We start from the raw sequence: 57,671 nt of genomic DNA on the forward strand, positions 1-57,671 counted from the left end.
ACAATGTATTCGCTTGGTTCCTGCAGTGAACCGGCGAACGGATGCGACAGGGCCCGTGCCCGCGCATCCGCGGCACGACGGATGGAGACGGCCCGATCGCGGCTTTCACGCCCGGATTCTTCCGAGGGTGATATCGCGAGGGCATGTCTGAGTGAATTGAAAGAATGTGGGATATGTCAGCACGCAAGTCACAGCCCGACTCCTTTGGAGATGCCCTGAGGCAAGCGCGTCAATGGATGTCTCGACTGTCTCATAGGGGAAAAACAGCCATGCGCACCGTCGGCCCGTTCGGCGTGACGCTCGAATCGCACGCCCCCGAAGCCGGCGAGGTCCACGCGCATACGCACGGTGGAAGCAAGGCAGGCAACCCCGTTCCCGGCGAGCAGGCCATCATCGCGCAATTCGCCGACCATGCCGTCCGTCTCGGACCGCTGGTCAAACGACGCATGTTCGACTTTGCCGAAGTGCCGGGCAAACTGACCCTCGGCTGGGCGCAGCTGCCCAGCGCGAACTATCAGGGCAACGTGTTCTCCCTCGGCCTGTTCGCCGACCGCGATCATTTCGCGCAGATCGCCGTGGCCGACAGCAAGGGCCGCGTGTTCGTCGGCAACGAGATCGGCATGGACATGCAAGGCCTCGAACCGCGATTCATCTTCTCCAAGGAACGCCCGGACTACGGCGGCATCGTGGGACGTGACGTCACCGGACGCATGACCTGGCTGGCCGCATGGTCGCGCAGCGCCGGCCGATACAAGCTCGAACAGATGCGCCGCAAACTGCCCGACTCCATGCGCGAAGGGCTCGAATACCGCGACGCCATCGCCATCGCGTTCTTCGCCGCCTACATGCTGCCGCAGATGAGTAACATCCTGATCGGCTTCGGCGCAGGCAACATCTTCCGCCGACTCAACCGCGAAGCGCCGATCGGCGCGATCCGCCGTTCCGTACGCGACATGCTGGAAGCCCGCGCCCACGACATGCGCGTCTCCGGGCTGGAAGACCATTTCGCCGAACTCATGCGCGAAGCCGGTGCGCTCGACGAAGTGCCGGGGCTCGAAGCCACGCACGGCGCCGAACCGCTGCACCTGTACACGTCCAGCTACTCGGGCGCCTACTTCTTCAACTGGGATTCCTCGCTCGCCCTCGCCCCGGCGCTGCGCGCGCTCGACATCGAAGGCAACCTCAACCGTTTCGCCATGGTCAGCTCGTGGCTGGAACACAACTCCCGCCTCGGCCTGGAACCCACCGAGGAGACGGTGACGCGCGAACAGGCCGCCGCCATCGACATGAACCTGCTGAAGAACCCGGCGCTGCTCGCGTTGGGCGTCGATCATGCGCCGGAACCGGGCCGCAGCTCCATGCGGAGCCTGTTCGACGCCGCCCGCGAAGCCGCGAAGAACACCGGCGAACCCGCGAACTCCGAATGGGTGTACCGCCAGACCATGTCACTGCTGGTGCGCAGCATCAGACTGCCGTACCGTTTCGACGTGGCATTGCGATCCAACCTCGAGGAGGGCCGCGTCGCCGTCGGCTTCACCACGGCCGGCGTATCGATGATGCCCGCCACCCGCTACGACGAGCGGGCCGGGCGATGGGTCACCCTGAGCGACGACGAACGCGCGGCGTTGAGCGCCGACTACAATCTGCGCGTCGGCCTGATGCTCGCCATGCTGAGCTTCGGCGCATGCGACGATGTACGCGAAGTCTCGCTGCATGTCGATTCGCTGGGGCTTGAGGAGGCGCTCGCCGAACAGGACACCGCCATCGAGGCAATGATGAGCGAAGCGTTGAGCGCGTTCGAACGCATGCACACCGGCGACATGGGGCCCGCGGGCAGCAAGGCCGAACCTAAGGACGGCGACCTGCACGGCGATCCCACACGCACCGCCGCCCGAACCATCACCGAAATGGACGCCGACATCTTCATGCCGGACGCGCATCACGATGATGACGGCGCAAGCGACGCCGGTGACGCCGGAGCGTCCATCGAACAGCAGTTCGAGAACCTGGTGCGCGACATCGACATCGACGAAACCACATTCTTCGACCCCGGCACGCAACCCACGGGCTTCACGAACGACGATGACGAGGACGGCAAGCGGGACGATCCGATGAACGTGCTCAGGCGCAATCCCACGGTCCGCACGCTGGCGACCGTCCGGTTCACCCGCGACGAATTCCTCGCGCGCGTCATGCAGGACGGGCTCGAACACCCGCAGGAAACCTACCGCATGTTCAACGCGACGCTCGACGTCGACGAAAACGGCGGATTGAAGCAGATCGTCCCCGACTTCGATTTGCGCGACCGTGCCTTCGCGCCCGCCGGATCCCAGGAGGAACCGGAGATGGCCGATCACGAGTTCGCGCCGGAAGCCGCCCGCGTGCTGGGCGCACGCAACGCGTTCGGCCTGTCCATCCAGCGTGTGGACGTGATGCAGCGTGCCGACAGCGAATTCCACCGCCTCGCATCGGACACCACGACGCCGTCCGTCGTCAAGGCGCAGCAGGTCGTGCAGCTCATCAACGAGATCTCCGATCCGGAGCTCAGCGAGCAATCCTCGGCCATCGCCGGTGCGCTGATCGACGAACGCGACACCCCGGCCATCACGCTCAACCTCGCCACCGAAATCGACAAGGCACGCTCCCACGTGCATGACCTGCTGTTCTCCGGCCAGGTCGATCAGGCGTGCGAATTCGCCGAAGACACGCTCAAACACATGGATGCCCTGTACGCAAAGGGCGACGGCGTGCCGAGATACTTCAACTCCTACGCGGAGCGCGTGGTCTACAACCGGCTGTTCGCCACGCCGGGGGAGCGCACCGTGCTCATCCCGGACAACCTGTTCTACATGCACATGGAAATGGCCGACATGTACGCGCAGATCAAGGGCAGTGAGGAGGCGCGGCCGCATCTGAACGCGATGGTGGCGTACGCGCCGTCCTACCCGCTGGCCCACCTCAAGCTCGCGGTGCAATTGGCGCGCGACGAGGACTGGGATTCGGCGCGAGCCGCATGCCTGAACGCGCTGCTGGTGGCGCTCGACCGCGACGATGCCGCGTTCGCCTACTACCGCTTGGCCTACGCCGAATGGATGCAGGACCGGTTCGACACGGCCGCCGCCGCGTACATCATGAGCAACCACATCGCCCCCGGCCGGGTCATGACCCTCGAGGACGAGCTGCGCGAACTCGTGTCGCGTGCCGACTCGCAGTGCATTCCGGTGCCGGAGAACGTCCAGGAGGCCGCCATGGTGCTCAACCGCCGTGGACTGCCCGTCTGGCCGAACACCGAAGCCGCGGACATCGTGCGCCGGGCTGCGCGCATCACCGTGGACGAGGGGCTGTTCGTGCCCGCCCGCACGCTGTCCGTCGCGGCGGCGCGCATGAACGACACGGATTCGAACGGCATCGACGTGGTGCAGGCGCAGTTCATCCGTTCGCTCAGCGAATAGCTGTCGCAGCCGCGCGGCGGGACGCAACGCTTGAGCCTGTTGTCCGTCGGTCAGTCGGTTCGTCGGGTCCGCTCGTCCTTGTCGGCCTGTCGATTCGCTCGGGAGCCGCGTCACCGCGACAATATGACGCCGCCGCGGCGCGGCTAGGCGATAGAATCGGGGACTATGAGCAACGAGAGCGAACAGCTGGCATGGGATTTCGACGATCTGCAGGATGAGCCCGCGGTCGGAAACGCGAACGAGAACGGCGGCAACGGCACGGAAACGAACGGCGATGCGGATGGCAACGCCGCCATCGACCCCGTGCCAGACGCCGGCATCATCCGATTCCCCGCAGGCTCCGAACAATGGGTATCGGCCCTGCAATCCACCGACGAGGACGCGCTGCGACTGAACCATCTCGACGTTTCCGGCATGGAAGCCGACACCGCGGCGCGACTGTGGGCGAAGATCGCGGCATGGGTGGAATCCGATCAGATCGCCTACTACATCGACGACGCGCCGGTCAGCTCCGACGCCGCCTACGACGCGCGACTGCGCTGCCTGCAACGGCTCGAATCGGCGTTCCCCACGCTCGACAACCCGCAGTCGCCCACGCATCGCGTCGGCGGCACCTTCTCCAACGACTTCGTATCCGTCCGCCATCCCTCCCGCATGATGAGCCTCGACGACGTGTTCTCCATCGAGGAACTGCGCGGCTGGTACGACGGCGTGCGGCGCAGCCTTGACTGGCCGGAAGGCAAGCCGCTGCCGATGAGCTGTGAAGTCAAGATCGACGGTCTGGCGTTGAACCTCATCTACCGTCACGGCGTGCTCGAACAGGGCCTGACACGCGGCGACGGCGTCACCGGCGAAGACATCACGCTCAACGTGCGCACCATCGGCACCATCCCGGCCAATCTCGCCGGACCAGCCGAAGACATCCCCGACTTCGTGGAGATCCGCGGTGAAGTGTTCATGCGATGGGACGATTTCCGCACCCTCAACGACGAGCAGGAGGACGCCGGGCGCGAACCGTTCGCCAACCCGCGCAACGCCGCCGCCGGATCGTTGAGGCAGAAGGATCCGCGCATCACCGCCACCCGCCGCCTGAGCTTCTACGCGCACGGTATCGGGCGCCTCGAATGGGGACCGGGGCACACCGGCCACGACGAGATCAACGACCAGTCCGAAGCCTACGCGCTGTACACCAAGTGGGGCGTGCCGGTTTCGCCACACAATCGAACCGTCACCTCGTTCAACGAAGTGCTCGACATGATCGACTATTACGGTGAGCATCGCGGCGACATCGAGCATGCGCTGGACGGCATCGTGGTGAAAGTGGACGATCTGGCGTTGCAGCGTTCGCTGGGCGCCACCTCCCGCGCACCCCGCTGGGCGACCGCCTACAAGTACCCGCCCGAGGAAGTCAACACCGAACTGCTCGACATCACCGTGCAGGTGGGGCGCACCGGGCGCGTGACCCCGGTGGCCGTGCTCAAACCCGTGCACGTGGCCGGATCCACCGTGGCCCGCACCACGCTGCACAACCCGTTCGAAGTGAAACGCAAAGGCATCCTGATCGGCGACATCGTGGTGGTGCGCAAGGCCGGCGACGTGATCCCCGAACTCGTGGGGCCGGTGCTGGAACGCCGCAAGGGGCGCGAAGCGGAACTGCGCGAATTCGTGATGCCCGAACACTGCCCGAGCTGCGGAGCGAAACTCGCGCCCGCCAAGGAAGGTGACAAGGACATCCGTTGCCCGAACGTGGAAAGCTGCCCCGCACAGCTGACCGAACGCGTGATCTCCCTAGGCATGCGCAAGGCGTTCGACATCGAGCATCTGGGTGACCAGTCGGCCATCGCGTTGACGAACCCGGAGGAGAACAGGCCGGATTCGGTGGCGACGTTCGCGCCGAACATCACGGAGATCCTGATCGCGCCCGGCGAGGACCCGGACGAGTACGAGCCGGTCGAAGGGCTGGAACTGCCGCCCGTGCAGACGCCGGTGCTGACCTCCGAGGCGGGGATCTTCGACCTGACCGCCGCCGATCTCAAAGATGTGCGCGTTTGGCGCGAGGCGCCGATCATCGAGGTGCGCGAAATCATGGGCGATAACGGGCGCAAACGCAAGGTGCGCAAGCGGCTCGGCGGCTCCGGCCTATGGCATCAGGTGCCGGCGTTCTGGACGACCGCCGCGCCCGCGCCCAAGGTGCGCAGGAGGAGCGGTGATGGCGGTGATGGCTCTGGTGCGGCCGGTGGCTCTGGTGCGGCAGAACGCTACCCGGGCTTCAACGTGCCCGCTGACGCCGTGGTGGTGCGCGAGGAGACGAAAACCTCCCGTTCCGGCGAAACCACGGTGACGCCGATCATCATCAAACCCGCCGAGAACACGCGCAAAATGCTTGAGGAGATCGAAAAAGCCAAGCAGGCCGATCTGTGGCGCGTGCTCGTGGCGCTGTCCATCCGCAGGCTCGGACCGCCCACCGCGCGTCTGATCGCCTCGGCCATGGGGTCGTTGGACGCGATCAGCAAGGCGAGCGTGGACGACTTGACGCAGATCGACGGTGTCGGTCCGGAAATCGCCGAATCGGTGGTGCACTGGTTCGCGGCTTCGCGTGAACCGGGGGATTGGCGCGGTCAGACCCTAGCGGCATGGCGTGCGGCTGGAGTGGGTGTCGGCGAGGCGCGGAAGAGTGATATGCCGCAGACCCTGGCGGGCAAGACCGTGGTGGTGACCGGGTCGCTGGAGGAGTTCTCCCGCGATTCCGCCAAGGAGGCGATTCTGGAACGTGGCGGCAAGGCGGCCGGTTCGGTAAGCAGGAAAACCGATTACGTGGTGGTCGGCGCGAACGCCGGTTCCAAGGCCGCTAGGGCCGAGGAGCTCGGCATCCCGATGCTTGACGAGGCACAGTTCGAGCTGCTGCTTGCCGGCGAATACGGTGCGGACGCGGCCGAGGGCGCAATCGAAGAGGAAACCGAAGAAGAACTCGACTGATTCGAGCGAAAACCGGCAGATGAATGTTGATTCGGTCGTTTTCAGCCCCGGAAACGACCGAATCAACAGGCGATTAGCGGGAAGCGTCCGAATCGGCACCCAACTGCTGGTGGATTCCTGCTCAGCCTTTGGGAGTGCGGCTATTCTATGGAATATGAACGATCGTCAAGATTTCCGCATCCGCGTGGCACTGGTGGACAACGATGCCTTTACCTTGGACATGCTGAAGATGGCCATCCCTCGCAGGAACCCACGGTTCGACGTGTGCTGGTCCGCGCGTAAAGGCACTGATGCCATTGATTGGGCTTTGGAACCTGTTACTATGCCGGATATCTTATTGACTGACATGAGCCTTGAAGATATTAGCGGCGTAAGTGTGTGCAGGGAAATACGTCGAAGAACCGAGCAGGTTCCGTTGCTTGCTATCACGGCATTCTCGATTGACCGCTATGCAAACCGTGCCGCTGAAGCTGGTGCTCAGGGCATTATTCCTAAAGTCAATCTCAATGAACTTGTTGACTCGATTGATGTGATAGTCAAGCACGGCACATTGGGTATGTGCGGGAACATCGATTTTGTGGATGCGAAGACCGCGCATCAACGACTTGCGGAATCCGATATGTGCCCGATTCAACGCCTATCGCCCACGGAGCAGCAGATTCTGACGCTTTTGGCGCAAGGCATGGAACCTCGTGATATTGCCGATATGCTGTCCATTGGTATCGGCACCGTGAAGACGCATATTATCCGGTTGCGCAAGAAACTGAATGCGCGTAGTACCAAGGAAGCAATGGCGATGTGGTGGAACAATGAACGATGGAATTCGAGAGGTTCTCACGGGGCTGAGGCAATGGTGCAGTGCGCGAATCCCATATATCCTCATAGCCGCTGCGCTCTATGCTTTGACTTTTTCGAATATCGCACTTGTGCTTCCGCTTGATATGGTCCAGATTATCTATGCGGCAATTGCCATAGTATGTATTGCCGGAATAATCGTCATGCCCTTACCAGCATCGTTCGGTTTAGGAATTGTCTCTATCATAGGTACGTTGCTGCCTATGACAGTGACGGTGCCGAACCCTTTGCTGACTTTATTCGCGGTACTTGGAATATTGGGGTATTCGTCCCGCCTGTGGATATGCCTGTTGATGCTCGCAGTTGAATCGGTGGGAGTCGTCATTATTCAGGTTGCATGGCATTATGACACGGGCATGGATATGTATGGTGTGATCAATTCTCTGGCTATGCTCGGCTGTGCTTTTTGTTGGATATGCCCTGCGTTGGAGGAAGCAGGTTGATCTGAATCGCATCGATAAGATGAGGCTGGAGCATCTGCAAATGAGGAATAGGATCGCCGCTGACATTCATGACTCCACAACAGCGAATCTGACTAAAATATCGCAGATTGCACAGCATAATATTCATACTGGTGGTTGTGAAAACCATGCTTGGTCTGATGTCAATCGTCTCGCTGTCTCAACCTTGCGGGATATATATAAGGTCATAGGTCTGCTCAGCAATGAGGATTCCAAGCAGATTATGCCATCGCATGGCACATTCATGGAGCACTTGGAAGATGTTACGGATACGGAAGATGCATTGCTGCAGAACTTAGGCTTTAGAGGGAAAACGGAAATATCCGGAGTTGCCGAAGGCATATTGGTGCAGCAGGAAGATGTTCTGCTGTCGTTGATGAGGGAGATATATCGCAATATTCAACGGCACGGTAATCCAAACGGAACATACAAGGTCGTTATCACGATAGGCAACGGTAGATTGCTTATCGCGCAATCCAATGAGATTCATCCAGTGAACGATTGGCATATTCCTCATGGCAGGGGATCCGACTGCACAACAAACAAATAGAGCTGCTGGGTGGGAAGATGCAATGCTGGAAGAAGAGCAGACAATGGCATCTGACGGTATGCGTTCCGCTGGTTAGCGAGTCGGAATCCTAAGCTCGTGAGATGCTAATGATGGCACAGCCATGGCATGAATGAACAGGCCACATTGAGTCCGATATTCCCGGAATCGGCGGATAGCGGTTGCTCGATTGTTGCGCAAACCAGGCAAATGGATAGCGTGACTGCAAGTACGGTATTGATTGTATGTTGTAGAGGCATGGCACAGCTCCGTTCTTGATATTGACGACAGCAACAATGATATAAAGACCAGTCACGATACATAGTTCGTGTATTCCTCTGGAATACATGGGCGGGCGGTTTCTGTTGTGGGGAGCTTATACTGGCGGCGCTTCCGCTCCGGAAGCCACCTAATGGTGTGTTCGTCGGAGGAGACTCTGCTATGAGCAATAAGGGTATTGATGTCGATTCCATTGTGGGGGATGATTTTTCGGATCTCTCGCCTGAGGATATGGCCTTGCTGACCGGGCGTGGCAGCAACGATGCGGCCCCGCAGTCACTGTCCATTGCGGTTTCTGTTGACGTCACTGTTTCCGTTGCGATGTCTGTTGCATCGTATTTCCATGTTTCCGGAACGTGCAAGAAGCATTAACCGACGACTGGTGAGACTTGGGTGTCGCGGCATTGATATGCCGCAACACCCTTTCTATGGGGGTGTGCATGAAAGCGCTGCTGTACAGGGATTTGCAGTTGTATAAGAAACCGAAGTATGCGAGTGTCTGGCCAATAGTTGCTCTTACGGCGATAATCATGGAAATCTGGCTTGGGGGGATGTATGAGGCCGGAGGGGACGACGTGATGACTATAACCGCGAAGCAAGCGATGGTTGGGAGTGTACTGTGTGCAATGTTTTTCGAGTCAATATATGTAAATGCCAATCTTTTAGTTGAAGATAAGCATGTCGGTATCATCAAGATCCTGCATCAATCGGGGCGTGGCATGAATTATTATTTACTGGAGAAAATAATGCTCGCCCTGCCTCCCAATCTGTTGTTCGCGTTCGTATACATTGCTGTCGGAATATATATGAAGCTTTTTTATCTGTCTGAGGTAATGTACCTATTGCCTACAATAGGCATAGCCTTTATGACATCGCTCACGGAATTATCGGTTGCCAATATGCTGGTCTTTCGATTAAAGGATGGGACTGATCGAAATGTGGTATTTTTGGGACTAATCATTTGCGGATTGATTTGTATAGGTGTGGCATTTGTTCCCCTATTTGGGTTTCCGGTGTGGCTGAGTGCTGCCATATTGATTGGCGTTGGTTTTGTGGCTTATCTATATACGTTTGTCACATATAAAACCGAATATGTGAAGACGATATCTGTTTTTGCCTAGTGCTGTATGGTGTTGGTGATTGTATGATTGCGTTGCTGTATCGTGATTGCTTGAAGGCAAGAAAGTTTGGATTTGTCGCACTCGAGATATTGGGAATTTGCGTGACACTGGCAGTGGAAAGCACAATGTATGGTACATTGCAGCCAGTAATGGACGTGTTTCTCTCTTTCGTTTTGCCTGGGTTGTTGGTGACGATTTCTGTTTTTAAGTTGTCGTCTTTGGTTTATGGAGATCATATTTGCGATATAATAAGTTCGATTCATAGAGCGGGATATGGTATTTATGGATATCTTGTTGAGCGGTATGTGTTTTCTTTTTTTGGTTGTAGTGCCAATATATGCCGCTGATTTTATTTTTGGAGTATTGAAACATTGTTTTCATGATTATTCCATGGCAATGGCTGATGTGGTTTCTTTTGTTGTTGTTTCTTTCTTGGCTTTATCTGTGATCATGGTATGTGCCATCAATTGTTCTGTCGAAGCAGATTCCCAGACATTGTTGCAACTTCTGATACTTCTGGTATCGAGTGGCGCAATGGCCTTGCTGATGCTTTTGCAATATGCTCTCATACCGTTTTATGTATTCTGCATAGCTGCTGTTTTGGTGACACTATGCGTAAATATGATTATCGCGAGAAGAGAAAAAACAATATACTGCAAGACGCTTCTCATGCTGAGTAAATAATGTAATTCATTGAAGGGGATATGCTGTGGATATTGTAAAAAGTATGTATGCGGATACCATCGAAGAACGTTATTCGTTGATTGATGACGATGGCGCTTCCGGTGATGATTCGTTTGTCGATTCTGTTATCAGTCAATGGATGTCGCGAAATTGCGCGTTGCGCCCCTATGATTTTGCCAGCATGCTTGAGCTTCGTGGTTATGATAAGAAATAATATGCGAAATGCATTGATGGAGAGTCGTTTTTAAAGGGAAACAAGGACAATCTTTCTTCATGGTATTCTGATTTTGAAAAGATATTCGCCTTCTTTTCAAAGATCTGCGTATCCTTCCCTCTGACGGTACAGCGCAGGAATTCTCGACCGGCGTTGACCGGCAGGAGCTCCTTGGAATCGATGATTCGGGGAGATTGAAAACAATGATTGAGCATTGCGATTACCTGATTCTCGGTTCGCCAACATATGGGCATAACGTGTCGGGTGACATGAAGATCGTAATGGATAGATTATGCTACTGGTCTCATTTGTTCTATCTGAGCGGCAAGCCGGGGATGCCCCTCGTAAGCGCCAGCACGAACGGATATCTCAAAGTTGGCGATATGCTGGAGCGTCTCATGGATTCTCTGGGCATTGTCCGAGATCCGACTGCATACAACACATATGGCATGCCTTTTGAAAACAATGAGGCACAGGGCGCGGCTCGGCATATTCTTGCTGCGCTTACGTCGCACGAGGCTTCCATGCCTAATGGTCATCAAGAGGAATTGTTTCGTTCTTATAAACGGTCGTATATCCGCCGGGATGAACAAAACGCCGAATATCGGTATTGGGAAAAGCACCGCATGTTCGATTGTGACAGCTTGGCGGAGTACTTTGCGTCATTACCACAGGTGGAGCACTGAAAGGAATACACATGAACACAACGGATATTATCAAAGTAAACGACTTGACCTTTGGGTACAAGCGTAAGCAGGCGGTGCTCGAACATATCACCTTTGCAGTCCCCAAGGGACAGTCATTGGCTATTTTGGGCTATAACGGTGTTGGGAAAACCACGTTGTTCGATCTCATAGTTGGATTACGGCGGCCCTGGTCGGGGTACGCTGCCATTAACAAAGCGTTTGTTCCCTCAATGAGAGACGTGTTCCAAATGACCGAACAGGGCGGCCTTATCGACACGATGACCGTGCGAGAGAATTTCAAGTTCCGCAAGATGCTATTCAAGCCAAAGGATGACGATAAGACCTTTTTGAAGCCTTGGAGAAGAATCCATTAGTTCGGGCATTCGAATTGAACGACCAGCTGGACAAAAAGGTCTCTGACCTAAGCTCAGGATTGCGCAAACGAGTGGGAATAGTGGCCGGCATGATGTTCGACCCGCATGTCATCATGCTCGACGAACCCACGAATGCCATTGATCCGCTGACACGTGATCTGTTGATTGAGTATATGGGAAGGCTGCGTGCCGATAACCGTACGATACTTACGATCACCCATGACCTGCATTATTGCTGGAACGTCTCTGATCGTATTATCGTGCTTGATCACAAGCATATTGCCCTGGATGCGATGCTCTCCGATTTCAACTCGTTCGATGAATTCTCAAAGGCCGCGATGCTCGGCAAAGAACATGAGCATGTTGGTTTTGGCTTGTAAGTTAAGAGGAGGCTTTGTATGGCAGGGCATTTGCGTATCCCTCTCGTCGAACAGGGGGAGCACAGCGAATGTGGCTTGGCTGCATGTGCCATGATACTCAAGGCGTATGGGCGCGATTCCGGATTGGAGGATTTGCGTAATGCGTATGGTGTTCCTCGTGGCGGGCTAAGCATCAAAAATATAGTGACCATTCTGAATGATTACGGGGTGACGAACAGGGCCGTTGCAGTACGGAATATCGATGGATTCAAAAAACTGGATTCGCCGTCCATCCTGCTATGGAATCATCATCACTTCATAGTCTTGAGCCATTACGCATTCGGCCGTTTCTATATTATTGATCCGGCGAGTGGGCGTTCATCCGTGCGAGAAGAGGATTTTCGTAGGCACTGTTCCTCGGCGGCTGTGCTTACCGAGCGTGCGGGAGAGAAAAGATCCATTCGCGGGGCATGGCGCGACTCGAATTGCATGGGAGTGATTAAGGACTTCCTTGTTTCTTCCCCGGTTTTCGTGTTGAGTGCCATAGTATTGTCGCTTGCAATACAAAGCTTGGGATTGATTCCTCCAACAGGAATGGGATTTATCGTCAATCGTCGGCAGCTGTGCACCAGCGAGGGGTTTCTGCTGGCCGCGTTCGCGATGATGCTTGTTTCTTTTGCGCTGTATTACCTGATTTCCATGCTCAATGGATTGGCGAACGCTCGATTAAGGATAGGGTTTGGGAACTTTCTATTCCGCAAATATATGCGGGGAGTGTTTGAACGAGAGTTTGCCTTTTTCGTAAACCGAACAAGTGGCGATATGATCTACCGGGCGAATCTAGTGGCTGTCGTTGAACAAATGCTGGCTACCGGAATGATTGGATCGCTGGTGTCCTTCGTGTTTCTTGCCGTGTATCTGGTGATGATGATCAACTACTCACCGCAGCTCACAATGGTGACATTGGCGATTTGCTTTGTTATTCTCATGGTCTCGACGATATATGCTGCGAAATCCAAAAAGCTGGTTGATAAGGAGACCGCTGCGCAATCCGCAGTGCAACAGTCCTTGTGATGGATGAGCCGACCAGTGCGCTGGATAATGTTACGGAAAACAAGATAATGAGAGCCCTTATGCGTGCGCCATACGCGTGTGTGGTGGTGGCGCACAGGCTAAGCTCGATACGCATGTTTGATGAGATATATGTGATGGATGATGGGCATATTGTTGAACATGGGTCGCATGAGAGCTTAATGGCCGAGGGGAAGTTGTACGCAAAGTTATATCGTCAGCATTAGTACTGAATACGCTGGCTGTGATGATTTTTTGCTCTGCTGTTTTCTCTATTCGGCTGTCCATTCGGACGAAATCGGGCCCGAAAACGTCCGAATCGACACCCAACCAGCGGAAAGCGTCTGAATCGACACCCATCTGCTGCACGGTCGGTTGTTTCAGGCGAATGTAGGGACAGGCTAATCAGTCGTCCGTGTCGCGCCCTGCAGCACCGGCGCTGTAAAACGCCTATTGCACAGCACCGGCAGCGTCTGTCGAGCCTTATCCAACGTATCCCGGTCGAAATCCGCGAACACGACGTCGTCGCTTTCTGACTGTGCCATCATATGCGCCATCGGGTCAACGGCCATGCTGTGCCCGATGTTATGCGCGCTGTGTTCGCTGCATGCCATCAAGTAGCATGTGTTCTCCAACGCACGTGCCTTGCATAGCGTGGTCCAATGGTCCACCTTGTCCGCTCCACGCGCCCAGGCTGCCGAGACGACCAACACGTCCGCGCCGGCAATGGCATGCGCCCGTGCCAGTTCGGGGAACCGCAGATCGTAGCAGGTCATCACGCCGAACCGCCAGCCGTCGATGGTGATAAGCGGCGGAACCTCGTTGCCCGTCTCGATCACGTCGGATTCGCGCTCGCCGAACGCGTCGTACAGGTGGATTTTACGGTAGGCGAGGCGGATCTCGCCATTGCCGATAACAAGAAATACGTTGCTTGGTTTGGGCGCTGTCGGATCAATTACGTGCACGGTTCCCATCAGCGTGACGCCGGTCTGCGCACTGATCGCTCGCAGTGCCGCGACGAACGGTCCGTCGATTGGTTGTGCGTGATGTGCCGGGTAATACGGGTCGGTTGCGTCCCGTGCGATGATGCCCTCAGGTAGCAGCAGCACGCGTGCGCCGTTGGCTGAGGCCTGCATGGCATAGGTGCGGATGGTCTCGATATTGCGATCCGGTTCACGATCGACCGCAAACTGTGCGATGGCGACTCTCATACTCGGCATTCTCGCACTGTTGCGTTACCAGCGGTCGCAGCTGCGCATTCATGGAAGGCGGTCGCTTCGGACGGTATCGCGCAGTTGGTGGTTCATTCGGACGAAATCGGGCCCAGAAACGACCGAATGAACCACCAAGTGGGAAGTGATTGTGGCGTAACGGCGTCAGCAGTGCCGACAATATAGCGTATGTGCTATATATGGGATATGAGCATGATTGAGAATCTAAGGGCTGAACGTATGAAGCGTGGATTGAGCCAACAGGATATTGCACAGGCGATAGGCACTACACAGTCCGCATTGTCGAGGGCCGAACGTGATGGGAACCCCACGCAGGATTTTCTGCAGCGGTATGCGGATGCGTTGCAGTCGCTTGCCGAAAATGCCAGCCCGCTGGAAACTGCGACAATACGGATTATCGTCGGTGAGATCGCGAAGAAGCATGGGCTTGCGGAAGTATATCTGTATGGTTCGTTTGCCCGAGGCGATGCCGATGCGGAATCAGACGTGGATCTGCTGTATGTTGCCGGGCCGGGCACACGGCTTGGCTTGGTGGAATTGGCTGCGGTGAAGGACGAACTTGAAAGCGCCTTGCAACGTGAGGTGTCGTTAATGTCGCTTACGGCATTACAGCGTAACGCTCGGAACAGTCGTGCCAGTCGTCGATTTTATGAGCATATCCAATCTGACATGGTGCAGGTGGCGTGATGGCGAGGATTCATGCGGATCAGAGGTATCGGGACGAAACGAATCTTATCCGACTTGTCGAGCACCTTGAACGTGCGCATCGTGATGCCTCGGCAGTGGCGTCGGCGGAAGCATTGGAAGAGGATTATATGCGGTTCAACTCGGTCGCCATGGATATGGTGCAGGTGCAGGAATCGGCAAAGAAACTGTCGGATGAGTTTCGCAGTGCGGTGCCAGAACTGCCATGGAGGGAACTGCACGCTCTGCGTAACGTGATTGTTCACCAATATGACGAGATCGAACCGTTCGCCTTGTATGAATCCGCCACTAGGGACGCAGCGGTATTGCTGACGCAACTTACACCCTACGTCGAAGCTATTGAAGATTGATGTTGGCCATGGTGAGCCCGTAGAGTGCAGTCCATTCGGACGAAATCAGGCAGATGAGTGTCAATTCGGACGAAATCAAGCCCGGAAACGTCCGAATCGACACCCAAAACGCGGTAAGGGGACGGCTCAGTGCAATTCCATAAGCCGCCGTGCCAGCGAAGTGAACTCGTCCGCCAAAGGAGTGCTGGCCAACGCGCCCTCCGGCGTCAGCACCGCAGGCCGGCCAGCCTCACCGGTCTCGCGCAGTTCGGGCATCAGCGGCAACTGCGCCATCAGCGGCACATCATGGCCCAATGCCGCGGTCAACTGCTCGGACACACGCTGCCCGCCGCCCTCGCCGAAAATCCGCAGTTTCTCACCCTTGTGCTCGTAGTAACTCATGTTCTCCACCACGCCGCGCACCTTCATCGGCACCTGCAGCGCCACCAGTCCGGACCGCACGGCGATATCTGAAGCGGACGGCTGCGGCGTGGTCACCACCACCAGTTCGGCATTCGGCAGCGCCTGCGCCACCGAAATCGCCATATCGCCGGTGCCGGGCGCAAGATCGAGCAGCAGCACATCCGGTTCACCCCACCACACGTCGGAAAGGAACTGCTCCAACGAGCGCTGCAATCGCGGGCCACGCCACAGGATCGCACGGTCCGCGCCCGCGAACATGCCGATTGAAATAAGCTTCACGCCCCATGCGGTCACCGGCATCAGCATGCCGTTCAGATTCGTGGGTTGCGTGTGCACGCCGAACAGCCGAGGCAGCGAGAAACCGTAGATGTCCGCGTCGATGGCGGCCGTATCGTAGCCGAGCGCGGCGAAAGTCGCGGCAAGATTGGCGGTTACGGAGGATTTGCCCACGCCGCCTTTGCCGGATGCGATGGCGAAGATGCGCGTTTTGACGCCGGGTTTGCTGAACGGGTTCTGCCTGCGCTCCGCCTTGAGCGTCTGCACGAGACTGGTCAGCTTGTCCTGCGGCATGGAACTGACTTCGATGTGTGGCACGAGCGTGGCACCGGGGGAGTCGGGGTCGGTGTAGGAGCGCACCGCGCCGTTGATCTGATTGGTGATGGTTTCGCTCAGGGGGCAATCCTTGACGGTGAGTTCCACGTGGACGGTCACGTCGATGACGTCGCCGCCATCGTCACAGGTGCGTTCCGCCCGCACGGCCTCGATTGATGTGATCATGCCGAGGTCGGTGACGGAACGGCCCAATTCCGGGTCGATGACGTGGCTTAGTCGTTCGAAAATATTCGCTTCGATGGTGTGAATGTCGTTCATGATCCTCCTGTGTGCGCCTACCACCTTAGCGGGTGGCCCCGTGCCACGCCAGAACCGTGTTCGGCCGCCCGCATTTCCACCGCGCATCATAGGTAGAACATGCACCGGAAACGCAGACGGCCGAATCAATGGCGTTGCTCGGATATGCGAAACGAAAACGGAAAACCGCTATTCCTCAGCGGAGACATGGTTCGCACGCCAGATATCCGGTTCTACATAGATCTCCCACTCATACCAGGGCAATGCGGCGCGAATGTTCTTCTCGATCTTGTCGACAGTCTCCACATCGTAGTCGCGGTCCAACTTGGACGTCTGCACCTTCAAGCACAGCAGCACGGCATCCTCATTCATGTGAATCGCCTGCATATTGATAAGCCGTTCCACGCCAGGCGTATTGTTCACCGCCTGCGAAAGCAGCTTGTGCGTACGCGGATCCACATCCTCGCCGAGCAACAGAGAACCGGACTTGAACGCCAACGCGGCCGAGCCGATCACCAGCACCAGGCCGACCATCATACCGCCGATCGTATCGTACAGTTCGTCACCGGTCAGCATCGAGCAGCCGATGCCAAGACCGGCGAACAGCAGGCCGATCAAGGCAAGCGTGTCCTCCATCATCACCGACGCAAGCTCGGCCGATTTGGTGCGGCGCCAGAAGCCGATCAGCGAATCCTCCTCGACCTTTACGCGATCCATGCGCTCGCGTGCTTCCTTGATGGACGTGTGCAGGCCGTAGCCTTCAAGATAGGCGGAGATCACGACCACGGCCAGCGCGGCGAGCAGTTCGAGCGAATCGACCTGGCGGTCCACGGAGCCGTCGAGCAGTCCGATGAGTTTCTTCGTCGCCTGACTGACGGCGAACACGCCACCGACGAAGAACAACAGTGTGGCGACGATGAAGCTGGCAAGATATTTCGCACGATGCATGCCGAACGGATGGTCGCCTTTGGACTTGCGGTCGGAGGCACGGTCGCCGAACATGAGCACGATCTCGTTCGCGCAATCAGCCACGGAATGCACCGATTCGGAGAACATGGAGGATGATCCGGTGAAAGCGGCTGCGGCGAATTTCGCGCAGGCTACGCCGATGTTGGCGATGAGTGCGGCTTTGACGGCGGATCCAGCATGGGCAGGCTTGGTGTTTCCTCCGTTCGTCTGCCCCATCTGTGACGGTTGGCTGGAAACTGGTTGGTCGGAGACCGGCATGTCCGATGCGTCATTGGTATTCGTTTCGGCGGTCATAACATTCCTTTCGCTCTTCCTAGGCCATCCTAGAGCATTTCCGGGGATTGAAGGAGCATGCATCCCGCGTTCGGCGCCGCCAGCCGCCGATGCTCGTGGAAGCGAAGACAGGAAATCGAGCGTGCTGCGTACTATCGGGCAATGACACGGGGGCCGTGAGGCTGAGAGGAAGCGAACGCTTCGACCGTATGAACGTTTACCGGGCAATGCCGGCGCACGGATGTCTCTCTTCCCGTGCCTTGAATGAGAGAAAGGCACAGTAATGACTGAACCAACAATCGATGCCGTGGAGAACGAATCCTCCACGGTCCGCAAGCACAGCAACACCTGGCGTGTGGTCGATATCGTGGTGGCCGCCATCATCGCCGTGGCATCCGGCGTGATCTTCTGGGGCTGGGATATTGTCTGCGCGGCTCCGCTGGCCATTTTTGGCGCTGTGACGCCGGGCTTCGAAGGCCTGCTGAACGCGTTCTGGCTGTTTGCCGGCCCGCTTGCCGCCATCATCGTGCGCAAGCCTGGTGCCGCGCTGTTCGCCGAAACGCTCGCCGCCGCCCTGGAACTGACCATGGGCAACCAGTGGGGCGTCGGCGGTTCGCTGATCGTGGGCATTATGCAGGGCATCGGCGCGGAAATCGGATTCGCGATTTTCGCCTATAAGAAGTGGAATATGCTGACCACCGCGGTTTCCGGCGCTCTGGCCGGCGTGGGCTGCGGCATCTACTACTGGGTTATGAACCCGGCATGGGGTGTGCTGCGTTCCAGCATTTACCTGTGCACGTCCATTGTTTCCGGTGTTGTGCTGGCCGGCGTGGTGATGTACCTGCTGCATCGTGCCATCGCACAGACCGGTGTGCTCGATCGTTTCGAGTCCGGTCGCGCCCAGACGCTGGTCTGAGCGGCCAGGGTCCCACGCCGCTGGTGTGCGGCGTGGGACCCGTTGTGTTTGTTTGATTGTTTACGTATTACGACGTATTGCTTGTTGAGGGGGATTTCGATGGTTACCGTTGCCTCTGGTGATGATGCCGGAATCGGAGCCGATACCGGTGCGGATGCTCGTATGAGCGCAGATGCGTATGCCGGCGCCGGGGAACGTTCCATGGGGGTAGGCGTGTCCGCGCGCAACTGGGGGTGGCGGCACGCTTCACGTAAGGATTTCGCCCTACGCCATGTCGACTTCGACATCCGGCCGGGGGAGCGTGTGCTGCTGCTTGGCGCCTCTGGTGCCGGCAAATCCACGCTGATGGCTGGACTGGCAGGCGTGCTTGGCGGCGATGATGACGGCGAGCAGGAGGGGACGCTGCTGGTTGGTGGCAGGGACGCACGTAAGGTGCGTGGAGTCTCCGGCCTGGTATTGCAGGACCCGGACGCGCAGACGATTCTGGAACGTGTGGGCGATGATGTCGCGTTCGGATGCGAAAACCTGGGGGTGCCCAAAGACGAAATCTGGCAGCGTGCCCGCGAATCACTGGATATCGTCGGACTTGACTACATGCGCTTCGACCATTCCACACGCAAGCTTTCCGGTGGTCAGCGTCAGCGTCTTGCCCTGGCCGGTGTGCTGGCCATGCACCCCGGATTATTGCTCCTTGACGAGCCGACGGCGAATCTCGATCCCGACGGCGTGAAGGAAGTCCATGATGCCGTCAAGCATGTGGTCGAGCGCACCGGGGAAACGCTGATCGTGGTCGAGCATCATATCGATGTGTGGCTTGACACGGTTGACCGCGTGATCGTACTGGGCAAGCCTGACGGCGATTCGCTGACCGGCGGCGTGATTGCGGATGGCACGCCGGGCGAGGTGTTCGGCACCCTGGGCGATGTGCTTGCCGAAGGCGGCGCATGGGTGCCTGGGCGAGCCATCACACCGTATCATCCGGAGCGGTCTGCCGGCGAGGTGGTGCTGCGAACCGACGATCTGAGCTTCGGCCGTGAGTTCCCGCTTGGCAAACATATCGATCTAGAATTCCATGCCGGTGAGGTCACCGCATTGACGGGGCGCAACGGTGTGGGCAAATCCACGCTTGCGCTTACTTTGGCGGGTCTGCTCGAACCGCTTGCCGGTCATGTGCGCGTGGCGGAGAGTATGGTGCCGCCGCATCGCGCCAATGATGTGGGCAGTTGGAAGAGCCGTGATCTGCTGGGGCGTGTCGGCATGGTGTTTCAGGAGCCGGAACACCAGTTCGTTACCGCCAGCGTGCGCGACGAGGTTGCCGTAGGACCGAAATCCATGGGGAAAACGGATGAGGAGGCATATCGGATCGCGGACGAGATTCTGGAACGTATGAATCTCAAACGATTCGGCCCGGCCAATCCGTTCACACTGTCAGGTGGGGAAAAAAGGCGACTGTCGGTCGCATCCATGATGGCCGCCGCGCCGAAGGTCGTGGTGATGGACGAACCGACCTTTGGTCAGGATTTCACCACATGGACGGAAATGGTGCGTTTGATCGCCGACGTGCGTGACGCCGGTTCCGCGGTGATTATGGTCACGCACGATGAGGCATTGATCGAGGCATTGGACGCACGCCGTATCGTTGTCAGCGAGGAGGAACAGCATGACTGAAACCATCGGCGTAGTGTCGCATACGGAACGTGTAGATGTGGCCCGACCCGCATCGCCGTCCTGGTTCATCGCGAAGATCAATCCGGTCAGTCGGTTTATCGGCGCGCTGATCTTGTGCATCCCCATGTTCTTCACGCTCGATATCATGTCGGCTTCGGTGGCGTTCGGGTTGGAAATGCTGCTGCTATGGATCGGCGGCATTGCGCCGTGGACGGTGTTGCGCAAGACCTGGCCGGTGTGGATCGCCGCTGCGGGAAGCTTCGTATCCGTGGCTCTGTATGGCAAGACTTCGGGTGTGGTGTTGGCGAATCTAGGCGGATTCGTGGTGATCTCGCAAGGGTCGCTGTATTTGGCATTGGCGACGTTTCTGCGTGTCGCCGCGATTGCGGTGCCGGGCGTGATGCTGGCGCTTGGTCTCGATCCGACCGATTTGGCCGACGGGCTCGTGCAGATCCTCCATTTGCCGTCGAAATTCGTATATGGCGGTTTGGCCGGCCTACGCATGTTCACCCTGTTGCAGGATGATTGGCGTGCACTGGGGCAGTCCCGTCGCTCGCGCGGACTCGGCGACGGCAATGTGATTAAGCGCGTGCTCTCCCAGGCATTCAATCTGCTGGTGGTGTCGATCAGGCGTGGCACGAAGCTGGCCACGGCGATGGAGGCGCGTGGATTCGGTTCCGAACTGCCGCGCAGCCAAGCCCGTGAATCGCGATTGCATGCGGTTGACTGGGGATTCTACCTGATATGCGCTGCGGTACCGGCGATTGCACTCATCACGGCGTATTGCACCGGCTACTGGCATTGGGCGTTCAGCGGCGTGAGCAACTGACTGCCGCTCTGGCTCTTGGTATTTGGCATGGTTGTGTTATAAAACCAGGCAAAAGCTGAAGTATGTATGAGAACATATGCGTGGATGGGGATATGCGTGCTTTCGTAGGTGGTTATGCGCTTCCGTAGGTGGTTCAGGTAAGAAACCCACGCGAACAATGGCGTGAAATAAGCCATTGCCGTATCCACGTATTGTGGCCAACCACCTACGGAACCATAAAACCACCTACGGAACCATGTGGGCGGCCGTTAGGGAACATCGCCGGTATTCTGAAGGGCGGCCACAAAGCAGTCTTGCAAGACGCGTCCGAATGTTTTCGTAGCCGGGAGCAGAGACGGGAGAACCCCGCCAGTCCAAAGAGCGGCGGGGTTCTCCTATATGAAACGCTGTGGCTATCAGATGTGGAAGTACAGCTCGTACTCGAGCGGGGTCGGAGCCAGACGGGCTTCGTCGATCTCGCCGCGCTTGAGGTCCAGCCAGGTCTCGATCAGATCGTCGGTGAACACGTCGCCGGCGGTCAGGAAGTCGTGATCCTCTTCCAGGGCGTCCATGGCCTCGGCCAGGGAGCTCGGCACCTGCTTGATGCCCTCGTGCTCTTCCGGCGGCAGCTCGTACAAATCCTTGTCGACCGGTGCCGGAGGCTCGATATGGTTCAGCACGCCGTCCAGGCCTGCCATCAGCTGTGCGGAGAAGGCGAGGAACGGGTTGCAGGACGGATCCGGGGCGCGGAACTCGATACGCTTGGCAGCCGGGGCGGTGCCAGCCAGCGGAATACGGATGGCGGCGGAACGGTTGCGTGCGGAGTACACCAGATTGACCGGAGCTTCGTAGCCCGGAACCAGACGGTGATAGGAGTTCAGGGACGGGTTGGTGAAGGCCAGCACGGAGGAGGAGTGCTTGATCAGGCCGCCGATGTACCAGCGAGCGATGTCGGACAGGCCGGCGTAGCCCTTCTCGTCGTAGAACAGCGGCTTGCCGTCCTTCCACAGGGACTGGTGGCAGTGCATGCCGGTGCCGTTGTCGCCTGCGATCGGCTTCGGCATGAAGGTCGCGGCCTTGCCTGCCAGAGCGGCGGTCTCGTGCACAACGTACTTGTACTTCATCAGGTCGTCGCCTGCATGCTGCAGGGAGTTGAAGCGGTAGTTGATCTCCTGCTGACCGGCGCCGGCCACCTCATGGTGGGAACGCTCGAGAATCAGGCCGACCTTCTGCAGGTTGGCGACCATGTCGTCGCGCAGATCCTGGGTGTGATCGATCGGCGGAACGGGGAAGTAGCCCTTCTTGACGCGGTTCTTGAAGCCGATGTTCGGGGTGCCGTCGTCTTCGGTGTCGATGCCGGAGTTCCACGGGGCCTCGATGGAGTCCACCTCGTAGAAGGAACGCTGCATGGAGTTCTCGAAACGAACCTTGTCGAAGATGAAGAACTCGGCTTCCGGAGCGAAGGAGGCGGTGTCGGCGATGCCGGTGGACTTCAGGTAGGCTTCGGCCTTGCCTGCAACCTGACGCGGATCGCGGGAGTAGGGCTCATCGGTGAGCGGATCCACGATGGAGAAGGCCACGTCGAGGGTCTTGTGCTTGCGGAACGGATCGATGAAGGCGGTGGACACGTCCGGAACCAGCTTCATATCGGACTCGTTGATGGCCTGGAAGCCCTGCACCGAAGAACCGTCGAACGGCATGCCGTCCGTAAAGGCGTCCTTCAGGAATTCGCTTGCCGGCACGGTGAAGTGCTGCTGCACACCGATAAGGTCGGTGAAACGGACGGAGACGTACTCCACGCCTTCCTTATTGATAAGGGCCTCGGCATCAGCCTTGGTTTTCAGTTCGTCGGTCACGGGACCGCTCCTTTCACAATCAGAAGTTACGTGAGACAAGCATAGGAGGGTGCGTTTCACGGACTCGTATGTTCGGTTACGAGAATGTTTCGAGATGGAATCCGCGATGCGTGGCGCCCGGTATTTCGGGGAAATGGGTAAAACCGCCTGTCCACACAGTGGACGGGCGGCATGACAGGGCGGCATGACAGGGTGATGCGACGGGTTGCGTAACGGGGAGCGATGGAAACTCGGGGGAGCGCTATGTGGGAGCGCGAAGGAGGGGAGCGGATACAAAAAAATCCCGGCCACTTGGCCGGGATTCGTATGACGGTTGCGTTGCGGATCAGCGACCGCGCATGGCTCGACGGCTGATCTTCTGGGCATGGGTCGGATCCACGCCCTTCGGAATGCTGTAGCCGGTCTTGGCCTGCAGGGTGCGCAGACGATCGTTCAGCGTGGTGAGCTCGGTCTTGGTGAGCAGGAAACGCTGATGCGGGTGAATCGTCTTCATGAGCTTGTTGGTGGTGGTGTTCGGCTGCAGGGTCTTCAGCTTGACGATGTACTTGCGCAGATCCTTCAGCTGGGTCTGGCCCTTGCCGGTACCAATGTAAATGCGGTACACGGGGATGGAGGAACCGGCGGTCACACCCTTGATGGCGTGCTCCTGACGGTCCATCGCATGCTTGAGACGCTCGGCGTTGCCTTCACCAATCAGGTAGATGCCGTTGTAGCCTGTGCCGCGCCAGATGGCGTCCTTGGTGCGCGGATCGATCCACACCGGTTCCTGCGGGAAGCTGAAGCCGGCCTTGTTCATGTTGCTCAGGATGCTGATGGCGGCGCCCGGGCGGCCTTCCATCTTGCGGAATCCGACCGCGTCGGCGCGGCGGGTCAACATCATGGTGGCGAACAGGACGCCGAACAGGATCGCGGCGATCATCATCAGGATCCAGGTCAGCCACATCCACTTGAACACGACACCCAGCACAATCGCCAGCACGATCGGCGCGGCGAACACCAGGCCCATCAGCCAAGGCAGCTGCTTATCCTCTTCATAGGTGAACTTGTAGACCTGCATGATCTGCTTGATCATGCTTCTTTTCGCGGGCTTATTCGCCATGACTCCCTCACTTGCTTCTCGTCGCTGTTGGCATACTGGCCAATAGTCTACCAGCATTAAGGAATATTACGGAATACCGGGGGAACGGGGGTGCTGCGGGAGCGTTCACCTCGTGTGCAACGGCCTGCCGTCCGCTTTCAACAGGGCTTCGCCGAACGCTTCGGAGAACGTCGGATGCGGGTGGATGAGCCGTGCGGCTTCGCTGAGCGGCACACGGTTGCCGACCAACTGTTCCGCTTCGGCGATCAGTTCGGTGGCTTCCGGGCTGACCATGTGCACGCCCAACACCACGCGCGCGCCCGGTTTCGTCGCCAGCTCGCCGCTGACCACGCTCAACGCCCCGGTCGTGCCGCTCATCAGCATACGGGCGTTGCCCATCATCGGGTACGCGGTTTCGGCGACGTTGAGGAACCGTTCGTCCGCCTTCGCCTGCGCTCCGGTCAGACCCACGCACGCGGCCTGCGGACGCGAGAACACGACTTGCGGAACCGTATCCTCATCCACGGGTTCCACGTCGAGTCCGGCGATGCGTTCGGCCACGGTGATGCCCTGTTCGAATGCGCGATGGGCGAGCGCATGCCCGGCGACAATATCGCCCACGGCCCAGATGTCGCGTGCGTGCGTGCGCCCGTAGGCGTCGGTGATGATCAGACCTTGTTCGTCGCGTTCGACCCCGGCGTCGCTGAGCCAGGTGGCGTTCGTGTTGGCATCCCTGCCGATGGCGCCCAGAACGGTGTCGGCGTGCAGTGTGGTTTCCTCGTCGGAGCCTTTGACGCGGTAGCGTACGGTCGCTTCGGCGGGGGAATCGGATTCGACGTGCGTGATGCTGGCGTTTTTGATGATGGTGATGCCGTTGCGTGCCAGTTCGCGTGTGAGCGTGACGCCGACGCGACGGTCCCATGCGGAGAGCACACGGTCCTTGCGGATGATGAGGGTGACATCGCATCCGGCGGAATTCCAGATGGAGGCGAATTCGACGGCGACCGCGCCCGCGCCGATGATCACCGCCGACTTGGGAAAGTCGATGGCCAGCGCCTGCGTCGAGTCGATGATCGCGTTATGGAACGGTGTGCCGGGCAGCGGGCGCGGGCGTGAACCCGTGGCGAGCACCACATGCCGTGCTTCGATGGTGAGCTCCGGGCCTTGCGGCGTGCTGTTCTTCGCATCGCGGCGGAGCACGCCGGCGGTGTTGGGGGAGGCGGCGAGCCGAACCGTATGCCATTGCGGGTCGACGGAAGCATCGCGGTCGAGGCTCGCTTCGGCTTGGAAGACGGTGACGCCGCGTTGGGCGAGCAGCGCCGATAGCCCGTGGACCATGGTGGAGACGACTTGCGTGCGCCGTTCATGCACGGCGTTGAAGTCGATGGAGTCGATGCGCGCGTTGATGCCTGCGTCGGCGGTGTGGCGGACGGCATCGAAGGTGGCGGTGATGTCGAGCAGCGTTTTGGTGGGGATGCAACCGCGGTTGAGGCAGGTGCCGCCCGGCGTGGCGTCGCGTTCGATGAGCGCCACGTTCAGGCCGAGCTGGGAAGCGCGTAGGGCGGTGGAATAGCCGCCGGGGCCGGCACCGATGACGGCGATGTCGAATTGTTCGTTCATGGGATCTGCCCGTCCGTTCGTTGACATGGTTGGATATTGGTATGGGTTGGGGTACGGAACGTCAACTCCACCTTAGCGCGTCAGCGGATGTACGTCGGAAGTGCGGTGGATGTGCGGCGGAATATGCGAGAACGCCCCGGGCGACAACACCCGGGGCGTCCAACAATCAAGGGAAACGCGGGAAACATGGGAAACGCGCGTCAGCCGAGCAGTCGATCAGCCAATCGGCAATCAATCGGTAACTAATCGGAACATCACAATCAGACAATCGCACGCAATCCCAGCCATCAGCCGATCACTCCGGCCAATGACCACGCTTGTCGTAACGCGGCTTCGGCAGACGCCAACGGCGGATCTGAATCGCACGGCTCCACGCATAGGACGCGGAACGCGTGCCCTTCGCCACGGAAGCCTCACCGTACTTGTCGATCAGCTTCTTCTTCAGCTTGTGCCACATCACCGCAACATCGATGATCACCGCGCCGAGATACACGTACAGCAGAATCATCGGAATGATGGACGCCCACGCGTTACGCAGGAAAGCGCTCGCCACCATCGAGCCGATCATGATGATCAGGGCGATGGGGATGAAGAATTCGCCGATATTGAGACGGGCGTCGACGTAGTCGCGGATATACACGCGCCACGGCAGTCGCTCCGACTTCGGCATGTTGTTGATGTCGCCGTTCTTCATGGCCTCGTACTGGGCGTCCTCACGGGCGCGGATACGGGCTTTGGCTGCCTTGGCGCTGGCCTTGCGGTCGGCGGGCACCAGCGGGCGCAGGTTCTGCGCCTGAGCGTCCTTGCGTTTGGGGGTCGGATGGCCCTTGCCGGCGCTCTGACCTTTATCGTTGTTCTGGGAGGAGGCGTGCTCGGCCGCGTCATCGACGGACTTCTGGGCCTCATCCTTCTTCTTTGGGTTCCATGTCATGCTTGCAGATTACGGTGACGCCTAGACGCAGCATGCCGCGCGAATGCTTGGAACATCAGGCTTTGCGGGCTTTCCGTCACGCCAGTGCGGGGATGCGTTTTGCGTGGGCGTGCGCGGAATATACGATTGCTATCGAGTCGGCTCGCCAGAGTCCGGGCGCAGGCGCATCCGTGCGCGGCGACGGACGGGCGGCAACGAGCAAGAATAAAAGAGGTATATATGGCACAGCTTGAAACGGGCGTCATCCGCGCCCGCGTCGAAGAGGATTGGCAGCGCATCGTCGATGTGCTCAACCGCAAGATTGCATTGCAGTCCATTTCCGCTCACGGCATAACCGCCGAGCATATGAAGCGTTCCGCACAGTTCGTGGCGGAACAGATGCGCGAAGTGGGCGTGGACGCCAAAGTGGCGCAATCGCATAATCCCGACGGCACGCCCGGCGCATGGGAAGTCATCGGATCCAGGATCGTCGACCCGGAAGCCCCGACCATACTGCTGTACGCGCATCATGACGTGCAGCCCGTGCCGGATCCGAGCGTGTGGAACACCGACCCGTTCGTCGGCACCGAAATCGACGGTCGTCTCTACGGCCGCGGCGCAGCGGACGACGGCGGCGGCATCGCCATCCACTCCGGTGCGTTGAAAGCACTGGGCGACGATCTCGGCGTGAACGTCAAGGTGTTCATCGAAGGCGAGGAGGAGATGGGCTCGCCAAGCTTCATCCCGTTCATCGAGGATCATCGTGACGAATTCGACGCCGATGTGATCATCGTGGCCGATTCCGGCAACTGGTCCGCGGACATTCCGAGTCTGACCACCTCCCTGCGCGGCAACACCGACATCGACGTGACCGTGAAGGTGCTGGATCATCCGGTGCATTCCGGCCAGTACGGTGGTCCGATTCTCGACGCGAATACGCTCGCCGCGATGCTAATCGCCTCCATGTACGACGAGAACGGCGATCTGGTGGTGCCGGGCGTCAAGGCGGAGGAGCCGATCGGCGGCCTGCAGCGCGATCTGGACGAGGCTACCGTGCGCGAGGATTCCGGCATGGTGTCCGGCTATCGTCTTGCGGGCACGGGTTCGCTTGCCTCCCGCATGTGGACCAAGCCTTCAGTGACCGTGATCGGTTTCGACGCGCATCCGGTCGAAGGCTCATTCAACGTGATCAGCCCCGAAACCACGTTCCGTTTGAGCCTGCGCACCGCGCCGAACCAGCGCCCCGAAGAAGCACAGAAGGCGCTGGCGGACTTCCTGGTGGAGCACGCCCCGTTCGGCGCCGAAGTGAGCGTGAAGTATGGTGAGAACGGCATGGGCTGGGCCATGGACCCGAATGCCGTGGCCACCAAGGATGCGCTGGAAGCGATGGAGGAGGCGTTCGGCGTGGCCCCCATCAACAAGGGCGAGGGCGGTTCGATCCCGTTCATTCCCGAACTGCAGCGCATCTTCCCCAACGCGCAGGTGCTGGTCACCGGTCCGGAGGATCCGAAGGCCAACGCGCACAGCCCGAACGAGTCCATCTCCCTGCCGGGATTGAAGAACAATGTGATCACCGAGGCGCTGCTGCTCAACAAGCTCGCCAAGTGAGCCCGCATCGGCCAACAGGTTGGCTGTGTTGGCCGTGACATTGGTCGTGACATTGGTCGTAACGTTGCGATGATGGCCGTGACCGCAGTGGTATATGCCGCCGCGATCACGGCCATCGTCATTACCGTTCATGATCCGCCCTCGTTCGCACTTCCATAATCGTTTTTCCGAGATGGTCTCCCTGATGATTCTGTAATGGGCACGCCTCGCATAGCCGACGCTGGTAATACTGGCTGCGGGGTGAGAAAATCATGAAATCAATGATGAAACGATCAGCAGTCCTTATTTCCGCAGCGGTCTCAATGATGATTCTGGGATGTATCGCGATTCCGGCGTATGCAGTCACCGATGATGAAGCAACACCTGCCATGCTTACCGAGGCTGACATTACTGCTGTGTCGTACGACTATATGCGTGTTATATAGCTACTTGGAACGGGTGGGGTGGATATTCCTGTACCGACAGATGCCAATGAACAAGCGCTGATGAATCTAACAGAGTATAGGGTATGTGATGCTGGAATATGCCCAGTTGATGGTGTGTGTCCGACCGGCCATGCTTGAGCCACTGCCACGCTACCGATTCAATTACCAATTCTCGCCGGACTCTGACGGCGTGGATCTTATCAATGCCGGATGTTTAATTCTTGCCAGCATGTATATGGTGATTGCGGTTCTGGGATTTGCCTGTTATGCCGTTGGGACGATGTGCAGCGTGTATTCGGAACTTCCAACGGGTGGACTGGAGATGCAGGTTCCTCGTTCCGTGGATAATCGGCATTCGAACAATTCCCATGTGACTGGCGCGCAAACTGTGGCGATGGATTTCGGCGATTTTGAGAGTGATTCGGATGCCCCAGTGCCGGGCAGTATATTCCTTCCCTAGCATTTGCCATGTTGTTTGCTGGTTGTTGTTATTTATGCCGTACAGACGGCTATAAATGTGACAGCGGAGAATGCGATATGTGCGGCGTGTCAGATGACATGATATAGCAGTTTGATATACAGTGGAATTGAGCTGAATTTCTAGGGGGGTTGAGCTCGAAGGGTAATTAATAATTCATCTTTAATCAAAGGGGATTAATATGAGAAAAAGAATGATAACAGCGATAGTGTCTGCTATTGCTGCTTTCGGAATGTGCACTGGGGTGGCTGCTACTGCTAACGCGTATATACAATATCCTGTCAGCAAGGGAAACACGAACATAGGGTATTATCAGGCTAGCTGGGATGTTACACCCACCAAGTCTGATGTAACAGGTTATTCTTTCTCGCGAAGCCATTACTGCAGGTCTGTGCAAGACCGAACGATTGTACGATACCAATCGGCCTCCAAATATACACAATGCCATACCATCGCGAATGGTACCCAAGCTGCGCATGAAGATTGGGTGGAATACTCATATCAGTAGATATGAGTAGATGCCTGTTTGCGCCGCCGCAACGATGACTCAGCGGCGCAAACAGGCCCTATGGGGGAGGTTGTGATGAAAAACATGTGGCATAAATTTTTTTCCGCCGTGGCGATTGCGGTATGTGTTGGGGTTTGTCTTTCCGGATGTTCCGTTCCGGGGGCCGCGAAGAACAAGGGGACTGATTCCAGCGCTTCTTCCTCTTCTTCATCCTCCTCGGCCTCCACACCGCAGTCGGCTGAAGGAAGCGACCGGCAGCATTATGCGTCATCGTTGAAGGCATACGCGGAGTGGATGCTGAAAAGCGACGACGACATCCGCAAGTAATCCAACAGCACGCAGATTCCGATGAGCGACGCGCAGCGGGACATCATCGACCGTGCGATCGCCAATGAGGGGAAAGTATCCCGCGTCGATTATGAACAGTCCTGGATGAATTTCCGCTCTTGCATCATGAACCGTGGGTGGACCGACCCCAAACCGACCGCATACGGCGGATTCTATGCGGTTCCCAGCATGAACGAAGAGGGCATGAGCAAGACGCAGGACGAGAAGCTCGTCAACGATCTGAACTTCTGCTCGATTTCGGAGAACACGAACACCGACCAGCTGTATCGCACGCAGGAAAGCAATCCCGAGCTGTCGACCGATAGCGATCAGTTGCTCGTGAACTGTCTCATCCAAAAGAAGGTCGCACCGACCTCGTACACCAAGGAACAGTTCTCGAAAGATTGGAGCAGCGGTTCGGCACCGGCGTTCTTCTCCAGTGCGGAGGCGCAGGAATGCTTCACGCTCTATCAGTACGGGGTCGCCAATACGCAGGATGCCGACTCGTATTGGAAACCGCTGGGGTGATGCGGCCTGCACATCAAACATGATGCCAAGTATGGGATGAGATTCGACGCAAATCATCGAGGGGGATGAGAGCAATGTTGTTCCGTCGTGAACGAGGAGTCAAGGGAGGAGATGCCGGTAAACGGCGTCGGCACGCCAACGTCGCGGTATGGGTCGTAATGTCCATCATCGTGGCGGCGGCGGTCAGCGTGGGAGCGTGCGCGGTGTTCCTACCCGACCGGCCGCCGGCATTACTAGGCGCTTCAGGGGAAATCACCGAAGCCAAAGTCTCCACGCAGCAATACTGCGGATCGCAGACCGTCACCCTCATCCCCAGCATTTCGACCAGCCGTGCATTGCTCGGCAACAGCAACGGCACCGTAACCGCGGACTATTCGAGCGGCGGACTGGCTTCCGGACGCGCGTGCATACGCGTGAACGACCGTGCCGTCATCGCGCTCAACACCGCCATACCGCTCTACCGCGACTTGCATGTGGAGGACCGCGGTCAGGACGTCCGGGCGTTCAACAACGAGCTCAACCGACTCGGATACCTGTCCGATCCGGACAGCGACCGCTATTCATGGAACACGCAGCAAGGGTGGAAGCAACTGATGGCGGACAACGGTTCCGATAGCGACGGCACCCTGCAGCTCGCCGACATCCTATGGATTCCCGAACCAAACATCAGCGTCGGCGACTGGCAGGCAACAGCCGGCGCGAACATCACACAAGGTACGCAGATCGGTGAGATCCCGGGAGCGCTCGTCAAACTCAGCATCAAGAACGCCACGCCATCGGATTAGGACCGCATCATCACGGTGTACGGGCAGCCGACCACCCTGCCTGCAGGGCAAACCGCCATAGACAATGCCGACTATCTCAAACAGGTGTCGGCGACCGAGGAATACCAGTCCCAAACCAAGGAGACGCTCGCCGCGGGTATCAGCGCCACGCTCGCGCTGCCGCAAGCCATCAACGCGCTGCGCGTGCCGGCCGGAGCGGTCTACGGCATCAACGGCAACAAAGGTTGCATCATGACGCCGGACGGAACATCGCACACCGTCAGCATCGTGGGCTCGTCGCTCGGCGTAAGCCTTGTGCAGCTTGGTTCCGGTGATGCCGCCTCCATCACCTCGGTGGCCGTGGGCTCGAAGATCGCGGGCGCGACATGCTCCTGAAGGCAATCGGGTTGGCGCATCGTTTCCCGGGAACGGATGTGCTTTTCGAACACCTTGACTTCACCATCGCCCCCGGGCAGACCGTCGCGCTTTGTGGTCCATCGGGATGCGGCAAATCCACGTTGCTGTCCATTCTTGCGGGATGGGTCAGACCGTGGGCCGGGCAAGTGGAACGTGAAAGCATCCACCGCATCGGATGGGTGTTCCAGAACCCGTACGGCGTGCCCGAACGAACCGCGCTCGACCATGTGGTCTTTCCGCTGCTCTGCCATGGCATGAGCCGACGCGAAGCGATCCCGGAAGCCAAGGAGGTCATGGGATTGTTCGATTTGGACTATGCGGTGGACCGTAGATTCTCCGAACTGTCCGGAGGCGAAGCGCAGCGGCTCATGCTTGCGCGTGCGGTGTGCTCGCACCCCGACGTGCTGCTGGTGGATGAGCCGACCGCCCAATTGGACACGCGAACCGCTGACTCGGTCAGCGAAGTGCTGGGCAATCTCGCCGGGCAGGGCATGATCGTCGTGGTGGCTACGCATGATCCGCGTGCAAGGGACGCGTGCGGACGGGTCATCGATCTTGCGCATTACGCGCCCGCCGCAAGCGGGGAAGAGCGAAAAGACGCGCAGGACTCCGGCGCGGACCTTCAGGCTGTTCCCTCCGGAACGGATGAGCCTACCGTTTCCACGCCGACCGTGGGCGAGGAGGGCGAACAGTGAGACTGCAATCGATTGTTTCCGAAGCCGTGCGCAACATCAGCGCGGGAACCGCACGCGCCGCATGGTTCTTCCTCGTCGTTTTCATTACCGGACTGCTGCTGGGCGGGTATGAAGCCACATCCATCGTGCAGCTTGAACAGGAAGCCGTCACGCGCATCGCATCCGATGCGGACACCAAGGCCTTGGTCGGAGCCGGTGTGGATGGCGTGGCCTGCGATGCGCTCACCCAAGTCGCTAACGGTCCCAGTCTGTCCGGCGCGGCGCGGGCCACGGACAGCATCACCGCGGCATCCACGCCGGGCATGGAACTGCCCGCATACGAGGTGACGCCGGGATTCATACCGTTGCTCGTCTCCGGTGGCGAAAACGCGGCATCCTCCGCATCCTCCGCATCCTCCGGAAACTCCAGGGACTCCGGGGCGCAGACGTCGTCGCCGGCGGGGACGAACGGTACCGTCGACACGTCCGGCATCTGGGTTTCCACGGACGTGTCCCGCGATTTCGGCCTCGTCAAAGGCAGCGTCATGCAAACCAACCATGGTGACATAACCGTCGCGGGCGTGTACTCCTGGCCCAACGACGGGCGTGACTCCAGATTCGCCTATGCGGCGATCGTGCCGGTATCCGCATCATCGGGCACCTTCACCGAATGCTGGGCCAAGCAATGGCCGCTCACCGAACAAACCGACGAGCTGCTGCGAACCACGGCCATCGTCACCGCATCGGATGGCAACACGGCCGTCGCGCAGGTCAACAAATCCTTCGACAGTCGCTATGATGCGGCATCCAACTACAGGCATCGCATGTCCGCATGGCTGCCGTACGTGGCTCTGGGCATCGGTGTGATCGTCGGTGTGATCTCCGTGCGCCGTCGACGGCTCGAATACGCCGGAGCGTTGCATATCGGCCAATCCAAGGGAGCGCAGATGCTCGGCATGCACATCGAAACGCTGATCTGGTCGGGCTTGGCGAGTCTGGCATGCGTGGCATTGCTGTGCGCGTACTGCTGGCGCATGTCCGTGGACGGATGGCTGGAGATATTCCTCGCCGCCTGCCGGGTGCCGGCCATGACCTTCGCCGGTGTCACCGTCGCGACGTTCCTTGCCGGCATATGCGTGCGTGAATCCCAGCTGCTGCGATTCTTCAAAAGCCGATAGCCGGCGGTGGTAAACGTGACAGGTGATAGGCGAGGTGGACACGGTATTGCGATAGTCATGGCGGGACTTTATGGTGGAAGCGACACGGGAGCCGCCCCCATACGGCGGCTGAGAGGAGATCGAGAGGATCTCGACCGATGGAACGTGCACGGGCAATGCCGGGCACGGATATTGTCGCTCTTATTTCCCGTGCCTTGAACCCCGCCGACGCGCTACGTCGACCTGAGAAGAAAGGCACTTGCCATGTCTGCAACAACCATGAACAAACCCAATTTCAAATGGCGCGTCATCGATATCGCCGTCGCATCCGTGATCGGCGTCGCATCGGCCCTGATCTACTGGCTGGTCGCCATCGTCACCGCGGCCCCGTGGGGCGTGCTCGAAGCCGTGATCCCCGGTCTCGCCGGCCTGTTCAACGGCCTGTGGCTGTTCGCCGCACCGCTCGCGGCGGTTATCGTACGCAAGCCCGGCGCGGCCATCTACGCCGAAGTGGTCGCCGGCGTGCTCGAAGCGCTGCTCGGCAACCAGTGGGGCGGCCTCGACACCTTCGCCATCGCCCTCGTGCAGGGCGTGACCGCCGAAATCGCCTTCATCATCTTCGCCTACAGGAAGTGGAACATCGGCACCATGCTGCTTTCCGGAGCATTGTCCGGCGTCGGCTGCTGGGCCTACAGCTTCTTCACCCACCTGCAGGCCATCGACATCGCAGGCTCCTACGGCATCGTCTACCTCATCACCACCGTTGTTTCCGGTACGCTGGTCGCCGGTCTGCTCATGTGGTTCCTGTACGTCGGCATCGCCAAAACCGGCGCACTCGACAAGTTCGCCTCCGGTCGTGAGGTGCGCGGCCTGAACTAGCCGCTCCCGCAACACCAGCCGGTACGGCCTGCAACGGTCCGCGACGAACCGATGCGGGCCGTATCGATATGTTCCGAACACCCATGCCGGAAACGGCGAACGCCACCATCACGAAGACTGCAGCAAGGATCATCACAGTGTCCGAATCTTCAACAACACCCAACAGCGCATCGTTCCGAAACGCCGCATTGCGTTTCGAACATTGGGGCTACCGCCATGCGTCACGCAAACATTTCAGCGTGCGCGGCCTGAATCTCAATATCGAAGCCGGGCAGCGCGTGCTGCTCTTGGGTGCGTCCGGCATCGGCAAATCCACCATTCTCGAAGGCGGAGCCGGTCTGTTGGGCTCCGACGAATTCGCGCAAGGTGAGGAAACCGCGGAAGACGGCACGATCGCCGTGGTCGACGCCGAAGGTGGTGCCACCGAAGGACGCGTACTGGTGGACGGCGTTCCCGTGCATGAGGCGAGAGGACGTGTGGGACTCGTCTTGCAGGATCCGGACGCGCAAGCCGTGTTCCAACGGCTCGGCGACAATGTCGCCTTCGGACCGGAGAACCTCAATGTGGAACGTGACGAAATCTGGCGGCGCGTGAACGACGCGCTCGCCGCGGTCGGTTTGGAAGGCCTGCAACTGCACCGTTCGATCACCCACTTGAGTGGCGGGCAGATGCAACGGCTCGCCTTGGCGGGCGCGTTGGCGATGCGACCGGGCGTACTGCTGCTGGACGAACCCACCGCGAACCTCGACCCCAATGGCGTCACCCAAGTGGTGGGCGCGGTGCGTGACGTGCTTGACGAATTCCATTCGACCATGGTGTTGGTGGAGCATCGCGCCGAACCGTGGATCGACCTGATCGACCGTGTGGTCGTGATGGGATCCGCGGAAAACAGTGCGGAAAACAGTGCGGAAAACAGCGCGGAAAACAGCGCGGAAAACAGCGGCGATGGCAGCGATGCCAATGATGGCAATGATAAGAACGACGGCGAGAACACGGAACGCCGTACCGTCATCGTCGCGGACGGCACCCCGGACGAAGTGTTCAACGATCCGAACCTTGACTTCGCGCAACTTGGCATCTGGGTACCGGAACGATACATGCGCGACGAATACCGCATCAAACCCATCCACGTCGACAGCGAACCCGACTACACAGCCCGCGAAGGCACCGGTGAACCGGTATTGAGCACCCATGACCTCACCATCGGACGCAACGGCACGGCAGTAGCGACCGGCATCAACATCGCTTTCAAACAAGGCCAAATCACCGCGATCGTCGGCGCGAACGGCGCAGGCAAATCCACGTTGTCACTCACCCTGGCAGGCTTGCTCGAACCAGTAGACGGCGACGTGGAAGCATCGCGCTCGCTGGCGGAAGGCGCTCGCGGCACGCATCCCGGTTCGTGGAAATCCACCGAACTCGCCTCCCGCATCTCCTACGTGTTCCAGAATCCCGAACACCAGTTCGCCAAGGGCAGCGTGCTTGAGGAAGTGATGCTCGGCCCGCTGCGCACCGGTGCCGACGAGCGGAAGGCGCGGGAACATGCGCTCGGACTGCTGGAGCGCTTCAACCTGTTGCGGTATGCGAACGCCAACCCGTACACGCTGTCCGGCGGGGAGAAGCGCAGGCTCACCGTGGCTTCGGCGCTGGCCGCCGCCCCGCGCGTGCTGATCCTCGACGAACCGACCTTCGGGCAGGATCGCAGTACTTGGATGCAGATGGTGGAGCTCATCCAAGGACTGCGGTCGGACGGCGTGAGCATCATCGTCGTCACGCATGATAGGGAACTGGTCACGGCATTGGGTGCGCGTGTGGTCGAACTATTGCCCGAGAACGCGGCATTGGAATGGGATATCGCGCATGATGCCGCGCATGATGGGGAGCGGGGCGTGCCGTCTTGCGGTGACGGCGTGATCCCGGTAAGCCAGGTGAACACGCGCGACGAGCGGGAACGCCAATCCAGCCGTTCTCCGTTCCTGGCGTCGCTCAACCCGGCATACCGTCTGATTGGCGGTTTTCTTGCGGCGCTGCCCCTGCTGTTGAGCCTCGACTGGCTGTCCGCGGGAAGTATGCTTGTTATGGAATTCGTCATTCTCACGGCCATCGGCATCATGCCATGGCGGACGGTGAAATCGACGTGGCCGGTGTTCATCGGTGCGCCATGCTCCGCGTTGGCCGTGCTGTTGTACGGCAAGTCGGGCGGCAACCTGTGGTGGCAGTGGGGATTGATGCACGTCACCGACCGTTCCGCGGAACTTGCTTTGGCGACGGCGTTGCGTATTCTCGCCATCGGCATTCCCGCGATTGTCTCCGTGATCGGCATCGATGCGACCGATTTGGCGGACTCGTTCAGCCAGATCCTGCACCTGCCCGACCGTTTCGTCTACGGCGGTTTGGCCGGTATGCGCCTGTTCTCCGTGTTGCAGGATGACTGGACCGCGTTGACGGCATCCCGGCGTTCGCGCGGATTGGGCGATGACAATAAGATTCGCGCGTTCTTCCCGCAGACCTTCGCCCTGCTGGTATTGTCCATTCGACGTTCCACCACGCTGGCCACGGCCATGGAGGCGCGAGGATTCGGCGGCACCGGGCCACGCAGCCATGCCCGCGTGAGCGAAGTGCACATCCGTGACAAAGTGTTCCTCGTGGTGTGCTTGGCGTTGCCGGTCATCGCGTTGTGCCTGGCATGGCGGTTCGGTACCTTCTCCTTCTTCGGCAATTGAGTTCTCTGTAATTGAGTTTCTTGGCAACCGGGTTGGATTCGCGTCGAACGGTTCCTGCAAGGTTCGGCGTCGTCGACCATGCGGCTGCGGCGTGGGAATGTCGGCTCGGGCGGTAGTGTGGAGGGCATGCCAATCAACGCTCAACTGCTTGACAATCCGAAATCCGACCGAGTCCGCAGAATCGCGGACCTCACCCGCACCAAGGGCCGCCGCAAGAGCGGCAGATTCCTCGTCGAAGGCCCCCAATCCGTGCGCGAAGCCATACGCTACGCGTCCGACGTCATCACCGACATTTACGTGGCCGGTGATGAGGAGGGCATCGACTCCGATGTGCTCGCCGACATCGCGCAGCGTGCCATCGACGCTTCCGCCGACCTGTACGTGCACACCGCCACGCGCGAAGTAATCGACCACATCAGCCCGGACGCGCAAGGCATCATCGCCGTCGGCGACACCGACAAACTCCGCGCCGGCATGGACGCCAAAGTGGAGAACGCCGCCGGCCGCCCCAAAGGCATGCGCGTCGCCGCATTCTGGCAGGTACGCGACCCGGGCAACGCGGGCACCGTGATCCGCGCCGCCGACGCTGCCGGATGCGACGTGGTGGTATTCGTCGATGACTGCGTCGACATGCTCAACCCCAAGGTGATCCGCTCCACGACCGGCTCGCTGTTCCACATCCCCGTCATCACCATGGGCACCCGCGAATTCTTCGACTGGATGGGACAGCAAGGACTCGACGTGTGGGCCGCCGACGTGTACGGCACCCGCAAACGCAAGCCGGAACGACTGCCCGACGTGCTCGACGCGATGCGCGAGGAGGGCAGGCGCGGCGAAGGCTACGCGGTGCTCTTCGGCAACGAGGCTCGCGGCCTTAACGCCAAGACCATCGAACAATGCCAGCGCGTCGTGACCATCCCGCTCTACGGCAAAGCGGAATCACTCAACCTCGCCACCTCCGCGGCGGTCATTCTCATGAGTCTCGCGTTCCTGCGCTAGACAATCGGAACCACCACGCAAGTAGAACGTTATACGCTCCGGACGCAAGCGCCCGTGCGAGCGCCCGCACTGGCGCTGTCCAAGGAATGAAGCCGAGGGCTTATACGGTCGAGCATGCGTGAAAGAATGTGTGTCGGTAAAGTGCTTGGAAACGCTATCGTTCCAAGGGATATTAGAAAGGGAAACCGTGGCAGAGGGTATGGTGTTTGACGCCCAAGCGGTAAGCGATGCAGTCGCTGAAGGCATTGCCAAAATCCAAGACGCCTCCAGTTTGGAGGAATTGAAAGCCATCAAAACGCAGTACGCCGGTGCCGAGTCGGCTATGACCAAGGCCAGCAAGGCCATCGGATCGCTGCCCAAGGATCAGAAGAAGGAAGCCGGCCAGCTGCTCGGCAAACTCCGCGCCGACTTCGGCCGCGCGTTCGGCCCCCGCGAAAAGGAACTCAAGGCCGCTGAGGAAGCGGCCGCCCTCGCCGCCGAGACCGTGGACATGACGCTGCCCGTCAACCGTAAGCCGCTGGGTGCACGTCACCCGCTCGCCAAGCTGATGGAGGACGTCGAGGACTTCTTCATCGCCATGGGTTGGCAGATTTCCGCGGGCCCCGAAGTGGAAAGCGAATGGTACAACTTCGACGCCCTGAACTTCGGCCCGGATCATCCCGCACGCCAGATGCAGGACACCTTCTACGTGAAGGGCAACCAGGCCAAGGATGCCGCCGGCTTCGTCGGCAGCAACATGGTCGTGCGCACCCAGACCTCCTCCGATCAGGTCCGTGCGCTGATCACTCGTGGCGTGCCGCTGTACATCGCAAGCCCGGGCCGCGTGTTCCGCACCGACGAGCTCGACGCCACCCACACCCCGGTGTTCCACCAGTGCGAAGCTCTCGCGGTGGACAAGGGCCTGACCATGGCCGATCTCAAGGGCGTGCTCGACAAGCTTGCCGTGGCCATGTTCGGCCCGGAAGCCAAGACCCGCCTGCGCCCGAGCTACTTCCCGTTCACCGAGCCGAGCGCCGAACTTGACCTGTGGTTCCCCGACAAGAAGGGCGGCCCGGGCTGGCTCGAATGGGGCGGCTGCGGCATGGTGAACCCGAATGTGCTCAAGTCCGCCGGCCTCGACCCGAACGAATACACCGGTTTCGCCTTCGGTGTCGGAATGGAACGTACACTGCTGCTGCGCAGCGACATCAACGATATGCACGACCTTGTGGAAGGTGACGTGCGTTTCGCCGAACAGTTTGTGATGGGGGAGTGATTACCCATGCCTATGGTTGATATGGATTGGCTCAGAAGCCATGTCGAGGTCCCCGAGGATCTCACGTACGAACAGCTCGCCAAGGATCTGGTGAAGGTCGGTCTGGAAGAGGAGGAGATCCACTCCAGCCAGGTCACCGGTCCGATCGTGGTCGGCTACGTGGTGGATGCCACGCCGGAACCGCAGAAGAACGGCAAGATCATCAATTGGTGCCATGTCGATGTCGGCGACGAATACAACGAGGTCGACGAGAACGGCAATAAGGTGCCGCGCGGCATCATCTGCGGCGCGCCGAACATGGCCGCCGGCGAGAAGGTCGTCGTCACCCTGCCGGGTGCCGTGCTGCCCGGTGATTTCAGGATCGAACCGCGCAAGACCTACGGTCACATCTCCAACGGCATGTGCGCCTCCGAACGTGAGCTCGGCTTGGGCGACAACCACAACGGCATCATCCTGCTGCGCGAATACGGTTTCACCGAAGAGGAATACGAAGCCCTCAAGCCCGGTGATGACGCCATACACCTGCTGCATCTCGACCAGCCGCTGCTGGAGATCAACATCACCCCGGACCGCGGCTACACGCTGTCCTACCGTGGCGTGGCCCGCGAATACCATCATTCCACCGGCGCCAAGTTCACCGATCCGGTGATCGCGCTGAACAAGAAGGTGCCGACCCCCGCCTCCGCACTGCCGGACGTCAAGCCCGACATCGAAGTGCAGATCGACGACAACAACCCGATCCACGGTGTGCCCGGCTGCGACCGCTACTACGCGCGCATCGTGCGCGGTTTCGACCCCGCGGCCCGCACCCCGAACTGGATGCGCCGCCGTCTCATCCGCTCCGGCATGCGTTCCATTTCGCTGGCCGTCGACGTGACGAACTATGTGATGATGGACTTGGGCCAGCCGATGCACGCCTACGATCTGGACAAGCTTGAAGGGCCGATCGTGGTCCGCCGTGCGAACGAGGGCGAGAAGCTCGTCACGCTCGACGGCAAGGAGCATGAGCTGAGCACCGAGGATTTGCTCATCACCGATTCCCCGAACGGCGAGCGTTCCTCCCGTATTCTCGGCATCGCCGGCGTGATGGGTGGCCTGTACGGCGAAGTGACCGCCGAAACCAAGAACGTGCTGCTGGAAGCCGCGCACTTCGATCAGGTGTCGATCGCGCGTTCCGCCCGTCGCCACAAGATCCCGTCCGAAGCGTCCCGTCGCTTCGAACGCGGCGTCGACTGCGCCCTGCAGCCCCCGGCCGCGCAGATGTGCGCCGACCTGCTGGTCGAATACGGCGGCGGCGTGCCCAGCGACACTCCGAACGATGTGAACAACACCAAGCATCGCCGTTCCATCCAGTTCCCGACCTCCGAAGTGGCTCGCGTGGCCGGTCTCAACACCGACGTGAACACCATTTCCAAGATCCTGACCGATATCGGCTGCACCGTGGCCGGTGGCGGCAACGGCGAATTCTCCGTGAACGCGCCGACCTGGCGTCCGGACCTCAACGAGCCGTGCGATCTGGTCGAGGAAGTGGCCCGACTGGTCGGCTATGACGAGATTCCGGTGCGCGTGCCGGCAGCCCCGGTGAAGGGCGAAGTCGGTTTGACCGCCGACCAGCTGCGTCGCCGTCGCATCGCCGACGAGCTCGCCGAATACGGCATGGTTGAAGCGCTGAGCTACCCGTTCGTCGGTGATGAGGATTACAAGGTGTTCGGTTACGATGCCGAGGCCACCAAGCGCGTCAGCGTCGAAATCGCCAACCCGCTGTACGGCGACCGCCCGTACCTGCGCCGCGAAGTGCTACCCACCCTGGCCGCCACCGTGCAGCGCAACATCCGCCGCGGCATCGAGAACGTCAGTCTGTACGAGCTCGGCCACGTCTACCTGTGGAACCCCGACGCTCCGGCCATCCCCGCCCTGCCCGGCGGTGTGAAGCCCACCGAGGAGCAGCTCAAGGCGCTCGACGCTGGTCTGCCCGATCAGCCCGACCATGTCGCCGGCATCTTCACCGGTCTGTCCGAGAACACCGGTTGGATGGGCGGCAAGCGTCCGGTCGACTGGTCCGACGCGGTCGAGGCCGTGCACCGCATCGCCGACCGTATCGGCGCGGCTATCGAACTGAATCAGCCGGCCGCCGAGGAGGTGCCCGCACAGTGGCATCCGGGGCGTTTCGCCTACGTGGATGTCGACGGCAAGCACGTCGGCTTGGTGGGCGAACTGCACCCGCATGTGAATGAGGCGCTCGGCTTCCCGGCCCATTCCGCCGCATTCGAGCTGAACATGACCGACCTGTTCGCCACGCTCGACGGCAAGCCGGTGCAGGCCAAGCCGATTTCCACCTTCCCGCCCGTCAAGCAGGATCTCGCGTTCACCGTGGATGAGAGCGTGAGCGCCGCCAAGCTGGAGAACGTGGTGCGCGAAGCGGCAGGCGAGGATCTCGAATCCATCGAACTGTTCGACGTGTTCACCGGCGATCAGGTGGGCGAAGGCAAGAAGTCGCTGGCATTCGCCGTGGTGTTCCGCTCCCCGGGCAAGACCCTGGGCGCTGAGGACAGCGAGGCGATCCGAGCCCGCATCGTCGAGGCCGCCGCTCAGCTGGGAGCGCAACTGCGCGCCTGAGCATGGATATGATATGGGGTGTGTGCCGGTGAGGTGCACACCCCATTGGGTATCGTGAGACGTTGCGAACGTTGCGTTGGATATTGCGTTGAACGATGCCACGCTCGAAAAGCAGGTACATAGGTATGGATGATCAGAAGCAGTCTGAGTACGGGCAGACCAATCAGCCGCAGTACGGGGCCATGTCCGGGCAATACCCGGGGTACGATCCGTACCTGTACGGCAAGCCGGAACCGGAACAGCCGAAATCCGGCGACGCCGCTGCACAGGGCAACCAGGGCAATGCCCAGCCCATGGGCGCGCAGCCGTACGCCGGTCAGGGCCAGCAGGGGCAGCCGTACAATCCGTACGGTCAGCAGAATCCCTACGGGCAGCCCGGCCAGCAGAACCCGTACGGTCAGCAGCCCAATTCATATGGTCAGCCCAACCAGTACAACCCATATGCACAGCCCAACCAGTACAACCCATATGCACAGGCGCCCCAGCAAGGTCAGCAGCCCAACGGCATGCCGATGCTCCAGTATTTCAATCCCGACGACCCCCAACAGAACCCGTTCTACGGGCATTGGGACTCGTACGCGATCGTCGCCTTCGTCTGCTCGATCCTGTTCTCCATCCCGGTGCTTCCCGCGGTCATCGGCATCCTGTCGCTGGCTCGTACCAAGCGTCTGCATATGCGCGGCCGTGGGCTCGCCATCGCAGCCATCATCATCAACGTGCTGACCACGCTGCTGCAGGCCTACCTGCTGATCAAGGGCATCAACATCAACGATTTGTATTCGCAGATGCTCAACATGTATTCCGGCGGCGGCACCGGCGGCGGCTCGGGCGACGGTTCGATCTCCGCATAGCTTCGATACGCACTTGCATGACTGCGTGCGGTCATGAAACGATTCGGCGGGTTCTGTGATATTTCCATCGCGGAACCCGCCTTCGTCGTTTTTTGTCGGCCGATGTTGGTTCGGCATTGACATGGCGTAGGTGCTTGCACAGATGACGGGACGATGGCGTTTCGGACGAATGATCACGAAGCGAAACGCGGAGGATTGCATAATTATGCATTAGTCTGTATATCACTGTATGCTCAGGGGGAGTTACCTAGTCAAAGGATATAAATATGGCGAAATACACGGTTGCCGTGGCCGGTGCTACGGGTTATGCGGGCGGTGAGGCATTGCGCATCCTCGCGGCCCATCCGAATTTCGAGGTGACCTGCGTGGCCGGTCATTCGTCCGTGGGCGAATCCATGGCGAAGCATATGCCGCACATTCCGCAGCTGGCCGATCTGGTTGTGGAAGACACCACTCCCGAAGTGCTCAACGGCCATGATGTCATCATCCTCGCCCTGCCGCACGGCGCTTCCGGCAAACTCGCCTCGCAGCTCGATCCCGAGGCCGTCGTCGTCGACCTGGGCGCCGACCACCGTCTTGAGGAGCAGAGCGCCTGGGATGCTTTCTACGGCGGCGACTTCTACGAGCATTGGACTTACGGCATGCCCGAGCTGATCGTCGGCACGGACGAATCCGGTAACTATCTGCGTCAGAGGAGCGCCCTGCCGGAAACCAAGCGCATCGCCGGCCCCGGCTGCAACGTCACCGCCACCACGCTGGCCATGCAGCCTGGCATCGCCCAGGGGCTCATCGAGCCGAAGAGCGTCGTGGCCGATCTGGTCGTAGGCTATTCCGGCGCGGGCAAGAACCTCAAACGCACCAACCTGCTCGCCGCCGAAGCGTTGCAGGCCGCATTGCCGTACGGTGTCGGCGGTACGCATCGCCATATTCCCGAAATCCTGCAGAACTTCGCGCATGCCGCCGGCAAGAGCGCCGCGGATGCGAAGGACTTCACCCTGAGCTTTACCCCGGTGCTCGCGCCCATGTCCCGCGGCATTCTCGCCACGGTCAGCGCGACCATGACCGACAAGGCCAAGGCCATGACCGACGCCGAGATCCGTGAGGTTTGGACGAAGGCCTATGAAGGCCAGGATTTCATGGTTGTGCTGCCGGAAGGCACGCTGCCTTCCACCGGCAATATCATCGGCTCGAATGCCGCGCACCTGCAGGTGGTCACCGACCGCAATGCGGGCCGCATCATCGCGTTCGCCGCAATCGACAATTTGAACCGAGGCACCGCCGGTCAAGCGGTGCAATCCCTGAACATCGCCCTGGGCCTGCCCGAGGACCAAGGCCTCACCAAGATTGGAGTGGCACCGTGAGCATTACTTTCGCACAGGGCTTTTCCGCCGCAGGCGTCGAAGCCGGAATCTCTTCCGTGAAGGGCAAGAAGGATCTCGCCCTCGTCGTCAACAACGGTCCGCTGAACGCGGCCGCAGGCGTGTTCACCTCGAACCGTTTCTGCGCGGCCCCCGTGCAGTGGTCCCGCAAGATCGTGGCGGATGGCGAACTGAAGGCCGTCATCCTGAACTCCGGCGGCGCGAACGCCTGCACCGGTGAACCCGGCTTCGCGCAGTCGAAGAAAACCGCCGAAACCGTGGCCGAACTCGTCGGCTGCAACAGCACCGACGTCGCGGTGTGCTCTACCGGTCTGATCGGCGAACTGCTGCCGCTCGACAATGTGCTCGCCGGCGCGAAGCACGCTTATGAGGCTCTTGCCAGCACCGCTGAAGCCGGTGCCGACGCCTCGCACGCCATCATGACCACCGACACCAAGCCGAAGACCGTGGAATTGAACGGTTCCACCGGTTGGAAGATCGGCGGCATGGTCAAGGGCTCCGGCATGATCGCCCCGCAGCTGGCCACCATGCTGTGCGTGATCACCACCGACGCCGTGGTGTCCGCAGGCCAGATGCAGGCCGCCCTCGCCGTGGCCACCGACCATTCCTTCAACCGCATCGACGTGGACGGCTGCATGTCCACCAACGATACGGTGCTGCTGCTCGCCTCCGGCGCTTCGGGTGTCGAACCCGATCAGGACGAGTTCAACAAGCTCGTGCAGGAAGCCTGCGCTTCGCTCGCCCGCCAGATCGTGGGCGACGGTGAAGGCGCAAGCCATGATATCCGCATCACCGTCACCGGTGCCACCACCGAGGAGGCCGCACTCGCATGCGGCCGTGCGGTCGCCGCGTCGAACCTGCTCAAGTGCGCCATCAGCGGCAACGACCCGAACTGGGGACGCATCGTCTCCTCCCTCGGCACCGTGCCCACCGAGGTCGCGCCCTACGATTCCACCGCCGTGACCGTCGACGTCAACGGCGTGCGCATCTGCGAGAACGGCGGTGCCGGTCGCCCGCGCAGCGAGGTCGACATGACCCCGCGCGAGGTGCACATCGACATCGACCTGCATGCAGGCAGTGCCGAGGCGACCGTCTGGACCGACGACCTGACCAACGACTACGTGCACATCAACGCCGACTACGAAAGCTGATTCGCCCCACCCCGCGGCAACGCTCCGGTAGTACACCGGTAACGGCGGTCTGATGGGTGTTGTGAGACATAAAGCTCGGCCTACCGACCTGGAGGATGTCGAACAACATCCACCGGACCGTCCAAGGGTTAGCCAATCACCGGCTGAACGATGAAACGAAACTAGGAAAGAACATGAGTGAATTAAAGGGACCCGGATTCCACTTCGACGTGCATACGGATCTGCGCGCCGATCAGAAGGCGGAAGTCCTTATCGAGGCGCTGCCGTGGCTTGAGGAGTTCGCGGGCCAGCGCATCGTCATCAAATACGGTGGCAATGCCATGATCGACGAGCATCTCAAGGCATGCTTCGCCGAGGACATGGTGTTCCTGCGTCAGGTGGGCCTGCACCCGATCGTGGTGCACGGCGGCGGACCGCAGATCTCCCAGATGCTCAAGGCGTTGGGCATCAAGTCCGAGTTCAAGGGCGGTTTGCGTGTGACCACGCCGGACGCCATGGATGTGGTGCGCATGGTCCTCACCGGTAAGGTTTCGCGCGAACTGGTGGGCCTGATCAACGCGCACGGCCCGTTCGCCGTGGGCCTGTCCGGTGAGGATGGCGGCTTGTTCTCCGCCATGCAGCGTCACCCCGTCATCGACGGCAAGCCTACGGATATCGGTCTGGTGGGTGACGTGGTGAGCGTGGATGCGTCCGCCGTGGAGGATCTGGTGAGTGCCGGCCGTATTCCGGTGGTGTCTTCCGTCGCCCCGAATGAGGACGATGCCACGGAAGTGCTGAATGTGAACGCCGATTCCGCGGCTGCCGCATTGGCCGCCGCCGTGGGTGCGAGCAAGCTGGTCATTCTGACCGACGTGGATGGCCTGTATGCGGATTGGCCTGATCGCAGTTCGCTGATCGGCCGTATCGGCGTGGAGACGCTGCGCGACATGCTTCCCGATTTGGAAAGCGGCATGAGACCGAAGATGGAGGCTTGCGTGCGTGCCATCGACGGTGGCGTGCCCAAGGCCCATATCATCGATGGACGCAAACCGCATTCCATCCTGAACGAGATATTCACTTCCGCGGGTATCGGCACGATGGTCGTGCCCGAGGACGGCATCGAAATGAGGAGTTCCTATGAACGCTGACACCACTGAGGGCTTGGATGTGCTCGGCCCCAACGACGGCAAGTGGCTGGGGGAGTACTCCCAGGTGCATATGAACGTGTTCGGCACGCCGTTGCGTGTGATGGATCACGGCGAGGGCACCCACGTGTGGGACGTGGACGGCAACCGTTATCTTGATTTTCTGGCGGGCATCGCCGTCAATTCGCTTGGCTACGCGCATCCGGCGTGGGTCAAGGCGGTTGGCGAGCAGGCCGCGAAGGTTGCCCATGTGAGCAACTATTTCGCGTCCGAACCGCAGATCGAGCTGGCTGCGAAGCTTATCGAATTGGCTGGCGCTCCGGAGGGTTCCCGCGTATACTTCGGCAATTCCGGTGCCGAGGGTAATGAGGCTGCCATCAAGATCGCCAAACTGCATGGTCGTACATTGGCTGCTGATGGTTCCGCCCGCATTGTCGCGCTGGTGAACGGCTTCCATGGTCGTACGCTGGGTGCGTTGTCGGTGACGTGGAAGCCCGCGATCCGCGAACCGTTCCAGCCGCTGCTGCCGAATGTCGAATTCGTGGAGGCCGGGGATGCCGAGGCGTTGAGGAGCGTGTTCGCCGCCACGGGTAAGGATGGCAAGGGTCCTGTCGCCGCGGTCATGATGGAGATGATCCAGGGTGAGGCCGGGGTGCGTCCGGTTGGCGCGGAGTTCGTCAAGCTTGCGCGTGAACTGTGCACCGAGAACAATGCCTTGCTGATCATCGATGAGGTGCAGACGGGTATTGGCCGTACCGGTTCTTGGTTCGCGTTCCAGCGTGAGGAGCTGTCGGGCGGTGTCACTCCGGATGTGGTCACGTTCGCCAAGGGTGTTGCGGGTGGCTTCCCGATGGGTGGCATGATCGCGTTCGGCGCGAAGGTCGCCGATCTGTTCACCCCCGGTTCGCATGGTTCCACGTTCGCCGGTAATCCGCTGGGTGCGGCGGCTGGCATGGCCACGTTGACCACCATTGAGGGCGAGCATCTGCTTGATAATGTCGAGGCGCGTGGCGTGCAGCTGCGTGAGGGCATTATGGCCACCGGTAATCCGCTGTATGAATCTGTGCGTGGCGCCGGCCTGCTTGATGCGGTGCAGTTGAGCCATCCGTGCGCTCATGCGGTGATGAACTGGTGCTTGGAGCGCGGTCTCATCGTCAACGCGGTGCGTGCCGATGCGCTGCGTTTCGCCCCGCCGCTGATCGTCAGCGAATCCGATGTCGAGGAGGCTTTGGCCATTCTCAAGGATGTTCCCGTCGATCTGCCCGACGACTGATTGATATCGTCAGGTCGGACTGTCCGGGTCCGGCCGGAATGGGTGGTGCGCGACATCGCCGTTGACATCGCGTACCGCCCGACACAACGTATAACGTAAGGAGATAACATGGCAACCCCCGAACTGCGCCATATGCTGCGCGATGACGATCTGAACCACGAGGAGCAGAAGCAGGTCCTGGAACTGGCCATCAAGTTCCATAAGGATCGTTTCTACCATCGTCCGTTCGAAGGCCCGCAGGGTATCGCGGTGATTTTCGACAAGCCGAGCACCCGTACCCGTTCCAGCTTCTCCATTGGCGTCGCCGAACTTGGCGGCTATCCGCTGGTGATCGACAAGTCCGGTTCCCAGCTGGGCCGTGGCGAGCCGGTGGCCGATACGGCGCGTGTGCTTGACCGTATGGCGTATGGCGTGGTGTGGCGTACGTTTGGTCAGGATAGTGTTGAGGAGATGGCGAAGTACAGTTCGCATCCTGTGGTCAACGCGCTGACCGATGAGTTCCACCCGTGCCAGATTCTCGCCGATTTCCAGACCATCGCCGAGCATCGTGGTGGTGTGGAGAATCTGAAGAACCAGACCATCGCCTATTTGGGTGATGCGGCCAACAACATGTCGAACTCGTATCTGCTTGGCGGTGCCGTGGCTGGTATGAATGTGCGTGTGGCCGGTCCGTACGGTTATCTGCCTGATCCGGCGATCGTGGCTGATGCCGAGGCCATCGCCGCTGAGAATGGTGGTTCCGTGCTGGTCACCACCGATCCGAAGGAGGCTGTGGCGGACGCCGACTGCGTGTTCACCGACACGTGGGTTTCCATGGGTGAGGAAGCCGAGTATGCTGTGCGTTCCAAGCCGTTCTGGGATTATCAGGTGAATGCGGATCTGATGGCGTTGGCCAAGGATGATGCGATTTTCCAGCACTGCCTGCCCGCTTACCGCGGCAAGGAGGTCACCGCCGAGGTCATCGACGGCCCGCAGTCCGTGGTTTGGGATGAGGCCGGCAACCGTCTGCACGCGCAGAAGGCTCTGCTTACCTGGCTGGCTGGCAAGGCTCGCGGTGACGAAAGCCTGCTGGCATGAGCGATCCCACACCGATGCAGCGTCCGACCAGCCGGGCCGCCCGGTTGAGCGCCATCGAACAGGCGCTGCTGACCCGTGTCATCACTTCGCAGGCGCAGCTTTCCAAGGTGTTGGCCGATGAGGGTATCGAGGTCACGCAGGCGACGTTGAGCCGTGATCTTGATGAGATGAACGCGTTCAAGCGTCGTCTGCAGGATGGCACCATGGCTTATGCGGTCGGGCATCCGGAGGGCGATGACCGTCCGTTGGATGGCAAGGTGCAGCAGCAGATGTCCCGTGCGCTTAACGGGCTGGTGACGTCCGTGGCCACGGCGAGGAATCTCATCGTGGTCCACACGCCTTCGGGTGCCGCCCAGTATGTGGCGTCCGTGTTGGATAAGCAGAATATCGACGGGGTGTTGGGCACCATCGCCGGCGACGATACGGTCATGATGATCTGCGCCGATGATGACAGTGCCTCCGAACGCGCCGACTGGCTGCTGTCGTTGGCTTCCAAATGATGCCGGATGCCGTCTTGTGACGTCTTGTGTCGTCGGATGGCGTCGCATGTGAACCGGGCTGGTTTCGCAATGGTTTTTCCGTTCCGAAACCGGCCCGGTTCTGCATATGGCCGCGCATATGTGATGCCATGCCGGAGGGGGAGTGCGTGCGACCGCTGTGAAACGGTACCGATTGGCGGATGCCGCTGGTTGTGTGCCGTGTTGTTCCTGTACGGTGAGGGGAATGAAAATATGACACGCCGTGCATAAATATACGTAGCTCTGTATATACTTGCATAAGCTTTGTTCGTAGAAAGGGCAATCATGGCAGATAAGAATCGTCTCGTCTTGGCGTACTCCGGTGGTTTGGATACCTCCGTCGCCATCTCGTATCTGAAGGAACGCACCGGTAAGGATGTTGTGGCGGTGTCCCTCGATGTCGGTCAAGGTGGCGAAAGCCTCGAAACCATCAAGGAACGCGCACTGGCCTGCGGCGCCGTCGAAGCGTATGTCGTCGACGCCCGCGATGAGTTCGCGAACGAATACTGCATGAAGGCCCTCAAGGCCAATGCGATGTACGAGGGCGTGTACCCGCTGGTTTCCGCCATCTCCCGTCCGCTCATCTCCAAGCATCTCGTGCGTGCCGCCCACCAGTTCGGCGCCGACACCATCTCCCACGGCTGCACCGGCAAGGGCAACGATCAGGTCCGTTTCGAGGTGTCCATCGCCTCCATCGACCCGACTCTGAAGGCCATCAGCCCGATCCGCGACCTGTCCCTGACCCGCGATGTCGAGATCGCGTTCGCCAAGGAACATCAGCTGCCGATCGTGCAGACCGAGAAGAGCCCGTTCTCCATCGACCAGAACGTGTGGGGCCGCGCCATCGAAACCGGCTTCCTTGAGGATCCGTGGAACGCCCCGACCAAGGACTGCTACTCCTACACCGACGATCCGGCCTTCCCGCCGGTCGAGGATGAGGTCGTCATCGAATTCAAGCAGGGTGTTCCGGTCAAGATCGACGGCCGTGACGTCACCCCGCTGCAGGCCATCGAAGAGATGAACCGCCGCGCCGGCGCACAGGGCATCGGCCGTATCGACCTCATCGAGGATCGTCTGGTCGGTATCAAGTCCCGCGAACTGTACGAGGCTCCGGGCGCCGTGGCGCTCATCACCGCCCATCAGGAGCTGGAGAACTGCTGCCTCGAACGCGAACAGCACCGCATCAAGCGCGACATCGACAAGCGTTGGGCCGAGCTGGTCTACGATGCGCAGTGGTTCAGCCCCGCAACCCAGTCCCTGAACGCCTTCATCGAAGACACCCAGAAGTACGTCAACGGCGAGATCCGCATGACCCTGCACGGCGGTCGCGCGGTCGTCACCGGCCGTCGTTCCGACAGCTCCCTGTACGACTACAACCTGGCCACCTACGATTCCGGCGACAGCTTCGACCAGAAGTCCTCCAACGGCTTCATCGACATCTACGGCCTGCCGAGCCGCGTGGCCGCGGCCCGCGACGTCAAGTTCGGCAACGGCATCGAAGTGCCGGACAACACCGTCGAATGATCCGATCCATCCGGATCGGGTGACCGGCTCATCGCCGCACACGTATGAAGGCCCCGTGGCCCATCCCCATACCGGGACGTGGTTCGGGGCCTTCCGCACAAAACAAGGCAGCGAACGCCATCGAAGAGGCCCGTCACACGGGGCGCCATACTACGTGATGGGACGAGAACCGGCGTTTTCCCCTTCCAAGGTTAAGGTAAAAGGCATGACTGAAAGCAACAACGAACATCTGGCCTTGTGGGGCGGCCGTTTCACCTCCGGCCCTTCCGCCGCACTGGCCAAACTCTCCAAGTCCACCCAGTTCGACTGGCGTCTCGCCGACGACGACATCGCAGGCTCCCGCGCCCACGCGCGTGCCCTCGGCAGAGCCGGCCTGCTCACCGACGACGAACTCAACCGCATGGAGGCGGCGCTCGACGAACTGCAGCGTGCCGTCGACAACGGCACGTTCGCCCCCATCGAAGACGACGAGGATGAGGCCACCGCGCTTGAACGCGGACTCATCGACATCGCCGGCGACGAACTCGGCGGCAAACTGCGCGCAGGCCGTTCCCGCAACGATCAGATCGCCTGCCTCATCCGCATGTGGCTGCGCCGCCACTCCCGCGTGATCGCAGGCCAGCTCATTGACCTCATCAACGCACTGATCGAGCAGAGCGTGAAGGCCGGCAAGGCCGTCATGCCCGGCCGTACCCACATGCAGCACGCCCAGCCTGTGCTGCTCGCGCACCAGCTCATGGCCCACGTGTGGCCGCTGATCCGCGACATCCAGCGTCTGATCGATTGGGATAAGCGCATCAACGCATCCCCGTACGGTTCCGGCGCACTCGCCGGCAACACCCTGGGCCTCGACCCGGAGGCCGTCGCCCGCGAGCTCGGCTTCGGCACCGTGACCAGCAACTCCATCGACGGCACCGCAGCGCGTGATCTCGTCGCGGAATTCGCGTTCATCGCCGCCATGACCGGCGTCGACATCTCCCGCCTGTCCGAGGAGATCATCATCTGGAACACGCAGGAATTCGCCTTCGTCAAGCTTGACGACGCGTATTCCACCGGTTCCTCCATCATGCCGCAGAAGAAGAACCCGGATATCGCCGAGCTTGCGCGCGGCAAGTCCGGTCGTCTCATCGGCGATCTCACCGGTCTCATGGCCACGCTGAAGGGCCTGCCCACCGCGTACGCGCGTGACCTGCAGGAAGACAAGGAAGCCGTGTTCGATCAGGTCGACACCCTTGAGGTGCTGCTGCCGGCCTTCACCGGCATGGTCGCCACCATGCGCTTCGATACCGATCGCCTCGCCGCCGAAGCTCCCACCGGTTTCGCGCTGGCCACCGATATCGCCGAATGGCTGGTCAAGAACGGTGTGCCGTTCCGCCACGCGCACGAGCTTTCCGGCGCATGCGTCAAGATCGCCGAAGGCCGCGGCGTGGAGCTGTGGGATCTCACGGATGATGATTTCATCACCACGTTCGCCGCGTTCCTGCCCGCCGAAACCGCGCCGAAGGTGCGCGAAGTGCTGTCCAGCGACGGCTCCGTCGCCTCCCGTAACGGCAAGGGCGGTACGTCGTACGGCCGCGTGCGTGAGCAGATCGCGGACGCCAAGCGCGCAACCGAGGAGCTCAAGGTATTCGCCGACTCCACCAGCGACGGCCCCGCCTACAAGGCGCCGGAAACGCTGGCACGCTGATGTTCGACCGGTCGCATGGCATTACGGACTAGTCATGCGGCCGGCCGCAAAACATGGTCGACCCGCCGCCCGAACATTATCGCGCGGCAGGTCGGCTTATGGGCGCGTACAAGGGGAGCGTGCCCGACGGTCCTTCGCGAGGATGAGATGCTGAATCCCATGGCCTTGCGTTATGCGACCGGTTCATTCCATCGAATGAGGGCGTCCGGAACAATCCTGCAATACACTCGAACGCAGTACAACCCCAAAGTCCCGAAATCGTGAAGGAAGACGAACGGTGCTGACGAGAGTTCAAATCCAACGGTTGGTCTACAGGCATGGTCGTGAAGTTTTCGAACATAGCCATATGGATATCGAAAGACGCTGCTACCAGCATGGCGCGGTGACGACGTTCGCGCATTCCGTGCGCGTCGCGTGCCTTGCGGTGTGGATGGCGGACCGTCTGCACCTGTGGCATCGCGTCGACCTGCATTCGCTGGTCAGGGCCGCACTGCTGCACGACTATTTCCTATACGACTGGCACGACTGGGATAATGGCACGCACCGACTGCATGGCTTCACCCATGGTGGGGCCGCCCTGCGTAACGCGGTGCGGGACTTCCATCTCAACGCCATCGAACGTGACAGCATCGCCAAGCACATGTTCCCGATGACCCCGGTCCCGCCCAAATACATCGAAGGGTATCTGGTCACCATGGCGGACAAGATCAGCGCGACCCGGGAGACGTTCTCCCGCGACCGTTTCAACAAACCGAGCTTGCGCAAGAACGCCGGGGAGGTGCACGTATGATCGCCATCGAACACCTGTTCCTCTGGTTCCTGCTGTACAGCTGCGTCGGTTGGATCTACGAATCGATTCTGGTATCCATCCTCGAAAAGCATTGGGTGAACCGCGGTTTCCTCAACGGTCCGGTATGCCCCATCTACGGTGCCGGAGCGGTGCTGGGCATCCTGCTGTTGAGCGGCCTGAAAGGCCATCCGATCCTGATTTTCCTGATTTCCGCGCTGGGTGCCAGTGTGCTTGAATACGTCACATCGTGGGTGATGGAGAAGCTGTTCCACGCCAGGTGGTGGGATTACAGCGATTACCGGTTCAACATCCAGGGGCGTGTCAGCCTGTTGGGGGCCGTGGTGTTCGGTGCGGCCGGCGTCGGACTCATCGAATTCGCGCAGCCGTGGGTGGATGAGTGGACCATGCTCATTCCATTGAATGCGCTGCACGTGGCTTGCTTGGCGTGCCTGGTGCTTATCGTGACGGATACGATCGTCACGGTCAAGGGCATGGTGAATCTCAGTGATAGCCTGCGGAATTACAGCGAACGGGTTCAGGCCGCCGCGGAACGTGCCGGCGAATCGTGGCAGTGGGGCAAGGATGTGCTGCTGCAGAAGATCCGTGAATGGTCGGCGTCGTCGCAGGAGATTCTCACAAGCATGCGCAGCGGCGCGATGGAGACGCTGAACCGGCAGCAGCGTCGCATGATCCAGGCGTTCCCTGATTTGAGATCGACCGAATCGGTGAAGGACAGCAAGATCATGGAAACCGTGCGTGAACTGTTGCGCAGAAGCAAATGAGCGGCGACGGATGACGCGCATGGCGACTACGCCAAACCCATGAGGATAGGCAAATACAATAAAGGCATACGAAACGGCCCGGCACATTCCAAAGTGAATGCGCCGGGCCGTTTCATATCCGTTTGAGCGGTTCAAACGGCTCAAACGTTCAGGACTTCACCTGCACCGACGACGAACCGGTATCGGTGATGCCATGGCCGGAGTTCGGATGTTGGCTGGAATAGGCCTGATCGCCGATGTAGGCGACCAGCAGCACCAGCGCCACGCAGAACAGCGCCTTGCGGTTGATGCGGTCGAGCAGCTGGTTCAAGGTCGGCGCGACCAAGTACACGATAGCCAAACCGCCCAAGCCGAACACGAGCAGGCCTTCGGCGCAGATACGTCCGTTGAGGTTCAGGAAGTAACCGGTGTAATCCCACCAACGCTGGCCCTTCGTGGTTTCCAGATACCACGACGACAGGTATTCCAGCGCGCCGCACAGCACGATCGCGGAGACGAACTCGGCGACCGGATGCTCGCGCAGCTTCTTGAGCAGGATCAGGATGATGATGCCGCCGGTGCCGTAGATCGGCAGCCACGGGCCATGCAGCGTGCCGCGGTTGACGAAGATGCCTTCGTCAATGAGGCACAGGGTGACCTCCCACAGCCAGCCGATGATGCAGAAGATGAAGAACATCATCACCAGATTCAGCACGGAGTAGCTGCGTGCGGCATTGAGACCGCCGACATTGATGTTCTTGTCCTTCATCGGGATGGGGGAGAGGCGCACCGGGTACATGCGCGCGTCGAGCAGCACCCTGCCGGTCTTCACGGCGCTCATCTTCGCACGGTAATCCTCCCATGCGGCGACGGTCTTGGAATGCATGATGCGGATGCCGAACCAGTCGGCCAGCCACCCCGCGAAGCCCTTCGGCTTGCTGACCGTCTCGCCTTGGGCATCCACTTCGCCGATGACCTTGCGTGCGTCGGCGTACGTGGTTTCCAACAGCTCGGACGGGGCCTTTTCGAACAGGAACGTGTCGTTCAGCTGTTCGACGCCTTCGATGCCGGCCTGCTTCGAGAAGCCGCGCACGTAGGTGTAGTACTCGGCCCAGAACGCGGCCTTGTAGCCGTTCGTGTAGAGCACGCCGACGAGGCCGAACGTGATGAAGGAGAGGAGATCCCATCCGAGGAAGCTCAGCATGGCGACGAAGCACTCCCACTTGTGGCCCTTCATCATGCGGCGGGACAGCGTGATCGCATCGCATGCCTTGATGGAGGGGTTCTCGGCCATGATGAACGGCACGAGCATATAGGAGAAGGATTTGATGATGCCGCCGATGATGGTGCACCACCACAGGGTGAGGAACACGCTTTGCACGAACATCGTCCATGCGATATGCGCCCACTTCCTGGTACGGATCGGGAACAGCATGTGATGCACGGGCACCTGCTCGTAGACGCGCGATTCCAGCACCATGCGCCGCGACGCCACCAGATAGGTCTGGCGGATGAACAGCCATACGAACAGGTAGAACGCGAGGCTGGCGAGCACCAGCAGCACGGTCACGGCACCGCGCGAATGGATGATGGAGCTCGCGGCATCGGTGACGGAGAGGATGACCCCGCCGGTGGAGAAGGAGTTCAGCACCATGGCGAATACGCCGCGCGAACGGCCGAGCGTGGCGTTGTTGTCGTTGTCGCGGATGATCTTCTCGGACTGTTTCACCTGCTGTTTCGCGGCATCGTCATCGCCGTTGATGAGCTTATCGATGATTCCGGAGATGCCGTCGGTCGACAGATGGTCGGATGCGGCGCTACTGGTGGCGGTGGCGGTGTCCGACGGCGTCTGGTAGTCGGTGGCCCACAGGGTCGAACCGTATTCGGCGCCGAGGAACGCCGCGAACAGGCAGAGCGCGACGATCAGCCAGTAATGCCGTTGCAACGTGACTTTGGCCTGAGCCTTGAGGGATCTTCGATTCATATGGTTCTCTTCTCTGAATGCGAAACGATATATTGGGCACAGCCGTGCCCGAACAGCCTCATTATATCCGTGCGCTTTTCCGGCGCTTTCGGCGGTTTTCCGCGCTCCGATCCTCGTACCGTCCATCGGCGGCATCCATATGGTGAGGCGTCGGGCTCCCGCCGCGTGAACCGGTCCCGATCCGGCCGTGTTGCTGTCGTGATGTTCTGCGAGACTGAGTGTTGCGCTATGCGCATTCGAAACCCGAGAATTTGATAGGGAGATTAACGCAAATGGCTCGTATCACTGACTTCAGAGAAGCAGGTTTTTCATCGCTGCTTGAGGAACTTCAGTGGCGTGGTCTGGTATCCCAGTCCACCGATCGTGAACGTCTTGCTCAGGCACTGGACGGCGAGCCGATCACCTATTATTGCGGATTCGATCCGACCGCAGCCTCCCTGCACATCGGCAACCTCGTCCAGCTCATCAACATGCGTCACCTGCAGCTTGCCGGGCATCACCCGATCGCCCTGGTCGGCGGCGCCACCGGTCTGATCGGCGATCCGCGCCAGTCCGGCGAACGCACCCTGAACCCGAAGGACGTCGTGGCCGGCTGGGCCGAGCGTCTGAAGCGTCAGATCGGCGGCATCCTCGACACCGAGGGTGACAATCCGGTCCGCTTCGTCTCCAACTACGACTGGACCGCGCAGATGAGCGTCATCGACTTCCTGCGTGACGTCGGCAAGAACTTCCGCTTGGGCACCATGCTCGCCAAGGACACCGTGGCCCGTCGTCTGAACTCCGAGGAGGGCATCTCCTTCACCGAGTTCAGCTATCAGGTCCTGCAGGGCAACGATTTCCTGCACCTGTTCGACGAATACCATTGCACGCTGGAACTCGGCGGTTCCGACCAGTGGGGCAACCTCACTTCGGGCCTCGACCTGATCCACAAGGTGCGCGGCGTGGACGTGAACGTGTTCACCAGCCCGATCATCACCGACGCCCAAGGCAAGAAGTTCGGCAAGTCCGAAGGCAATGCGGTCTGGCTTGACGCCACCATGCTGAGCCCCTACAAGTTCTACCAGTTCTGGATCAACCGTCCGGACGCGGAGATGGAAAGCCTGCTGAAGGCGTTCACCTTCCTGCCGAAGGACGAAATCGAGCGCCTGATCGAGGAAAGCAAGACGAACCCCGGCGCCCGCGAGGCGCAGAAGGCCCTCGCCTGGGAGGTCACCAGCTTCGTGCATGGCGAGCAGGCCACGCAGGCCGCCATCGACGCCTCCACCGCACTGTTCGGCCGCGGCGGCGATCTGCATGCCATCGACGAAGGCACGCTGGAATCCGTGCTTGAAGGTTTCAAGGTCGCCGACGAGAACGGCGAGCACGTGTTCCCGCAGGCCGAGGCCGGTGCCCGCGTGATCGACGCGGCCCAGTCCGCCGGTCTGTTCAAGTCCGGTTCCGAAGCCCGTCGAGCCATCAAGTCCGGCGGCGTGTACCTGA

52 protein-coding genes (2 of these 52 running past the window's edge) are annotated in these 57,671 nt (G+C 60.1%); 44 read left to right on the forward strand and 8 right to left on the reverse strand.

Annotation, left to right across the window (positions count from 1 at the left end; genetic code table 11):
* From BUB29_RS03025 to BUB29_RS09650, 14 genes are all read left to right on the forward strand, one after another.
* On the forward strand, positions 1-29 hold the 3' end of the coding sequence (locus BUB29_RS03025) for a hypothetical protein (RefSeq protein WP_234945696.1). It extends 2,059 nt beyond the left edge of the window; the window shows 29 of its 2,088 coding nt (coding positions 2,060-2,088); its start codon lies off the left edge, out of view; it ends in the stop codon at positions 27-29.
* 240 nt (positions 30-269) lie between these two features.
* Positions 270-3,452, forward strand: a complete 3,183-nt coding sequence (locus BUB29_RS03030) for a tetratricopeptide repeat protein (RefSeq protein WP_234356068.1) — start codon at positions 270-272, stop codon at positions 3,450-3,452.
* Positions 3,453-3,617: 165 nt separating this feature from the next.
* A complete protein-coding gene (ligA, locus tag BUB29_RS03035; protein WP_033521889.1) occupies positions 3,618-6,428 on the forward strand; it encodes an NAD-dependent DNA ligase LigA in 2,811 nt (936 codons plus the stop codon).
* Between the two features lie 154 nt (positions 6,429-6,582).
* Positions 6,583-7,368, forward strand: coding sequence for a response regulator (locus BUB29_RS03040; RefSeq protein WP_051914829.1), 786 nt, complete (start codon positions 6,583-6,585; stop codon positions 7,366-7,368).
* Position 7,369: 1 nt separating this feature from the next.
* A complete protein-coding gene (locus BUB29_RS03045) occupies positions 7,370-7,726 on the forward strand; it encodes a hypothetical protein (RefSeq protein ID WP_033521887.1) in 357 nt (118 codons plus the stop codon).
* Positions 7,727-7,745: 19 nt separating this feature from the next.
* Positions 7,746-8,294 carry a sensor histidine kinase gene (locus tag BUB29_RS03050; protein ID WP_033521885.1) on the forward strand — a complete coding sequence of 183 codons (549 nt, stop codon included), beginning with the start codon at positions 7,746-7,748 and terminating at the stop codon, positions 8,292-8,294.
* Between the two features lie 438 nt (positions 8,295-8,732).
* A complete protein-coding gene (locus BUB29_RS03055; RefSeq protein ID WP_033521883.1) occupies positions 8,733-8,942 on the forward strand; it encodes a lichenicidin A2 family type 2 lantibiotic in 210 nt (69 codons plus the stop codon).
* Positions 8,943-9,010: 68 nt separating this feature from the next.
* The gene (locus BUB29_RS03060; RefSeq protein WP_033521881.1) at positions 9,011-9,691 is read left to right on the forward strand and encodes a hypothetical protein; all 681 of its coding nucleotides are present in this window, start codon (positions 9,011-9,013) and stop codon (positions 9,689-9,691) included.
* 273 nt (positions 9,692-9,964) lie between these two features.
* Entirely contained in the window at positions 9,965-10,375 is a 411-nt protein-coding gene (locus BUB29_RS03065) for a hypothetical protein (RefSeq protein WP_073117576.1), read from the forward strand.
* Positions 10,376-10,400: 25 nt separating this feature from the next.
* Complete coding sequence (locus BUB29_RS09645) at positions 10,401-10,589, forward strand: hypothetical protein (RefSeq protein ID WP_143155133.1); 189 nt, start codon at positions 10,401-10,403, stop codon at positions 10,587-10,589.
* Between the two features lie 194 nt (positions 10,590-10,783).
* Complete coding sequence (locus BUB29_RS03070; protein WP_267895167.1) at positions 10,784-11,275, forward strand: flavodoxin family protein; 492 nt, start codon at positions 10,784-10,786, stop codon at positions 11,273-11,275.
* Between the two features lie 11 nt (positions 11,276-11,286).
* Positions 11,287-11,649, forward strand: a complete 363-nt coding sequence (locus BUB29_RS10220; RefSeq protein ID WP_267895168.1) for an ATP-binding cassette domain-containing protein — start codon at positions 11,287-11,289, stop codon at positions 11,647-11,649.
* Positions 11,631-12,029 (forward strand): ATP-binding cassette domain-containing protein, encoded by a 399-nt coding sequence (locus BUB29_RS10225; RefSeq protein WP_268751044.1) that lies wholly within the window; start codon positions 11,631-11,633, stop codon positions 12,027-12,029. The genes BUB29_RS10220 and BUB29_RS10225 overlap by 19 nt, the downstream gene beginning before the upstream one ends.
* Positions 12,030-12,047: 18 nt before the next feature.
* On the forward strand, positions 12,048-13,082 hold the full coding sequence (locus BUB29_RS09650; RefSeq protein WP_052109165.1) for a cysteine peptidase family C39 domain-containing protein: 1,035 nt from the start codon (positions 12,048-12,050) through the stop codon (positions 13,080-13,082).
* A 398-nt stretch (positions 13,083-13,480) separates the two neighbouring features.
* Here BUB29_RS09650 and BUB29_RS03090 read toward each other — a convergent pair whose 3' ends face one another.
* On the reverse strand, positions 13,481-14,290 hold the full coding sequence (locus BUB29_RS03090; protein WP_033521876.1) for a carbon-nitrogen hydrolase family protein: 810 nt from the start codon (positions 14,288-14,290) through the stop codon (positions 13,481-13,483).
* Between the two features lie 207 nt (positions 14,291-14,497).
* Between BUB29_RS03090 and BUB29_RS03095 the strand changes: the two genes are divergently transcribed.
* Positions 14,498-14,998, forward strand: a complete 501-nt coding sequence (locus BUB29_RS03095) for a helix-turn-helix domain-containing protein (protein WP_234356071.1) — start codon at positions 14,498-14,500, stop codon at positions 14,996-14,998.
* Positions 14,998-15,366: a HepT-like ribonuclease domain-containing protein gene (locus tag BUB29_RS03100; protein WP_033521872.1), complete on the forward strand. Its 369-nt coding sequence runs from the start codon at positions 14,998-15,000 to the stop codon at positions 15,364-15,366. Before BUB29_RS03095 ends, BUB29_RS03100 begins: the two co-directional genes overlap by 1 nt.
* A 126-nt stretch (positions 15,367-15,492) precedes the next feature.
* Here BUB29_RS03100 and BUB29_RS03105 read toward each other — a convergent pair whose 3' ends face one another.
* Entirely contained in the window at positions 15,493-16,638 is a 1,146-nt protein-coding gene (locus BUB29_RS03105) for an Mrp/NBP35 family ATP-binding protein (RefSeq protein WP_033521870.1), read from the reverse strand.
* 168 nt (positions 16,639-16,806) lie between these two features.
* Positions 16,807-17,802 carry a cation diffusion facilitator family transporter gene (locus BUB29_RS03110; protein WP_234945697.1) on the reverse strand — a complete coding sequence of 332 codons (996 nt, stop codon included), beginning with the start codon at positions 17,800-17,802 and terminating at the stop codon, positions 16,807-16,809.
* A gap of 340 nt (positions 17,803-18,142) precedes the next feature.
* Between BUB29_RS03110 and BUB29_RS03115 the strand changes: the two genes are divergently transcribed.
* From BUB29_RS03115 to BUB29_RS03125, 3 genes are all read left to right on the forward strand, one after another.
* Positions 18,143-18,775, forward strand: a complete 633-nt coding sequence (locus BUB29_RS03115; RefSeq protein ID WP_051914834.1) for an ECF transporter S component — start codon at positions 18,143-18,145, stop codon at positions 18,773-18,775.
* A 201-nt stretch (positions 18,776-18,976) separates the two neighbouring features.
* On the forward strand, positions 18,977-20,443 hold the full coding sequence (locus BUB29_RS03120) for an ABC transporter ATP-binding protein (RefSeq protein WP_033522097.1): 1,467 nt from the start codon (positions 18,977-18,979) through the stop codon (positions 20,441-20,443).
* Positions 20,436-21,272: an energy-coupling factor transporter transmembrane component T family protein gene (locus tag BUB29_RS03125; protein WP_033521868.1), complete on the forward strand. Its 837-nt coding sequence runs from the start codon at positions 20,436-20,438 to the stop codon at positions 21,270-21,272. Before BUB29_RS03120 ends, BUB29_RS03125 begins: the two co-directional genes overlap by 8 nt.
* Positions 21,273-21,667: 395 nt before the next feature.
* On the opposite strand, the gene glnA is transcribed toward BUB29_RS03125, so the two are convergent.
* The 4 genes from glnA to BUB29_RS03145 form a co-directional block, all read right to left on the reverse strand.
* Entirely contained in the window at positions 21,668-23,107 is a 1,440-nt protein-coding gene (gene glnA, locus BUB29_RS03130) for a type I glutamate--ammonia ligase (RefSeq protein ID WP_033521866.1), read from the reverse strand.
* Between the two features lie 325 nt (positions 23,108-23,432).
* Positions 23,433-24,206, reverse strand: coding sequence for a DUF4191 domain-containing protein (locus tag BUB29_RS03135; RefSeq protein ID WP_033521864.1), 774 nt, complete (start codon positions 24,204-24,206; stop codon positions 23,433-23,435).
* Positions 24,207-24,311: 105 nt separating this feature from the next.
* On the reverse strand, positions 24,312-25,805 hold the full coding sequence (lpdA, locus tag BUB29_RS03140) for a dihydrolipoyl dehydrogenase (RefSeq protein WP_033521862.1): 1,494 nt from the start codon (positions 25,803-25,805) through the stop codon (positions 24,312-24,314).
* Positions 25,806-26,100: 295 nt separating this feature from the next.
* Entirely contained in the window at positions 26,101-26,736 is a 636-nt protein-coding gene (locus BUB29_RS03145) for a DUF3043 domain-containing protein (protein WP_033521860.1), read from the reverse strand.
* Positions 26,737-26,955: 219 nt separating this feature from the next.
* On the opposite strand from BUB29_RS03145, the gene BUB29_RS03150 reads away from it, so the two are divergent.
* The 24 genes from BUB29_RS03150 (at position 26,956) to BUB29_RS03255 (ending at position 54,229) form a co-directional block, all read left to right on the forward strand.
* On the forward strand, positions 26,956-28,323 hold the full coding sequence (locus BUB29_RS03150) for a dipeptidase (RefSeq protein ID WP_033521858.1): 1,368 nt from the start codon (positions 26,956-26,958) through the stop codon (positions 28,321-28,323).
* 510 nt (positions 28,324-28,833) lie between these two features.
* Positions 28,834-29,208, forward strand: a complete 375-nt coding sequence (locus tag BUB29_RS03155; protein WP_152571760.1) for a hypothetical protein — start codon at positions 28,834-28,836, stop codon at positions 29,206-29,208.
* A 601-nt stretch (positions 29,209-29,809) separates the two neighbouring features.
* Complete coding sequence (locus tag BUB29_RS09655) at positions 29,810-30,061, forward strand: hypothetical protein (protein ID WP_143155135.1); 252 nt, start codon at positions 29,810-29,812, stop codon at positions 30,059-30,061.
* A 21-nt stretch (positions 30,062-30,082) separates the two neighbouring features.
* Positions 30,083-30,589, forward strand: a complete 507-nt coding sequence (locus tag BUB29_RS03160; RefSeq protein WP_033521853.1) for a hypothetical protein — start codon at positions 30,083-30,085, stop codon at positions 30,587-30,589.
* Between the two features lie 158 nt (positions 30,590-30,747).
* Positions 30,748-31,374 carry a hypothetical protein gene (locus BUB29_RS10060; protein WP_234945678.1) on the forward strand — a complete coding sequence of 209 codons (627 nt, stop codon included), beginning with the start codon at positions 30,748-30,750 and terminating at the stop codon, positions 31,372-31,374.
* A 15-nt stretch (positions 31,375-31,389) separates the two neighbouring features.
* The gene (locus tag BUB29_RS10065) at positions 31,390-31,749 is read left to right on the forward strand and encodes a hypothetical protein (protein WP_234945679.1); all 360 of its coding nucleotides are present in this window, start codon (positions 31,390-31,392) and stop codon (positions 31,747-31,749) included.
* Positions 31,740-32,465, forward strand: a complete 726-nt coding sequence (locus tag BUB29_RS03170; RefSeq protein ID WP_081888350.1) for an ABC transporter ATP-binding protein — start codon at positions 31,740-31,742, stop codon at positions 32,463-32,465. Before BUB29_RS10065 ends, BUB29_RS03170 begins: the two co-directional genes overlap by 10 nt.
* Positions 32,462-33,622: a hypothetical protein gene (locus tag BUB29_RS03175; protein WP_033521852.1), complete on the forward strand. Its 1,161-nt coding sequence runs from the start codon at positions 32,462-32,464 to the stop codon at positions 33,620-33,622. Before BUB29_RS03170 ends, BUB29_RS03175 begins: the two co-directional genes overlap by 4 nt.
* Positions 33,623-33,865: 243 nt before the next feature.
* Complete coding sequence (locus tag BUB29_RS03180) at positions 33,866-34,480, forward strand: ECF transporter S component (protein ID WP_033521850.1); 615 nt, start codon at positions 33,866-33,868, stop codon at positions 34,478-34,480.
* An 83-nt stretch (positions 34,481-34,563) separates the two neighbouring features.
* The gene (locus BUB29_RS03185; RefSeq protein WP_033521848.1) at positions 34,564-37,203 is read left to right on the forward strand and encodes an ATP-binding cassette domain-containing protein; all 2,640 of its coding nucleotides are present in this window, start codon (positions 34,564-34,566) and stop codon (positions 37,201-37,203) included.
* Positions 37,204-37,329: 126 nt separating this feature from the next.
* Complete coding sequence (locus tag BUB29_RS03190; RefSeq protein ID WP_033521846.1) at positions 37,330-38,202, forward strand: TrmH family RNA methyltransferase; 873 nt, start codon at positions 37,330-37,332, stop codon at positions 38,200-38,202.
* A 199-nt stretch (positions 38,203-38,401) separates the two neighbouring features.
* Positions 38,402-39,457 carry a phenylalanine--tRNA ligase subunit alpha gene (gene pheS, locus BUB29_RS03195; protein WP_193349134.1) on the forward strand — a complete coding sequence of 352 codons (1,056 nt, stop codon included), beginning with the start codon at positions 38,402-38,404 and terminating at the stop codon, positions 39,455-39,457.
* Positions 39,458-39,463: 6 nt separating this feature from the next.
* Positions 39,464-42,073 carry a phenylalanine--tRNA ligase subunit beta gene (pheT, locus tag BUB29_RS03200; RefSeq protein ID WP_033521842.1) on the forward strand — a complete coding sequence of 870 codons (2,610 nt, stop codon included), beginning with the start codon at positions 39,464-39,466 and terminating at the stop codon, positions 42,071-42,073.
* A 125-nt stretch (positions 42,074-42,198) separates the two neighbouring features.
* Positions 42,199-42,924, forward strand: a complete 726-nt coding sequence (locus BUB29_RS03205) for a DUF4190 domain-containing protein (RefSeq protein ID WP_033521841.1) — start codon at positions 42,199-42,201, stop codon at positions 42,922-42,924.
* 266 nt (positions 42,925-43,190) lie between these two features.
* On the forward strand, positions 43,191-44,285 hold the full coding sequence (gene argC, locus BUB29_RS03210) for an N-acetyl-gamma-glutamyl-phosphate reductase (RefSeq protein WP_033521840.1): 1,095 nt from the start codon (positions 43,191-43,193) through the stop codon (positions 44,283-44,285).
* Positions 44,282-45,454 carry a bifunctional glutamate N-acetyltransferase/amino-acid acetyltransferase ArgJ gene (gene argJ / locus BUB29_RS03215; protein ID WP_033521838.1) on the forward strand — a complete coding sequence of 391 codons (1,173 nt, stop codon included), beginning with the start codon at positions 44,282-44,284 and terminating at the stop codon, positions 45,452-45,454. The genes argC and argJ overlap by 4 nt, the downstream gene beginning before the upstream one ends.
* Before the next feature lie 173 nt (positions 45,455-45,627).
* On the forward strand, positions 45,628-46,581 hold the full coding sequence (argB, locus tag BUB29_RS03220; protein WP_033521836.1) for an acetylglutamate kinase: 954 nt from the start codon (positions 45,628-45,630) through the stop codon (positions 46,579-46,581).
* Entirely contained in the window at positions 46,571-47,851 is a 1,281-nt protein-coding gene (locus BUB29_RS03225; RefSeq protein WP_033521834.1) for an acetylornithine transaminase, read from the forward strand. Before argB ends, BUB29_RS03225 begins: the two co-directional genes overlap by 11 nt.
* Positions 47,852-47,959: 108 nt before the next feature.
* A complete protein-coding gene (gene argF, locus BUB29_RS03230) occupies positions 47,960-48,928 on the forward strand; it encodes an ornithine carbamoyltransferase (protein ID WP_033521832.1) in 969 nt (322 codons plus the stop codon).
* Entirely contained in the window at positions 48,925-49,428 is a 504-nt protein-coding gene (argR, locus tag BUB29_RS03235) for an arginine repressor (protein WP_033521830.1), read from the forward strand. Before argF ends, argR begins: the two co-directional genes overlap by 4 nt.
* Before the next feature lie 303 nt (positions 49,429-49,731).
* On the forward strand, positions 49,732-50,970 hold the full coding sequence (locus tag BUB29_RS03240; protein WP_033521828.1) for an argininosuccinate synthase: 1,239 nt from the start codon (positions 49,732-49,734) through the stop codon (positions 50,968-50,970).
* 205 nt (positions 50,971-51,175) lie between these two features.
* Positions 51,176-52,657, forward strand: a complete 1,482-nt coding sequence (gene argH, locus BUB29_RS03245) for an argininosuccinate lyase (RefSeq protein WP_033521826.1) — start codon at positions 51,176-51,178, stop codon at positions 52,655-52,657.
* Positions 52,658-52,934: 277 nt separating this feature from the next.
* Positions 52,935-53,447: an HD domain-containing protein gene (locus tag BUB29_RS03250; RefSeq protein WP_033521824.1), complete on the forward strand. Its 513-nt coding sequence runs from the start codon at positions 52,935-52,937 to the stop codon at positions 53,445-53,447.
* Positions 53,444-54,229 (forward strand): putative ABC transporter permease, encoded by a 786-nt coding sequence (locus BUB29_RS03255; RefSeq protein ID WP_033521822.1) that lies wholly within the window; start codon positions 53,444-53,446, stop codon positions 54,227-54,229. Before BUB29_RS03250 ends, BUB29_RS03255 begins: the two co-directional genes overlap by 4 nt.
* A gap of 148 nt (positions 54,230-54,377) precedes the next feature.
* Here the strand turns inward: BUB29_RS03255 and BUB29_RS03260 are convergent, their stop codons facing one another.
* A complete protein-coding gene (locus BUB29_RS03260) occupies positions 54,378-56,192 on the reverse strand; it encodes a DUF975 family protein (RefSeq protein WP_033521820.1) in 1,815 nt (604 codons plus the stop codon).
* Between the two features lie 272 nt (positions 56,193-56,464).
* On the opposite strand from BUB29_RS03260, the gene tyrS reads away from it, so the two are divergent.
* On the forward strand, positions 56,465-57,671 hold the 5' portion of the coding sequence (gene tyrS, locus BUB29_RS03265) for a tyrosine--tRNA ligase (RefSeq protein ID WP_033521818.1). It continues 116 nt past the right edge of the window; 1,207 of the gene's 1,323 nt are visible here — the first part of the coding sequence; it begins with the start codon at positions 56,465-56,467; its stop codon lies beyond the right edge, outside the window.

Origin of the sequence: Bifidobacterium merycicum DSM 6492 (genome assembly GCF_900129045.1) — a bacterium.
Taxonomy (GTDB): Bacteria; Actinomycetota; Actinomycetes; order Actinomycetales; family Bifidobacteriaceae; genus Bifidobacterium; species Bifidobacterium merycicum.

What these genes read in the sequence shown, in the direction of transcription:
- BUB29_RS03030 (WP_234356068.1), top strand. Translation starts at nt 270, where the DNA reads ATGCGCACCGTCGGCCCGTTCGGCGTGACGCTCGAATCGCACGCCCCC.
- ligA (WP_033521889.1), top strand. Translation starts at nt 3,618, where the DNA reads ATGAGCAACGAGAGCGAACAGCTGGCATGGGATTTCGACGATCTGCAG.
- BUB29_RS03040 (WP_051914829.1), top strand. Translation starts at nt 6,583, where the DNA reads ATGAACGATCGTCAAGATTTCCGCATCCGCGTGGCACTGGTGGACAAC.
- BUB29_RS03045 (WP_033521887.1), top strand. Translation starts at nt 7,370, where the DNA reads ATGGTCCAGATTATCTATGCGGCAATTGCCATAGTATGTATTGCCGGA.
- BUB29_RS03050 (WP_033521885.1), top strand. Translation starts at nt 7,746, where the DNA reads ATGAGGCTGGAGCATCTGCAAATGAGGAATAGGATCGCCGCTGACATT.
- BUB29_RS03055 (WP_033521883.1), top strand. Translation starts at nt 8,733, where the DNA reads ATGAGCAATAAGGGTATTGATGTCGATTCCATTGTGGGGGATGATTTT.
- BUB29_RS03060 (WP_033521881.1), top strand. Translation starts at nt 9,011, where the DNA reads ATGAAAGCGCTGCTGTACAGGGATTTGCAGTTGTATAAGAAACCGAAG.
- BUB29_RS03065 (WP_073117576.1), top strand. Translation starts at nt 9,965, where the DNA reads ATGGTATTTATGGATATCTTGTTGAGCGGTATGTGTTTTCTTTTTTTG.
- BUB29_RS10220 (WP_267895168.1), top strand. Translation starts at nt 11,287, where the DNA reads ATGAACACAACGGATATTATCAAAGTAAACGACTTGACCTTTGGGTAC.
- BUB29_RS09650 (WP_052109165.1), top strand. Translation starts at nt 12,048, where the DNA reads ATGGCAGGGCATTTGCGTATCCCTCTCGTCGAACAGGGGGAGCACAGC.
- BUB29_RS03090 (WP_033521876.1), bottom strand. Translation starts at nt 14,290, where the DNA reads ATGAGAGTCGCCATCGCACAGTTTGCGGTCGATCGTGAACCGGATCGC.
- BUB29_RS03095 (WP_234356071.1), top strand. Translation starts at nt 14,498, where the DNA reads ATGAGCATGATTGAGAATCTAAGGGCTGAACGTATGAAGCGTGGATTG.
- BUB29_RS03100 (WP_033521872.1), top strand. Translation starts at nt 14,998, where the DNA reads ATGGCGAGGATTCATGCGGATCAGAGGTATCGGGACGAAACGAATCTT.
- BUB29_RS03105 (WP_033521870.1), bottom strand. Translation starts at nt 16,638, where the DNA reads ATGAACGACATTCACACCATCGAAGCGAATATTTTCGAACGACTAAGC.
- BUB29_RS03110 (WP_234945697.1), bottom strand. Translation starts at nt 17,802, where the DNA reads ATGGGGCAGACGAACGGAGGAAACACCAAGCCTGCCCATGCTGGATCC.
- BUB29_RS03115 (WP_051914834.1), top strand. Translation starts at nt 18,143, where the DNA reads ATGACTGAACCAACAATCGATGCCGTGGAGAACGAATCCTCCACGGTC.
- BUB29_RS03120 (WP_033522097.1), top strand. Translation starts at nt 18,977, where the DNA reads ATGGGGGTAGGCGTGTCCGCGCGCAACTGGGGGTGGCGGCACGCTTCA.
- BUB29_RS03125 (WP_033521868.1), top strand. Translation starts at nt 20,436, where the DNA reads ATGACTGAAACCATCGGCGTAGTGTCGCATACGGAACGTGTAGATGTG.
- BUB29_RS03135 (WP_033521864.1), bottom strand. Translation starts at nt 24,206, where the DNA reads ATGGCGAATAAGCCCGCGAAAAGAAGCATGATCAAGCAGATCATGCAG.
- lpdA (WP_033521862.1), bottom strand. Translation starts at nt 25,805, where the DNA reads ATGAACGAACAATTCGACATCGCCGTCATCGGTGCCGGCCCCGGCGGC.
- BUB29_RS03145 (WP_033521860.1), bottom strand. Translation starts at nt 26,736, where the DNA reads ATGACATGGAACCCAAAGAAGAAGGATGAGGCCCAGAAGTCCGTCGAT.
- BUB29_RS03150 (WP_033521858.1), top strand. Translation starts at nt 26,956, where the DNA reads ATGGCACAGCTTGAAACGGGCGTCATCCGCGCCCGCGTCGAAGAGGAT.
- BUB29_RS09655 (WP_143155135.1), top strand. Translation starts at nt 29,810, where the DNA reads ATGAAAAACATGTGGCATAAATTTTTTTCCGCCGTGGCGATTGCGGTA.
- BUB29_RS03160 (WP_033521853.1), top strand. Translation starts at nt 30,083, where the DNA reads ATGAGCGACGCGCAGCGGGACATCATCGACCGTGCGATCGCCAATGAG.
- BUB29_RS10060 (WP_234945678.1), top strand. Translation starts at nt 30,748, where the DNA reads ATGTCCATCATCGTGGCGGCGGCGGTCAGCGTGGGAGCGTGCGCGGTG.
- BUB29_RS03170 (WP_081888350.1), top strand. Translation starts at nt 31,740, where the DNA reads ATGCTCCTGAAGGCAATCGGGTTGGCGCATCGTTTCCCGGGAACGGAT.
- BUB29_RS03180 (WP_033521850.1), top strand. Translation starts at nt 33,866, where the DNA reads ATGTCTGCAACAACCATGAACAAACCCAATTTCAAATGGCGCGTCATC.
- BUB29_RS03185 (WP_033521848.1), top strand. Translation starts at nt 34,564, where the DNA reads ATGCCGGAAACGGCGAACGCCACCATCACGAAGACTGCAGCAAGGATC.
- BUB29_RS03190 (WP_033521846.1), top strand. Translation starts at nt 37,330, where the DNA reads ATGCCAATCAACGCTCAACTGCTTGACAATCCGAAATCCGACCGAGTC.
- pheS (WP_193349134.1), top strand. Translation starts at nt 38,402, where the DNA reads ATGGTGTTTGACGCCCAAGCGGTAAGCGATGCAGTCGCTGAAGGCATT.
- pheT (WP_033521842.1), top strand. Translation starts at nt 39,464, where the DNA reads ATGCCTATGGTTGATATGGATTGGCTCAGAAGCCATGTCGAGGTCCCC.
- BUB29_RS03205 (WP_033521841.1), top strand. Translation starts at nt 42,199, where the DNA reads ATGGATGATCAGAAGCAGTCTGAGTACGGGCAGACCAATCAGCCGCAG.
- argC (WP_033521840.1), top strand. Translation starts at nt 43,191, where the DNA reads ATGGCGAAATACACGGTTGCCGTGGCCGGTGCTACGGGTTATGCGGGC.
- argB (WP_033521836.1), top strand. Translation starts at nt 45,628, where the DNA reads ATGAGTGAATTAAAGGGACCCGGATTCCACTTCGACGTGCATACGGAT.
- BUB29_RS03225 (WP_033521834.1), top strand. Translation starts at nt 46,571, where the DNA reads ATGAACGCTGACACCACTGAGGGCTTGGATGTGCTCGGCCCCAACGAC.
- argF (WP_033521832.1), top strand. Translation starts at nt 47,960, where the DNA reads ATGGCAACCCCCGAACTGCGCCATATGCTGCGCGATGACGATCTGAAC.
- argR (WP_033521830.1), top strand. Translation starts at nt 48,925, where the DNA reads ATGAGCGATCCCACACCGATGCAGCGTCCGACCAGCCGGGCCGCCCGG.
- BUB29_RS03240 (WP_033521828.1), top strand. Translation starts at nt 49,732, where the DNA reads ATGGCAGATAAGAATCGTCTCGTCTTGGCGTACTCCGGTGGTTTGGAT.
- argH (WP_033521826.1), top strand. Translation starts at nt 51,176, where the DNA reads ATGACTGAAAGCAACAACGAACATCTGGCCTTGTGGGGCGGCCGTTTC.
- BUB29_RS03255 (WP_033521822.1), top strand. Translation starts at nt 53,444, where the DNA reads ATGATCGCCATCGAACACCTGTTCCTCTGGTTCCTGCTGTACAGCTGC.
- BUB29_RS03260 (WP_033521820.1), bottom strand. Translation starts at nt 56,192, where the DNA reads ATGAATCGAAGATCCCTCAAGGCTCAGGCCAAAGTCACGTTGCAACGG.